This is a genomic window from Nocardia sp. NPDC051463, from assembly GCF_040681975.1.
Classification (GTDB): Bacteria; Actinomycetota; Actinomycetes; order Mycobacteriales; family Mycobacteriaceae; genus Nocardia.
This window is the reverse complement of record NZ_JBFBAB010000010.1, coordinates 57,672-114,782: the sequence shown is the minus strand read 5'-3', so window position 1 is coordinate 114,782 and position 57,111 is coordinate 57,672. Positions and strand designations below refer to the sequence as shown.

Annotated in this window: 50 protein-coding genes, 1 tRNA gene and 1 pseudogene (2 of these 52 running past the window's edge); 28 read left to right on the top strand and 24 right to left on the bottom strand. The window is 66.8% G+C overall.

All coding sequences use genetic code 11. The features are described 5' to 3' along the window. The 4 genes in view from AB0M74_RS16120 to AB0M74_RS16105 are tightly spaced (at most 43 nt apart) and all read left to right on the top strand, a layout consistent with a single transcriptional unit that may run on beyond the window. A protein-coding gene (locus AB0M74_RS16120; protein WP_366527010.1) for an ornithine cyclodeaminase family protein crosses the window boundary here: on the top strand, positions 1-510 show its 3' portion. It extends 501 nt beyond the left edge of the window; 510 of the gene's 1,011 nt are visible here — the last part of the coding sequence; the start codon falls outside the window, past its left edge; it ends in the stop codon at positions 508-510. Then, a complete protein-coding gene (locus AB0M74_RS16115; protein WP_366527009.1) occupies positions 501-1,904 on the top strand; it encodes a Y4yA family PLP-dependent enzyme in 1,404 nt (467 codons plus the stop codon). The genes AB0M74_RS16120 and AB0M74_RS16115 overlap by 10 nt, the downstream gene beginning before the upstream one ends. Before the next feature lie 41 nt (positions 1,905-1,945). After that, complete coding sequence (locus tag AB0M74_RS16110; protein WP_366527008.1) at positions 1,946-2,980, top strand: cysteine synthase family protein; 1,035 nt, start codon at positions 1,946-1,948, stop codon at positions 2,978-2,980. A 43-nt stretch (positions 2,981-3,023) separates the two neighbouring features. Then, positions 3,024-4,427: an MATE family efflux transporter gene (locus AB0M74_RS16105; RefSeq protein ID WP_366527007.1), complete on the top strand. Its 1,404-nt coding sequence runs from the start codon at positions 3,024-3,026 to the stop codon at positions 4,425-4,427. Positions 4,428-4,448: 21 nt separating this feature from the next. On the opposite strand, the gene AB0M74_RS16100 is transcribed toward AB0M74_RS16105, so the two are convergent. Continuing rightward, on the bottom strand, positions 4,449-5,024 hold the full coding sequence (locus tag AB0M74_RS16100; RefSeq protein WP_366527006.1) for a TerD family protein: 576 nt from the start codon (positions 5,022-5,024) through the stop codon (positions 4,449-4,451). Positions 5,025-5,099: 75 nt separating this feature from the next. After that, complete coding sequence (locus tag AB0M74_RS16095; RefSeq protein ID WP_366527100.1) at positions 5,100-5,585, bottom strand: hypothetical protein; 486 nt, start codon at positions 5,583-5,585, stop codon at positions 5,100-5,102. Positions 5,586-6,374: 789 nt separating this feature from the next. Here AB0M74_RS16095 and AB0M74_RS16090 point away from each other — a divergent pair. Further along, positions 6,375-7,799 (top strand): stealth family protein, encoded by a 1,425-nt coding sequence (locus AB0M74_RS16090; RefSeq protein WP_366527099.1) that lies wholly within the window; start codon positions 6,375-6,377, stop codon positions 7,797-7,799. On the opposite strand, the gene AB0M74_RS16085 is transcribed toward AB0M74_RS16090, so the two are convergent. The 6 genes from AB0M74_RS16085 to AB0M74_RS16060 all read right to left on the bottom strand — a co-directional run bounded on the left by AB0M74_RS16085 (position 7,747) and on the right by AB0M74_RS16060 (position 15,887). Beyond that, positions 7,747-8,700: a phosphodiesterase gene (locus AB0M74_RS16085; RefSeq protein WP_366527005.1), complete on the bottom strand. Its 954-nt coding sequence runs from the start codon at positions 8,698-8,700 to the stop codon at positions 7,747-7,749. The genes AB0M74_RS16090 and AB0M74_RS16085 overlap by 53 nt on opposite strands. Before the next feature lie 219 nt (positions 8,701-8,919). Then, a complete protein-coding gene (locus tag AB0M74_RS16080) occupies positions 8,920-9,510 on the bottom strand; it encodes a hypothetical protein (RefSeq protein ID WP_366527004.1) in 591 nt (196 codons plus the stop codon). A 388-nt stretch (positions 9,511-9,898) separates the two neighbouring features. Then, positions 9,899-10,618 carry a MazG family protein gene (locus AB0M74_RS16075; RefSeq protein ID WP_366527003.1) on the bottom strand — a complete coding sequence of 240 codons (720 nt, stop codon included), beginning with the start codon at positions 10,616-10,618 and terminating at the stop codon, positions 9,899-9,901. Beyond that, complete coding sequence (gene mfd / locus AB0M74_RS16070) at positions 10,615-14,229, bottom strand: transcription-repair coupling factor (RefSeq protein ID WP_366527002.1); 3,615 nt, start codon at positions 14,227-14,229, stop codon at positions 10,615-10,617. Before mfd ends, AB0M74_RS16075 begins: the two co-directional genes overlap by 4 nt. A 179-nt stretch (positions 14,230-14,408) precedes the next feature. After that, a complete protein-coding gene (locus AB0M74_RS16065; protein WP_366527001.1) occupies positions 14,409-15,056 on the bottom strand; it encodes a TetR/AcrR family transcriptional regulator in 648 nt (215 codons plus the stop codon). A 216-nt stretch (positions 15,057-15,272) separates the two neighbouring features. Further along, positions 15,273-15,887: a TetR/AcrR family transcriptional regulator gene (locus AB0M74_RS16060; protein WP_366527098.1), complete on the bottom strand. Its 615-nt coding sequence runs from the start codon at positions 15,885-15,887 to the stop codon at positions 15,273-15,275. A 269-nt stretch (positions 15,888-16,156) separates the two neighbouring features. On the opposite strand from AB0M74_RS16060, the gene AB0M74_RS16055 reads away from it, so the two are divergent. The 6 genes from AB0M74_RS16055 (at position 16,157) to AB0M74_RS16030 (ending at position 20,703) form a co-directional block, all read left to right on the top strand. Next, positions 16,157-16,227: transfer RNA gene (locus AB0M74_RS16055), tRNA-Gln, on the top strand. A 72-nt stretch (positions 16,228-16,299) separates the two neighbouring features. Further along, positions 16,300-17,790, top strand: a complete 1,491-nt coding sequence (gene glmU, locus AB0M74_RS16050) for a bifunctional UDP-N-acetylglucosamine diphosphorylase/glucosamine-1-phosphate N-acetyltransferase GlmU (RefSeq protein ID WP_366527000.1) — start codon at positions 16,300-16,302, stop codon at positions 17,788-17,790. Further along, positions 17,787-18,767 (top strand): ribose-phosphate diphosphokinase, encoded by a 981-nt coding sequence (locus tag AB0M74_RS16045; RefSeq protein ID WP_366526999.1) that lies wholly within the window; start codon positions 17,787-17,789, stop codon positions 18,765-18,767. The genes glmU and AB0M74_RS16045 overlap by 4 nt, the downstream gene beginning before the upstream one ends. A 133-nt stretch (positions 18,768-18,900) precedes the next feature. Continuing rightward, positions 18,901-19,161 carry a hypothetical protein gene (locus AB0M74_RS16040; RefSeq protein WP_366526998.1) on the top strand — a complete coding sequence of 87 codons (261 nt, stop codon included), beginning with the start codon at positions 18,901-18,903 and terminating at the stop codon, positions 19,159-19,161. Between the two features lie 123 nt (positions 19,162-19,284). After that, positions 19,285-20,040, top strand: coding sequence for a hypothetical protein (locus AB0M74_RS16035; protein WP_366526997.1), 756 nt, complete (start codon positions 19,285-19,287; stop codon positions 20,038-20,040). A 30-nt stretch (positions 20,041-20,070) separates the two neighbouring features. Continuing rightward, on the top strand, positions 20,071-20,703 hold the full coding sequence (locus AB0M74_RS16030) for a DUF2461 domain-containing protein (RefSeq protein ID WP_366526996.1): 633 nt from the start codon (positions 20,071-20,073) through the stop codon (positions 20,701-20,703). 6 nt (positions 20,704-20,709) lie between these two features. On the opposite strand, the pseudogene AB0M74_RS16025 reads toward AB0M74_RS16030, so the two are convergent. Beyond that, positions 20,710-21,626 (bottom strand): annotated as a pseudogene (locus AB0M74_RS16025) (ribonuclease Z). A 6-nt stretch (positions 21,627-21,632) separates the two neighbouring features. Next, positions 21,633-22,817, bottom strand: a complete 1,185-nt coding sequence (locus tag AB0M74_RS16020) for an aminotransferase class V-fold PLP-dependent enzyme (protein ID WP_366526995.1) — start codon at positions 22,815-22,817, stop codon at positions 21,633-21,635. A 204-nt stretch (positions 22,818-23,021) separates the two neighbouring features. Here AB0M74_RS16020 and egtA point away from each other — a divergent pair, with 204 nt between their 5' ends. The 4 genes from egtA to egtD all read left to right on the top strand — a co-directional run bounded on the left by egtA (position 23,022) and on the right by egtD (position 27,782). Beyond that, positions 23,022-24,374 carry an ergothioneine biosynthesis glutamate--cysteine ligase EgtA gene (gene egtA, locus AB0M74_RS16015; protein ID WP_366526994.1) on the top strand — a complete coding sequence of 451 codons (1,353 nt, stop codon included), beginning with the start codon at positions 23,022-23,024 and terminating at the stop codon, positions 24,372-24,374. Positions 24,375-24,522: 148 nt separating this feature from the next. Continuing rightward, positions 24,523-25,866 (top strand): ergothioneine biosynthesis protein EgtB, encoded by a 1,344-nt coding sequence (egtB, locus tag AB0M74_RS16010; RefSeq protein ID WP_366526993.1) that lies wholly within the window; start codon positions 24,523-24,525, stop codon positions 25,864-25,866. 90 nt (positions 25,867-25,956) lie between these two features. Further along, on the top strand, positions 25,957-26,814 hold the full coding sequence (egtC, locus tag AB0M74_RS16005) for an ergothioneine biosynthesis protein EgtC (protein ID WP_366527097.1): 858 nt from the start codon (positions 25,957-25,959) through the stop codon (positions 26,812-26,814). Next, a complete protein-coding gene (egtD, locus tag AB0M74_RS16000; protein ID WP_366526992.1) occupies positions 26,811-27,782 on the top strand; it encodes an L-histidine N(alpha)-methyltransferase in 972 nt (323 codons plus the stop codon). The genes egtC and egtD overlap by 4 nt, the downstream gene beginning before the upstream one ends. A 15-nt stretch (positions 27,783-27,797) precedes the next feature. Here the strand turns inward: egtD and AB0M74_RS15995 are convergent, their stop codons facing one another. Continuing rightward, positions 27,798-28,370, bottom strand: a complete 573-nt coding sequence (locus tag AB0M74_RS15995; RefSeq protein ID WP_366526991.1) for a WHG domain-containing protein — start codon at positions 28,368-28,370, stop codon at positions 27,798-27,800. A gap of 83 nt (positions 28,371-28,453) precedes the next feature. Between AB0M74_RS15995 and AB0M74_RS15990 the strand changes: the two genes are divergently transcribed. The 3 genes from AB0M74_RS15990 (at position 28,454) to AB0M74_RS15980 (ending at position 31,557) form a co-directional block, all read left to right on the top strand. Then, positions 28,454-29,131, top strand: coding sequence for a lysophospholipid acyltransferase family protein (locus AB0M74_RS15990; RefSeq protein ID WP_366527096.1), 678 nt, complete (start codon positions 28,454-28,456; stop codon positions 29,129-29,131). 153 nt (positions 29,132-29,284) lie between these two features. Continuing rightward, positions 29,285-30,931: a fatty acyl-AMP ligase gene (locus AB0M74_RS15985; RefSeq protein ID WP_366526990.1), complete on the top strand. Its 1,647-nt coding sequence runs from the start codon at positions 29,285-29,287 to the stop codon at positions 30,929-30,931. A gap of 80 nt (positions 30,932-31,011) precedes the next feature. Further along, on the top strand, positions 31,012-31,557 hold the full coding sequence (locus AB0M74_RS15980; RefSeq protein ID WP_366526989.1) for a pyridoxamine 5'-phosphate oxidase family protein: 546 nt from the start codon (positions 31,012-31,014) through the stop codon (positions 31,555-31,557). Here AB0M74_RS15980 and pth read toward each other — a convergent pair. Further along, positions 31,439-32,020, bottom strand: a complete 582-nt coding sequence (pth, locus tag AB0M74_RS15975) for an aminoacyl-tRNA hydrolase (protein WP_366526988.1) — start codon at positions 32,018-32,020, stop codon at positions 31,439-31,441. The genes AB0M74_RS15980 and pth overlap by 119 nt on opposite strands. Before the next feature lie 25 nt (positions 32,021-32,045). Then, positions 32,046-32,657, bottom strand: a complete 612-nt coding sequence (locus AB0M74_RS15970; RefSeq protein WP_366526987.1) for a 50S ribosomal protein L25/general stress protein Ctc — start codon at positions 32,655-32,657, stop codon at positions 32,046-32,048. A gap of 307 nt (positions 32,658-32,964) precedes the next feature. On the opposite strand from AB0M74_RS15970, the gene AB0M74_RS15965 reads away from it, so the two are divergent. Beyond that, positions 32,965-34,608, top strand: coding sequence for a peptide chain release factor 3 (locus tag AB0M74_RS15965; protein WP_366526986.1), 1,644 nt, complete (start codon positions 32,965-32,967; stop codon positions 34,606-34,608). A gap of 1 nt (position 34,609) precedes the next feature. Here AB0M74_RS15965 and AB0M74_RS15960 read toward each other — a convergent pair whose 3' ends face one another. Then, entirely contained in the window at positions 34,610-35,143 is a 534-nt protein-coding gene (locus AB0M74_RS15960) for a nuclear transport factor 2 family protein (RefSeq protein WP_366526985.1), read from the bottom strand. 105 nt (positions 35,144-35,248) lie between these two features. Next, positions 35,249-36,127: an Abi-alpha family protein gene (locus tag AB0M74_RS15955; protein WP_366526984.1), complete on the bottom strand. Its 879-nt coding sequence runs from the start codon at positions 36,125-36,127 to the stop codon at positions 35,249-35,251. Positions 36,128-36,508: 381 nt separating this feature from the next. Here AB0M74_RS15955 and AB0M74_RS15950 point away from each other — a divergent pair, with 381 nt between their 5' ends. Together AB0M74_RS15950 and AB0M74_RS15945 are read left to right on the top strand one after the other, a co-directional pair. Beyond that, positions 36,509-37,825 carry a hypothetical protein gene (locus tag AB0M74_RS15950; protein ID WP_366526983.1) on the top strand — a complete coding sequence of 439 codons (1,317 nt, stop codon included), beginning with the start codon at positions 36,509-36,511 and terminating at the stop codon, positions 37,823-37,825. Next, a complete protein-coding gene (locus tag AB0M74_RS15945; RefSeq protein WP_366526982.1) occupies positions 37,816-38,712 on the top strand; it encodes an Abi-alpha family protein in 897 nt (298 codons plus the stop codon). Before AB0M74_RS15950 ends, AB0M74_RS15945 begins: the two co-directional genes overlap by 10 nt. 7 nt (positions 38,713-38,719) lie before the next feature. Here AB0M74_RS15945 and AB0M74_RS15940 read toward each other — a convergent pair whose 3' ends face one another. After that, positions 38,720-40,510, bottom strand: a complete 1,791-nt coding sequence (locus tag AB0M74_RS15940; RefSeq protein ID WP_366526981.1) for an ABC-F family ATP-binding cassette domain-containing protein — start codon at positions 40,508-40,510, stop codon at positions 38,720-38,722. Positions 40,511-40,876: 366 nt separating this feature from the next. On the opposite strand from AB0M74_RS15940, the gene AB0M74_RS15935 reads away from it, so the two are divergent. Beyond that, complete coding sequence (locus AB0M74_RS15935; RefSeq protein ID WP_366526980.1) at positions 40,877-41,725, top strand: LLM class flavin-dependent oxidoreductase; 849 nt, start codon at positions 40,877-40,879, stop codon at positions 41,723-41,725. An 11-nt stretch (positions 41,726-41,736) separates the two neighbouring features. Here AB0M74_RS15935 and AB0M74_RS15930 read toward each other — a convergent pair whose 3' ends face one another. Both AB0M74_RS15930 and AB0M74_RS15925 read right to left on the bottom strand, forming a co-directional pair. After that, the gene (locus AB0M74_RS15930) at positions 41,737-42,672 is read right to left on the bottom strand and encodes a 4-(cytidine 5'-diphospho)-2-C-methyl-D-erythritol kinase (protein ID WP_366526979.1); all 936 of its coding nucleotides are present in this window, start codon (positions 42,670-42,672) and stop codon (positions 41,737-41,739) included. A gap of 242 nt (positions 42,673-42,914) precedes the next feature. Further along, positions 42,915-43,667 carry an SDR family oxidoreductase gene (locus tag AB0M74_RS15925; protein WP_366526978.1) on the bottom strand — a complete coding sequence of 251 codons (753 nt, stop codon included), beginning with the start codon at positions 43,665-43,667 and terminating at the stop codon, positions 42,915-42,917. Positions 43,668-43,746: 79 nt separating this feature from the next. Here AB0M74_RS15925 and AB0M74_RS15920 point away from each other — a divergent pair, with 79 nt between their 5' ends. From AB0M74_RS15920 to AB0M74_RS15905, 4 genes are all read left to right on the top strand, one after another. Next, positions 43,747-44,388: a TetR/AcrR family transcriptional regulator gene (locus tag AB0M74_RS15920; RefSeq protein ID WP_366526977.1), complete on the top strand. Its 642-nt coding sequence runs from the start codon at positions 43,747-43,749 to the stop codon at positions 44,386-44,388. 205 nt (positions 44,389-44,593) lie between these two features. Beyond that, positions 44,594-44,800 carry a copper ion binding protein gene (locus tag AB0M74_RS15915; protein ID WP_366526976.1) on the top strand — a complete coding sequence of 69 codons (207 nt, stop codon included), beginning with the start codon at positions 44,594-44,596 and terminating at the stop codon, positions 44,798-44,800. Further along, positions 44,800-45,711 (top strand): hypothetical protein, encoded by a 912-nt coding sequence (locus tag AB0M74_RS15910; RefSeq protein WP_366526975.1) that lies wholly within the window; start codon positions 44,800-44,802, stop codon positions 45,709-45,711. Before AB0M74_RS15915 ends, AB0M74_RS15910 begins: the two co-directional genes overlap by 1 nt. After that, a complete protein-coding gene (locus tag AB0M74_RS15905; RefSeq protein ID WP_366526974.1) occupies positions 45,711-48,011 on the top strand; it encodes a heavy metal translocating P-type ATPase in 2,301 nt (766 codons plus the stop codon). Before AB0M74_RS15910 ends, AB0M74_RS15905 begins: the two co-directional genes overlap by 1 nt. 242 nt (positions 48,012-48,253) lie before the next feature. Here AB0M74_RS15905 and rsmA read toward each other — a convergent pair whose 3' ends face one another. The 4 genes from rsmA to AB0M74_RS15885 form a co-directional block, all read right to left on the bottom strand. Further along, the gene (gene rsmA / locus AB0M74_RS15900) at positions 48,254-49,135 is read right to left on the bottom strand and encodes a 16S rRNA (adenine(1518)-N(6)/adenine(1519)-N(6))-dimethyltransferase RsmA (protein WP_366526973.1); all 882 of its coding nucleotides are present in this window, start codon (positions 49,133-49,135) and stop codon (positions 48,254-48,256) included. Positions 49,136-49,480: 345 nt separating this feature from the next. Continuing rightward, the gene (locus AB0M74_RS15895; protein ID WP_366526972.1) at positions 49,481-50,647 is read right to left on the bottom strand and encodes a lipase family protein; all 1,167 of its coding nucleotides are present in this window, start codon (positions 50,645-50,647) and stop codon (positions 49,481-49,483) included. Between the two features lie 299 nt (positions 50,648-50,946). Continuing rightward, on the bottom strand, positions 50,947-52,077 hold the full coding sequence (locus tag AB0M74_RS15890; protein WP_366526971.1) for a transglycosylase family protein: 1,131 nt from the start codon (positions 52,075-52,077) through the stop codon (positions 50,947-50,949). A gap of 168 nt (positions 52,078-52,245) precedes the next feature. Further along, entirely contained in the window at positions 52,246-53,073 is an 828-nt protein-coding gene (locus AB0M74_RS15885; protein ID WP_366526970.1) for a TatD family hydrolase, read from the bottom strand. A gap of 89 nt (positions 53,074-53,162) precedes the next feature. On the opposite strand from AB0M74_RS15885, the gene metG reads away from it, so the two are divergent. After that, on the top strand, positions 53,163-54,767 hold the full coding sequence (gene metG / locus AB0M74_RS15880) for a methionine--tRNA ligase (RefSeq protein WP_366526969.1): 1,605 nt from the start codon (positions 53,163-53,165) through the stop codon (positions 54,765-54,767). Positions 54,768-54,955: 188 nt separating this feature from the next. Here metG and AB0M74_RS15875 read toward each other — a convergent pair whose 3' ends face one another. Beyond that, positions 54,956-55,708, bottom strand: a complete 753-nt coding sequence (locus AB0M74_RS15875) for an isocitrate lyase/phosphoenolpyruvate mutase family protein (RefSeq protein WP_366526968.1) — start codon at positions 55,706-55,708, stop codon at positions 54,956-54,958. Between the two features lie 126 nt (positions 55,709-55,834). Between AB0M74_RS15875 and AB0M74_RS15870 the strand changes: the two genes are divergently transcribed. Then, complete coding sequence (locus AB0M74_RS15870; RefSeq protein ID WP_366526967.1) at positions 55,835-56,494, top strand: NAD(P)-binding domain-containing protein; 660 nt, start codon at positions 55,835-55,837, stop codon at positions 56,492-56,494. A gap of 76 nt (positions 56,495-56,570) precedes the next feature. On the opposite strand, the gene rsmI is transcribed toward AB0M74_RS15870, so the two are convergent. Next, on the bottom strand, positions 56,571-57,111 hold the 3' portion of the coding sequence (gene rsmI, locus AB0M74_RS15865; protein ID WP_366526966.1) for a 16S rRNA (cytidine(1402)-2'-O)-methyltransferase. It continues 332 nt past the right edge of the window; only the last 541 of its 873 coding nucleotides appear in the window; the start codon falls outside the window, past its right edge — the gene reads right to left on this strand; it ends in the stop codon at positions 56,571-56,573.

Here is a 57,111-nt window from a genome sequence, read left to right as displayed (position 1 = left end):
CTACGCAAGCTGATGCTGTACGGCACACACCCGGAAGGCCTGACGGCAGTTCGCCGGCAGCTCGCCGAGTACAGCCCGCACGCACTGCTGGAAACAGTGGAGGACCCGCGCGCGGCCGCGGGCGCCGCCGACGTAGTGCTCGCAACCGCCGGCCCCGGCACCGAAGTCGCTATCGAGTCAGAGGATCTCGCGCCAGGAGCGGTGGCGGTGCTCGTCGGCTACGGTCTCGCCCCGTCGACCCTCATCGACGCCGACCGCGTCATCGCGACCAGCGCCGAGCAAATGGCGCTCACCGGCACCGACATGGCCGGTGACGATGGCAAACTGCGCCAGGTGGATGCGGAGTTGCCGCAGATCCTCAGTCGCCGTGCCGTCGCCCGCCGCTCCGACGACGAGCGCATTTTCGTCTACAACAGCGGCCTGGTGCTCACCGATATCGCGGTCGCACACGCACTCGCCGAGCGAGCCATCGCCGAGGGACGCGGTACGGAGGTACCACTGTGGGATTAGCGCCCGGTGCCGCCCGGCAGGGCACCGAGACGGGGCCGAACCCCGAGCCACCGCAGATCCATGCCGCACCGATGCCCGCGCTCACCGACGCATGGGAGCGGCGGGTATACGACGATCCGAATCTGCTCGGCGATATCGCCTTCGCGGTCGGCGGGCCGTTCCATCTCATGTATCCCCAGCGGGTCGCGCGGAATATCGACCGATTCCATGCCGCGTTCGAGCAGGCGGGCGTCGACGGTGTCGTCTACTACGGAAAGAAGGCCAACAAGGCTGCCTGTGTCGCACGGGCCTGCGCGCAACAGGGTGCCGGTGTCGATGTCTCCAGCATCGGCGAGCTGACTTCCGCACTGGCACAGGGTGTTCGCGGGGGCGAATTGATGGTGACCGGCCCCGCCAAATCCGATGACCTGCTGTGGCTGGCAGTCCGGCACGGCGCGCTGATCGCGCTGGACAGTCTCGACGAACTCGACCGGCTCGACGCGATCGCCACCGTCGCCGCACCCGCCGAGGTGTTGCTTCGCGTGCTGCCCGCCGCGTCGACGAGCCGATTCGGGATGACCGAAGGCGAGCTGGACCGGGCGCTGTCGCTCATCGGCTCCGCCGGGACAGTCGGCAACGAGTCGATCCGGTTGGCGGGTTTCAGTTTCCATCTGTCGGGCTACGACGCCGTCGCGCGCGCGGACCAGGCGCACGCGTTGATCGATCGGTGCCGGGACGCTCGAACGCTCGGGCATCCGGTGACGACCCTATCGATCGGCGGCGGATTCGGTGTCGACTATGTCCCGGCGTCGGCGTGGGCGGAGTTCACCGCCGCCGCCGACACGCGATGGTTCCATGCGGGCAAGTCCTTCGGCTCGTACTACCCCTACCACTTCCCCGCCCCTGGCCCGACCATGCTGACCGCCGTCCTGGACCACCGCGGTTTGGCAGGACGCCTGCGCGACAACGGCATCCGCCTGGCCGTCGAACCAGGCCGTGCCCTGCTCGACCACGCCGGTTGCACCGTCTTCCGGGTGCAGGGCAACAAAACTCGCCACGCGGACGGGCAGCCCTACCACCTGCTCACCATCGACGGCAGCAGTCTGAGCCTGTCCGAGCAGTGGTTCGACAGTGAATACCTTCCGGACCCGGTGCTGTGGCCGCCACAACACGCAGGCACACCCATACCGACCGCGGTCGGCGCCGCGACCTGCCTGGAATCCGACATGCTGAGCTGGCGGCGTATCCCGCTGCCGCGGCCCGCGACGGTCGGCGATCTGCTGATCTACCCGAATACCGCCGGATACCAAATGGATTCGAACGAGTCGACTTTTCACGAACTACCCATACCGCCGAAGGCGGTACTGCACGAAGCGCCCGGCGACCGGTTGCGCTGGACGCTCGACGCCGGATAACCGAAACCTTTTCACCCTGGCCCCGAACGATGGAGACACCCATGCCGCTCGTCACGCGCGTGACGGATCTGATCGGTCGCACCCCCCTGTTCGAACTGGCGACTACCGCGACCGGCACCCGGCTGCTGCTCAAACTCGAGCAGTTCAACCCGACGGGCGCCGCGAAGATCCGGATGGCGCGTGCGATGGTGCTCGATGCCGAGCGCAGAGGGTTGCTGGCCGATGGCGGGCATATCATCGAATCCACATCCGGGAATACCGGGCTCGGCCTTGCGGTAGTTGCTGCGGAACGTGGGTACCGCTTCACTGCCGTGGTCGATCATCACGCGTGTAAGGACAAACTGCGCGCTATGCGGGCGATGGGAGCTGAATTGGTCTTCGTCGCCGACGAGGACGACGACAACCTGGCCACCTCGGCGCGAGAGGACCTCGCCGAGGCGATGGCCGCCGGACTTTCCGACGCGTACTTCACCGAACAGCACAACAACGACGCCAACGCGGTCGGCTACTACGCGGTGGCCGAGGAATTGCTGGAGGACGTGGAGCGGGTCGACATCCTGCTGTCGGCGGTGGGCACCGGCGGTTCGCTGTTCGGCACCGCTACCCGGCTGCGCCAGCTCGGCTGCACGCCGCGGGTGATCGGTGTCGAGCCGGTCGGTTCCATCGCCTTCGGCGGCCTCGGTGGGCCGTACTGGCAGTCGGGCACCGGCACGCCGCCTGGCGCGACCATCGGCACCGCCGTGGACTACTCCCTGCTCGATGAGGGTGTGAAGGTCACCGATACCGCGGCCTTCGCCACCGCCCGCGCGATCGCGGCCAAGCTCGGCCTGATGATCGGGGGCTCCGCCGGCGGCTCCGTGCATGCCGCACTCACCAGACTGGCGGAGTTCCCGCCCGGCTCGACCGTGGTCACCATCGTCTGCGACGGTGGCGAGAAGTACCTGGACACCGTTTTCGACGACGACTGGATGAACGACCGCGACCTGCTCGACGCCGCTACCGAACGCGAGGTCTTGGAGATGCTGGACCGTTACTCCCCCACCGCCCGACGCGCCCAGCTCGTGGAGGCGCGATGAACGCTATTTCCCTGCCGAGCCCGCCGCCCGCGCAGGCGTCGCAGTGAATCTGTCGAGCTACCGAGCCGACAGTCGGCGGCTGACCGCGCTCGCGACGCCGATCGCGTTGACGCAGTTGGCGCAGATCGCGGTGTCCACCACCAACATCGTGTTGATGGGAACGCTCGGAGTGCGTGAGGTCGCGGCGGGCGGCCTCGCGATCGTGCTGTTCAACCAGATTCGCACCATGTGCGTCGGGCTGATCACCGCGACCGGCAATCAGATTGCGAGCGCGGTGAGCGCGGCAGGCAAGCGCGGCGAATCCGCCGACCGCGAGGTCCGCGCGGTAGTACGGTCGAGCTTCCTGATCGCGACCGTGGCCGGGATCCTCGGCGGTGCAGTGCTGATCAGCCTCGGCTGGGCCTTGCGGTGGCTGGGCCAGGACGCGGGAGTGCTCGCCGATGCGCGGCCGCTGATGGTAGCGCTCGCACCGGGTCTGCTGCCGTGCCTGTGGTTCCAGGTATTGCGCCAATACACCGTCGGCATGCAGCGTCCGCAGGCGTTGCTGCTGGTGACGCTCGGCTCCGTCGCACTGAATCTCGTACTGGCGCTTGCCTTCATCCACGGCTGGGCCGGACTGCCCGCGCTCGGTCTCACCGGCATCGGTATCGCCACCTCGCTGGTCTTCCTGATCACCTTCGGCGTCTTCTGGGCGATGGTGCACCGCGACGCGGAATTGGGCGCCACCCTGGCGATCCGGCCGTGGCCGATGCGCCGTGGGACGATCACCTCGGAGCTGAAACTGGGCACGCCGATCGCGCTGACCTACGGCTCGGAAGCGGGCATGTTCTCGGTGCTCGCGCTGGTGATGGGCAGTATCGGCCCGGCGGCACTCGCGGCGCACAATGTCGTCTACCAGATCATCTACATCGTGTTCCAGGTCGCGATCGGCCTGTCGCACGGTGCGTCGATCCTGGTCAGCCATGCGGTCGCGCGCGACGAATACAGCCACGCCCGTGCGCTGGCCCGGCTGGCGCTGCGTCATGTCGCCGTGGTCGCCGCCGTGACCGGCTCGGTCTACATTGTGGCGCCGGATATGGTGCTTCGCCCGTTCCTCGAGCCGGGCGATACCGCGACCATCGAGCTGGCCCGCACCCTGCTGCTGATCGGCATCGTGCTCCAGTTCTTCGATGCCGCACAGAACATCGGCACCGGGCTGCTGCGTGGCCTGAAGGAAACCAACGCCGGCTTCCGGCTCTCCCTGGTCGGCTACTGGCTGGTCGGCCTGCCGACCGCGCTACTGCTGGCCTTCCCCGTCGGCCTCGGCGCCGCGGGCGTGTGGTGGGGCCTCACCGCGGGCCTGGCCACCACCGCCGCGCTCATGGTGCGGCGTTACTTCACGCTGCTCGACGCGAAGCAACGCGCGCACCCACAGCTGCTACCGGAGAGTCTGCCGAGCCCGGGCTGAGTCCCGCTCAACCCGGGTGACTCAGATGTTGACGCCGTAGTCGCGCGCGATTCCGGCCAGCCCGGACGCGTAGCCCTGGCCGATAGCACGAAACTTCCACTCGGCGCCGTGCCGATACAGCTCACCGAACACCATCGCGGTCTCGGTGGAGGCGTCCTCGGTCAGGTCGTAGCGGGCCAGTTCGGCGCCGGTGTTCTGGTCGACGACCCGGATGAAGGCATTGCGGATCTGCCCGAAGGACTGGCCGCGCGCGTCGGCGTCGTGGATCGACACCGGAAAGAAGATGTTGGTGATGGTCGGCGGTGTCGTAGCCAGGTCGACAACGATCGTCTCGTCGTCGCCCTCGCCCTCACCGGTGAGGTTGTCGCCGGTGTGTTCGATGGTGCCCTCGGGCGAGCGGAGGTTGTTGTAGAAAATGAAATGCTGATCCGATAGCACCTTCAGACTCGGCCCGGTGGCGAGCGCGCTCGCATCGAGGTCGTAGTCGGCCCCCGTGGTGGTGCGGACGTCCCAGCCGAGCCCGACCGTCACCTTGGTGAGGTTCGGTGCCTGCTTCGACAGCGAAACATTTCCGCCTTTGGCCAATGTGACGCTCATGATCCCCTTCCGCTCGGCGCGTTCGCGCCGCCTTTCTCCACGATTATCACTCGGTACCAGAAGTGCTGCGCGGGTTCAGTTCTGGTTTTCCGCCCAGGCATGCAAAGTTGTGACACGGCCTTCCAGCGCCCGCAACTCGCTCGGGTCGAGCACCTTACGCTGGATGCCGTCGGCCACCTCGAATGCCGACTGCCGATGATCGTCGATCACCTCGACATCGATCCGAACCGCCACATAGTCGGGCGCACCGGGCAGGTCCTCAGGGATCACCTGTGCCTTGCCCCGCGCGCACAGTGCGATGTTGCCGCTACCGAGGATCAGCAGCGCGACATCGGAGCGCTCCCGCAGCCGGGCCAGCGAACCGCGATCGGATTTCAGGGTGAGCAGGATGCGCCGGTCACCGGCACGGACCGGCCAGGACACCGGAATCGCGTGCGGCGCCGGGTCGGTGGTGACGAGTATCGCGATCGTTTCCTTCGGCCATTCGGGTAACACGTCCAGCATCGGGTGATCATCGGTCGAGTGGTCTTGACGTTGCGCAGGGCTCGCTCCGGCCGCCATCTTCGTCACCTCATGGATCGTCGCGCGCGACGGGCTGTGCCGCGCTGATAGCAGTCTAAGGTGCTGCGTCCCTTGTCCGCTGGCGCTGCCACCTTTGTCCGAACTGCCCAGCTGACTATCAGGCCGAGGTCAGGGCAGCCTTGGTTGAGTCGCGCAGTGCGCACGCCTAGTCGCGAGCCAGGTCCGCCGTCACCGTAGACGGAGTCACCGAGACCGAACACGGCGAAGCACAGGCCGCTCAGATCAGGACTGCGCGCATCGAGGGCGTCCTGTTCGGCAGCCCGAGGCGGCGCAATGGCATCGTCAGGGCAGTGTGTCCGGATTGACGGCAGCTCGCCATGGGATGCATCATTTTCTAGCAACGCCCTGTTCATCTGGGGCTTCTCCCTTTTTTCGCCGGCCGATGATTGTCCGGCCAAGCGTGCTGTCCCCGTTCGCGCTCTCCTCGACACACCGTGCGCACGCCACAGCACTTCCCCACGACGCCATGGCGTCCCGCCGTAAGAGAGGTGAGAACGAATGGTTTACCGATCGTTTGGATATCGTGCCGTCAATACGTTTCCTCTCCGCTACGGCACTGTCCCCAATTTCTGACTGCGGCCGCATCGGACGCGGTATCCCTGTCGACGTTCCCGCGTCGGCGGGCAGACCGCTCGGGTGATGCACCCGGTTCCGATGCGGCATCTGGCGAAGTCGCGGCGCGCGGCGTCTGCGGACCTTTCGAAATGCGGACAGATGTGGAGACGGAAAATGGTGGATATGGGGGCAGTGGATCCAAGGGCCGTGGAGATGGTGCTCCGGCCGACTGCCGGGAATCTGCTTGTATCAACAACATTGATCGACGACCTGGGGTATCTGCGAGCGGAACTCGTGGCCGCAGAGGTGCCGTTCCTGCTCGTGCGCGACTGCGGACATCGGCTCGTGCTCGCCGCCGATGCGGCGCACCGGGCGATGGTGCAGCGCGTGATCGCGACCGCGATCACCTCGGGTTTCACCTGCGAGGAAGTGCAGCACAACGTATTACGGCTCGGCCGCGACGCCGACCGGGCACACCACGTCGATCTGGAACTGTGGCAGTACCACGGCGACACCGTCGAATGCCCGCGACCGAACGCTCTGACGCGCATGGTGTTCGACCTCGCCGACATCGAGCAGACCACGGTGCGCCTTTTCGAACGCGGCTGGCCGACGCTGGTGGACATGTTCGCACCGCAGCCGACCGATGTCGCCTTCGATATCGACATCGTCTTCTCCTGGGTGGACGGCTCCGACCCGGAGTTCCGCGCCCGACGCGCGGGCATGCTCGCGCAGGTCGTCGTCGGTGAAGGCGATGATGCCGACGCGCGCATCCGGCAGATCGACGAACTGAAATACGCGCTGCGGTCGGTGGACAAGAACGCTCCGTGGATCCGACGCATCTTCATCGCGACCGATTCCGCGGTGCCGGACTGGCTCGGTGCCCACCCGAAGGTGACCGTCGTACGTGCGGTCGACCACTTCAGCGACACCAGTGGGCTACCAACCTTCAATTCCCATGCGGTGGAATGCCAGTTGCAGCACATCGAGGGGCTCAGCGAGCACTTCCTGTACTCCAACGACGACATGTTCTTCGCCCGGCCGGTGCGCCCATCGATGTTCTTCACCCCGGCCGGGGTGAGTCGATTCATCGAGGCAGGCACCAGGATCGGCCCCGGCCGAAACAACGAGCGCCGCAGCGGTTTCGAGAATGCGGCGCGGGTGAACCGCGAGTTGCTCGCCGCGCGGTTCGGCCATGTCATCATCCGACATCTCGAGCACACGCCGGTGCCGTTGCGCCGCAGCGTGCTCCTCGAGATGGAGGAAGAATTCTCGGGAGACTTCGCGCGGACGCGGACGAGCCGATTCCGTTCTGCCACCGATATTTCGGTGACCAACTCGCTCTATCACTACTACGCACTGTTCTCCGGACGCGCGGTACCGCAGGAGTCGGCGCGGATGCGCTACGTCGACACCACGAGCCGGAACGGACTGGCACTGCTCGACGGACTCGCCGCGGATCGCGACGTCGACTTCTTCTGCCTCAACGACGGGAGCTTCCCCGAGATCACCGAGGCCGAACGGGTGCGCGCGGTCTCGGAATTCCTGTCCGGCTATTTCCCCGACCGGGCGCCGTGGGAGCGCGTCAGTGCACCGCCTCGTCATCAGATTTCGGAGTCTGCGCCCGGCGCCGCATAACCCGTGGAATGCGGGTGGCGGGCGGGATCACGATGTGCTCGTCCGCCAATGTGCGCGCGGCTTCCTCGGGCGTCGACGGGGTCCCGACGGTCGGTCCCCGATCGATGGGAACCACCGAATGGACCACCGTGTCGGGGTAAACGTGGACGTAGTTGAACGACTGCGCTCCGTCGCGACCACGCAACCCGCCCTCCGCGACACCGAGATCCTGGCTGTAGCAGGTCGCCGACGCCACCGAGACCGGGATGCCCGCGAATGTCGCGCTCGTCGAAAAATGCAGATGCCCGGCCAGGATGGCGCGCACGTCGCTGCCGTCGAGCACATCGGCGAGCCTGCGCTGATCTCGCAGCTCGACGGTGACGGCCAGGTCGATGACGCACGGCACCGGCGGATGATGCATCGCCAGAATCGTGCCGAACGGGGCGGGCTCGGCGAGCACCGAGCGCAACCAGGCCAGCTGGTCGTCGGTGATCTCACCATAGTGGTGGCCGGGCACCGACGTGTCGAGGGCGACGATGCGCAGGCCGTCGATCATGTACACCCGGTCGAGCGGCGCGGTGGACTCCCGCTCCCCGAGCAATCGCTCGCGCAGCGCTCCCCGATCGTCGTGATTGCCGGTCACCCAGACGATGGGTGCCCGCAATCGCCGCGCGAACGGCTCGACCAGCGCGCGCAATTTGTCGTAGGCGGCGGGCTCCCCCCGGTCGGTGAGATCACCGGTGAACACGAGCGCGGTCGGCCGGATACGGCTGGCTGCGGCCTGGTCGAGCAGCTGGCGTAACCGCTGCTCAGCGTCGACGGCACCGTACAGTTCGCCGTCGCCTGCGATCAGATGGGTATCGCTGAAATGGAACAGCACGTGATTCGGGCGCGGGTGCTCCGCGACTCTGCTGATGGGCACCGGACCGAACGTCCTCCCCGGCGGTTTGCCCGCCATTGGCTTCGGGTTCCACCGCCAGGATAGCGAAGGCCCACTGACGGGTTTCCCGACGCACGGTGACGACAAGCTTGCGGGGAGGTGTGGGTTCGGTGACAAAACTGCCGAGACTGCCATCGCGGAAACACCAGGTCACCCGGTTCCAGTTCATCGACCGGCACCGGGGACCCGAACCGAGTTGCGCTAGCTGATGCGCGGCGCCTGTCTGCCCGCCGGGCCGTAGGACCACTGCATCGACCCCGCGCCACCACCGGCCTGCTGCGAACCGAGCTCGCAGCGCCCACCGGCGACGGCGAGCTCACCGGCGGTTTGTGGCACCGCGGCCCGTGGGGACACAGGCGGCGTGGTGCCGGGAACATCTGCCAGGAACAGGAATTCGGCTCCCGGCACGCCGGCGAGCAGTGACTGCACCGCGGCGGGAAGGTCGGAGAGGAACGAGTGTCCGACTCCCGGAATCACTCGGGGCTCACTGACCTCGTCCGCATCCGGGGCGGTGGGCGACTCGAGTTCGGCAGCATCGATGAGACTTTGTGGCTCGTCTCCCGGAATGACAGTGAGCGGCGCGAATTCGAATCCGGGCACCGCGGTGCGGCCGGGCACTTCCCTCGGAATCGAGAGGCCGTTCGGGACTTCGATGGCGCCCGAGCCGGGGGTCGAAACCGGTTGAGCAGCCGCGGGCACGGCCAACACCAGACAGCCGATACCCGCAGCGGCGCCGGCGACAGTCCAGCCCGCTATCGCGTGCCAATGTTTTCGATGGACAGAAATGTTCATGCGGTCCTCCGATGCTCACATCGAGGCCCAGATGGTCGAACACGGGACTCCATCAACGCCTCGAAAGGATTTCGAAACACATGTATAGAAAGTCCAGCTGATCCGACGTGGAGTCTTGCTGCACAATTCGCGGATTACGCGCACCGACACACCTATTCATGATAACGAAACAATAACAAGCGTTAGTAAACGAGTTATCGCACAACAGATCCCGTCGAAAGCAGGTCAAAAATTGACGACTACCTGCAGATTTGTCGCAAATCAAACAACCGCGCAGGTCACTGGAATTTGGTTCGACACACGCCTGATTCCAGCGCATTCCGTCCGATAGCAGGCCGATCTCGTTGACCGTCAACCCGATCAGGTGGCCCCGCGGCCCGAGCGCGGGCTAATCCGCAGCGGGCCAATGCTTGCGCCAGTCCGAGGAAGACAACGGCGCGCGTTCGCCACGACTCGTTTCGGCGGCATCCTCGGCGGCGCGAATCACGGCGGCGAACGCGAGAGTCGCCTTGCGCAGCCGTTCTTCGGCGCTGCCGAGGCCGCCGAGCCGCACTGCGCGAAGGGCATCAGGAACTAGGTCCTCCGGTAGGCCGGCCTTGGCACTGCGTTCGCGAATCTTTTCGGCGAGGGCGAGGGCAGGCTGCGCCATGGCGATGCCGTCCAGGCAGGAACGCCGGGACTTTTCGCTGGATTTGCGCTCTTCCCACGCTTTTTCCTGGGCCGCGATCTTCTCGGCGACCGTCGCGCCGGGGTCGATGGGTGCATCGACCAGGTGCGGGCTGCGATTGACGAGCTTGGCGACCAATGCCGCCGCGACATCGTCGACCGTGAATTCCCCTGCGGCCTCGGCGATCCGGGAGTGGAACAGCACCTGCAGCAACAGATCGCCGAGTTCCTCCTTGATGGTTTCGGCGTCGTTGTGCTGAATGGCGTCGAGCAGTTCGTAGGTTTCCTCGAGCAGGTAGGGACGCAACGAGTCGTGGGTCTGAGTGACCTCCCACCCGCCGAAGTTCCAGAGCCGGTCCATCACCTGCACCGCCTCGGCCAATCCCTCGGCGAGCCTGGCCGTGTCGGAGGCGGTGCCCTCCGATGCCGACGAGCCGGTCATCGCGACGCCGAAACCTCGGTGGCGACGGTGAGATCGACCGCGCCCTGCGCTTTCCCGTCCAACGCCAGTAGCAAGTCGGCGACGAACTGGAGCAGCACCACGTCACGGACCCGCTCGGCGCCGACACTGTCCTCGACCCTCGGCAACGGCAGCTGGATCACGCCACTGGCGGCCCGGTAGCCCGCGCTCGGGTAGATGCGCTTGAGACGCATCTGCTTGGAGTCCGGCAGGGTCAGCGGCGCGACCTTGAGGGTGGTTCCGGTGACCGCGATTTCGGTGACGCCGTATTCACGGGCCAGTAGTCGCAACTTGGCCACCGAGACCAACCGGCCGACCTCGACCGGCAGCGGGCCATAGCGGTCGACGAGTTCTTCCAGCACCAGGGCCACCGCCGGATCGTCCTGAGCAGCCGCGAGTTTGCGGTAGGCCTCCAAGCGGAGGCGATCGCTGGCGATGTAGTCGGGCGGGATGTGCGCGTCGACGGGAAGGTCGATGCGCACCTCCTTGATCTCCTCGGTGGTGATCGGCTTGCCGTCCGCGGCGGCACGGTAAGCCTCGACGGCCTCGCCGACCAGACGTACATACAGATCGAAACCGACGCCTGCGACGTGGCCGGACTGTTCGGCGCCGAGCACGTTTCCCGCGCCACGGATTTCGAGGTCCTTCATGGCCACGGCCATGCCCGCGCCCAGATCGGAGTTCTGTGCGATGGTGGCGAGTCGGTCGTAGGCCGTCTCGGTGAGCGGCTTCTCCGGCGGGTACAGGAAGTAGGCATAGCCGCGCTCACGGCTACGCCCGACCCGACCGCGCAGCTGGTGCAGCTGTGAAAGGCCGAGTGAGTCGCCGCGTTCCACGATCAGCGTGTTCGCATTGGAGATGTCGAGCCCCGTCTCGATGATCGTGGTGCAGACCAGCACGTCGAATTCCCGCTCCCAGAAACCCTGCACGGTCCCTTCCAACGTGTCCTCGTTCATCTGACCGTGCGCGACCGCGACCCTGGCCTCCGGCACCAGATCGCGAATCCGCTTGGCGGCCTTATCGATAGATGACACCCGGTTGTGCACGTAGAAGACCTGGCCGTCGCGCAGCAACTCGCGGCGGATAGCGGCAGTGACCTGCTTGTCGTTGTACGCGCCGACGTAGGTGAGCACCGGGTGGCGCTCCTCGGGCGGCGTGAGGATGGTGGACATCTCGCGAATGCCGGCCAGGCTCATCTCCAGCGTGCGCGGAATCGGCGTCGCGGACATGGTCAGCACGTCGACGTGGGTGCGCAGCGCTTTGATGTGCTCCTTGTGCTCGACGCCGAAACGCTGTTCCTCGTCGACGACGACCAGCCCGAGATCCTTCCAGCGCACGCCGGTCTGCAGGAGTCGGTGCGTGCCGACCACGATGTCGACACTGCCGTCGGCCAGGCCCTCCAGCACCGCCCGCGACTCGGCCGGATCGGTGAAGCGCGACAGCCCCTTCACCGTGACGGGGAAGCCGGCGACGCGTTCGGCGAAGGTCTGCAGATGTTGTTGTGCGAGTAGCGTTGTCGGGACCAGAACCGCGACCTGCTTACCGTCCTGCACCGCCTTGAACGCGGCGCGCACCGCGATCTCGGTCTTGCCGTAACCGACATCACCGCAGACCACGCGGTCCATCGGGACCGGCTTCTCCATGTCGGCCTTCACCTCGGAGATGGCGGTCATCTGGTCAACGGTCTCGGTGAAGGCGAACGCGTCCTCCATCTCCTTCTGCCATGGACTGTCGGGCGCGAACGCATGCCCGGGCGCGGCCTGGCGCGCCGCGTACAACTGCACCAATTCACCGGCGATCTCGCGAACGGCCTTGCGCGCCTTGCGTTTCGTATTCGCCCAGTCGGAACCGCCGAGTTTGGACAGGCTGGGCATCTCCCCACCGACGTAGCGGGAGAGCTGATCGAGGGATTCCATCGGTACGAACAGCCGGTCGCCCGGCTGGCCCCGCTTGCCCGGCGCGTATTCGATGACCAGGTACTCGCGGCGCGCTCCGCCGACGGTCCGCTCGATCATCTCCACGAACCGGCCGATGCCGTGCTGGTCGTGCACCACCATGTCGCCCGCGTTCAGCGCGAGCGGGTCGACCTGGTTGCGCCGCTTCGCGGGTAGTCGCTTGCCCTCGCCCGGTGCGGTGACCCGGTTGCCGGTGAGATCCGATTCGGCGACGACGACCAGACCAGCATCGTCGAGCACCATCCCGTCGTGCAGTGAACCGCACAGCACCCCGACCACACCCACGGTCGGTTCGGCACCCGCCGCGAGCGCCGCGGCGGGCACCTCGGCGTCGGCGAGCCGCTCCAGAATGCGTTGTGCCGTACCGTGTCCGGCGACGACAACCACGGCACGGCCGCCGGTCGCGACGTGCGCACGCATCGAGGCGAAGATCGTCGCGACCAGTTCGTCGGAACCGCGCGCCGCGGGACCGGCCAGCACCGGCAGCACCACCTCGGCGGGATCGCCGGAGGTGAGCGGGCTCAGGCTCCACCAGGGCAGTCCGTGCGCGTTCGCGCTGTCATGGATTTCCGGCAGCGCACGGTAGCCCGACGCGGCGAGATCGAGACCGTGTGCGCCCAGCGGCGCGTCGCTACCGAACGAGGCCGCGGTCCAGGAGGCCTCGAGGAATTCCTCGCCGGTGCGCACCAGATCGGCTGCGCGAGTACGGATCTTCTCCGGATCGCACAGCAGTAGGTGGGTTCCGTCCGGCAGTACCTCGGTGAGCAGCCGTAGCTCGCCGGGCTGCAACACCGGAAGCAGTGCTTCCATGCCCTCGACCGGGATGCCCTCGGCCAGCTTCTCCAGCATCTCGACCAGTGCGGCGTCGGCCGCGTTCTCGACGGCGACCGCGGCGGCGCGATCCCGGACCGCCGCGGTCAGCAACAGTTCGCGACATGGCGGCGCGACGACGAGGTCCACCTCGACATCGAGCAGCGAGCGCTGATCGGCGACGGCGAACGGCCGCAGCTCGGTGATCTCGTCGCCCCAGAATTCCACGCGCACCGGGTGATCGGCGGTCGGCGGGAAGAGATCGAGGATGCCGCCGCGCACCGCGAACTCGCCGCGCTTACCGACCATGTCGACTCTGGTGTAAGCGAATTCGACCAGGCGCGTGAGCAATTCGTCGAAATCCAGTTCGGCGCCGACGCGCAGCACCACCGGCTCGATATCGCCGAGCCCGGCGGCCATCGGCTGCATCAGCGACCGCACCGTGGTCACCACCACCCGCAGCGGCTCCGGGAACGTCGGGTCCTGCGGATGTGCCAGCCTTCGCAGCACCGAAAGCCTGCGCCCGACGGTGTCCGCCCCCGGTGAGAGCCGCTCGTGCGGCAGCGTCTCCCAGGAGGGGAACTGCGCGACGGCGGGGCCGAGAATCTCCTCGAGCTCGACGGTCAGGTCGTCGGCCTCACGACCGGTCGCGGTCACCACCACCAGCGGCTTGCGCGCCGCGATCGTCGCCGCCACGAACGGCCGCACCGCGGACGGCGCGACCAACTCGACCGGCGACTTTCCGACCAGGTCGGCGACGGTTCGCAGCGCGGCGTCGGCACCGGCCACCGCGGCCAGTCCCGCCAATGGTGGACGATGGGTGGACATGCGGACTCCTGAGCTCAGGCGGGGTTCAGTACGGCCAACCGAGTCTAGCCACTCCCCCTGACAGGCAACCCGGCCCCACACAGCCTGGGCCGTGACCAGACCTGACCCGCCCCGCACAGGCGAGTCTTACGAGCCCGTTCGCGGCCGGGGCCGCGAACACCCGCGGCCACGCGGCAATGTCACGGCACGTAGCGGCGCAGACGCCGAGCAGCGAACTCACGGAAGTACGACAATTTCTCCGGCGGCACGATCGAGGGCAGCAGGAAGAACCACATGCGTTCCATCCGCGCGGCCATCTGATCCATCGAATCGGTACCGACGGCGATGATGTGCACGCCCGCGGTCATCTCCTGCAGCAGCACCCCGATCACCTCGGGATCGAGCTCGGGCTCCAGATCACCTTGGGCGATGGCACGTTCGGAGAGCACACGGTAGGTGTCGCCCCACGTCTTGGCGATGTTGTCGCCTTGGGCGCCGCGGTAGTCCCCGATTTGGTGGGTCAGCTTGAGCATCGCGCCGACCATCGGGTCGTTCATCGATAGGTCCGCGACCACATAGGTGATCCCGATGCACGCTTCGAGCGCGGGCACCCGGGGATCGAAGAAACCCTGGCACGAACTGACCAGGCGCTCGTTGCCCTGGTCGACCACAGCACGCGCCAGCTCTTCCTTCGAACCGAAGTGAAAGTACAAGGCGCCCTTGGTCACGTTCGACTGCGCGATGATCTCGCTCAGGCTCGCATTCGCATATCCCAAGCGCAGAAAGACATCGGCAGCGCCCGCAAGGACGGAATCGCGGGTGATCTCCGCGCGCGCTTGCCTAGCCATCAGATCCGCCTGTCATCCCTAAAACCAGCCATCCTGAAGTAGACCGACATCACGAACAAGACCGACTTACCGCCCGAACAGCACCCAGAGGATGCGTGAACCGTACCACCAGGTGGGCGCCCGCCAATCAATTCGAGCATTCGATCCGACCTCCGTCGCAATTTGCTGGTTACCAACCCGGTCTTGCACGGAACAATCCCCGTTACCCCGGCCGTGTCAATCACCCTTGTCAGTGCGCCATTCCGAGCTCAACTGCGGATCGGCCTCGAGGTTGCTGAGTCCATTCCAACAGAGGTTCACCAGATGTGCCGCGACAACCTCTTTCGACGGTTTGCGCTCATCCAGCCACCAGGTGGCCGCGGTGGAAACCATGCCGACCAATGCCTGCGCGTACATCGGCGCGAGACTGGTATCGAAGCCTCTGCGCTCGAAATCCCCGGCCAGGATGTGGGATACCTGATTGACCGCTTCGTTGAGCAGGCTCGAGTAACGCCCGTCGGTAGTAGTCGCGGGCTGATCGCGTAGCAGGATTCGGAAGCCGTCGGTGCGCTCGTCGATGTAGGTCAGCAGCGCGAGCGCGACCTGTTCGAGCCGGATCCGCGACCGGTTCTGGGTCAGCGAGGAGGTGATCATGTCGAGCAGCATCGACATCTCCCGGTCGACCACGACCGCGTACAGGCCCTCTTTGCCGCCGAAGTGTTCGTACACCACGGGTTTGGAGACCTGGGCACGCTGCGCGATCTCCTCGATCGAGGTCGCGTCGTACCCACGTTCGGCGAACAGTGCACGACCGATCTCGATCAACTGCTGACGCCGCTGTGTGCCCGTCATCCGTGGCCGGGGCACGCGAAGCTCACCCGAAGACATCGCTCCCGCCTCCCTTGCGCACGACCATGAGTTGGCAACAACTGTTCCAGACAGCCTCAATGCGCCACGAGTCACCCCGGCAGCGCCGATCGATCGGCGTTTCGCCGCCGCCGGACCAAACATCCGACGACCGACAAAAGACGGGGAGCATTCGCCCGAGAGCGCACCAGTATGCGAGGATCTTCCTCGTGCTCGAGCACAGCGGCGGGTTCCCCTATCCGCCGGTGTGATAATCCGCCGTAGTGTAATGGCAGCACCTCTGATTTTGGTTCAGATAGTTCAGGTTCGAGTCCTGGCGGCGGAGCTCACCGGCACGATGGCCTATCGTTGGCCCCGCACGTTGGCCAGCACGATGACAGGCAGCCGAGGGAGATCCATGCCACAGCAGACCGCCGTCGTCGTTCTCGCAGCTGGTGCCGGGACGCGGATGCGGTCGAAGACCCCTAAAGTGCTGCATTCGCTCGCCGGTCGAAGCATGCTCGCACACGCGCTGCATGCGGCTAACGAGATCGACCCCGCGTTTCTCATCACCGTGGTTGGACACGACCGCGAGCAAGTCGGCGCCGCGGTCGGCGCCGTCGCGACCGATCTCGCCCGCGAGATCATTACCGCCGTCCAAGAACAACAGCTCGGCACCGGACACGCCGTGCAATGCGCATTGCAGGCGGTGCCCGAAGATTTTACCGGCGACCTGCTGGTCACCTCCGCGGATGTGCCGCTGCTCGACGGGCATACCCTGGCCGCACTGCTCGATGAGCACCGCAGCTATGCCGATCGCTCCGCGGTCACGGTGCTGACCTTCGTGCCCGACGATCCGAACGGCTACGGCCGCATCGTCCGCAATGCCAACGGCCAGGTCACCGAGATTGTCGAACATGCCGACGCCACACCGGAACAGAGCGCGATCAACGAGGTCAACTCCGGTGTGTACGCCTTCGACGCGACGGTGCTCCGCACCATGATCGGCCGCCTCTCCACTGCCAACGCCCAGCACGAGCTGTACCTCACCGACGTGCTGCGACTGGCCCGTGAAGCCGGGCATCCGGTGCACGGCGCCCGGCTCATCGACGCGGCGAAGGTCACCGGCGTCAACGATCGGGTGCAGCTCTCGGACGCCGCACGCACGCTCAACCGCTACATCGTGGAGCGGCATATGCGGTCCGGGGTGACCATCGTCGATCCCGCGACCACCTGGGTCGACGCGAACGTGAAGATCGGACGGGACGCGGTGATCCGGCCGGGCGTGCAGCTGCTCGGCGCCACCGACATCGGCGAGGACGCCGAGATCGGGCCGGACACCACCTTGACCGATGTGGTCGTCGGCGTCGGCGCTTGCGTCGTGCGGACCCACGGCGACCAGGCCATGATCGGCCCGGGCGCCACCATCGGCCCTTTCAGTTACCTGCGCCCCGGCACCGTGGTCGGGGAGTCGGGCAAGCTCGGCGCCTTCGTCGAAACCAAGAACGCCACGATCGGCGCGCATTCGAAAGTGCCGCACCTCACCTATGTCGGCGATGCCACCATCGGCGAGTACAGCAACATCGGTGCGTCGAGCGTTTTCGTGAACTACGACGGAGTGAAGAAGCATCACACCACTGTCGGATCGCATGTGCGCACCGGCAGCGACACCATGTTCGTCGCACCGGTCACCGTGGGTGACGGGGCGTATACGGCGGCGGGTACTGTACTGCGCAGAAGCGTTCCACCGGGGGCTCTCGCGGTGTCAGGTGGACCACAGCGCAACATCGAGAACTGGGTCCAGCGGTACCGTCCCGGAACTGCTGCGGCACACGCGGCGGCGGAAGCCATCGCGGCCAACGAGGTGTCGAGTCAGGCAATCGAGCAAAAGGATGGCAAACAGCAGTGACCGCGTCATGGACCGACAACCAGAAGAACCTGATGCTCTTCTCTGGGCGCGCGCATCCTGAGCTGGCCGAGCAGGTCGCCAAAGAGCTCGACGTGCACGTCACCCCGCAGACCGCGCGCGACTTCGCCAACGGCGAGATCTTCGTCCGCTTCGAGGAGTCGGTTCGCGGATCCGATGCGTTTGTCCTGCAAAGCTTTCCGGCGCCGCTGAACCAGTGGCTCATGGAGCAGCTCATCATGATCGATGCGCTCAAGCGTGGCTCGGCCAAGCGGATCACCGCGGTGCTGCCGTTCTACCCGTACGCCCGCCAGGACAAGAAGCACCGCGGCCGTGAGCCCATCTCCGCCCGACTGGTCGCCGACCTGCTGAAGACCGCAGGCGCCGACCGCATCATCACCGTCGACCTGCACACCGATCAGATCCAGGGCTTCTTCGACGGCCCGGTCGATCACATGCACGCGCAACTGCAGCTCGCCGAGTACGTGCGCAACAACTACAGCCTCGAGCACATCACCGTGGTCTCTCCCGACTCCGGTCGCGTGCGCGTCGCCGAGAAGTGGGCCGACTCGCTCGGTGGCTCGCCGTTGGCGTTCATCCACAAGACCCGCGACCCACTGGTGCCCAACCAGGTCAAGTCCAACCGGGTCGTCGGTGAGGTCGAGGGCCGCACCTGCATCCTGATCGACGACATGATCGACACCGGTGGCACCATCGCGGGCGCGGTCAAGGTCCTCAAGGAGGCCGGCGCGGGCGACGTCGTCATCGCCGCCACGCACGGCGTGCTGAGCGATCCGGCCGCCGAGCGCCTCGCGAACTGCGGCGCCAAAGAGGTCGTCGTCACCAACACGCTGCCGATCAGCGAGGACAAGAAGTTCCCGCAGCTGACCGTGCTCTCCATCGCGCCGCTGCTGGCCCGCACCATCCGCGAGGTCTTCGAAAACGGTTCCGTCACCGGCCTTTTCAACGGCAACGCCTGAGTTGTAGCCCCAGAAACGGCGGCCGAGACCACGGGTCCCGACCGCCGTTTCGCGTTGACGGTCCGTGTCGGCGGGCACCATTCGCCCGTGTCGGGTGCCACTTGCCGGACGGGCGCCGGGTGATACTGGTCGTATGGACCGTGAATCGCTGGACACCGATATGGGGGACGACGAGCAGGCGGACGAGATCAGGGAGTACGAGCGCAATATCGAGGATCCACCCGCCGACCTGCTGATTCGTAACCATGAGAACGACGACGACGGCCACCTCGGCATCGCCGAGGAGCTCGAGCAGGAGTGGACACCACTCAGTCAGGCCGCCGTGGATGCGGAAGTGGACGAACGTCCCGCGGAAGTCGCCGCCATGGAGATCATCGACGATTCCGAGGTATGACACCGATCCCTGCCGAGTAAACAGGCCCGAGGCGTCCGAGAAATCGGATGGCGTGATCGTGAGAGGGTCGGCTCCACCGCGGTACCCCGCAGCGCGCGACCGGACACACACGAGGAGGGCGTCATGACTACTCCGCAGGATCCCGACAACGACGACCCGACGGCGGGCAGCGCGCCCGACGACGAAGCGCCCGCTGTGCCACCCGGCAGCGCGGCCCAACCCACCGGCGATGCGCCACAGCCGCCGGATGCCGAACCGTCGCTCGCCGAAGAGTCTGAGCCGCCGCAACCTTCGGGCACGGACTGGGCAACCCCCGCGTCCAGCGAACAATCGCCAACCGGTGCGCAATGGCCGTCGCAGCCCGCGCAGACACCGCCGCCCGCGCAGGCGAGCCCCGCACAACCGTCGGCAGATTCGACCTCACCGCCCGCGGGCGGCCAGTGGCCGGGGCCCTCGACCACCGGATCGGGGTACCCGCCACCACCGGAACCTCGAGGCCCGGGCACGACACCCGAGCCCGGCGCAGACCGATACCCAGCCGGTGGGCCCTACGACTACCAGCCGACCGGGGCCCCGCAGGAATCGTCCTACGGCGGATTCCCCGCCTACCCCGAGCAGCCGTATCAGGAGTCCGGGGCCGCGCCCCAACGATCCGGCGTTCAGGTCTATTCGATCATCGCCTTCGTCTGCGCGGCGCTCTCGCTGCTGTTCTGCCCGATCCTGTTCGGCCCGGCAGGCATTATTCTCGGCGTCGTCGGCCGCAACAAGGGCGAATCCCTGGGCAAGGTCGCCGCCATCGTCGCCGCGGTCGCCATGGTCATCGGCATCGTCGTGAGCTACATCGTGCTGTCCGGCGACGTGCTCACCGACCAGAGCTGACCGGAGAGCCCACCGGGTAGATTTTCTCCTATGAGCGGATTCGGCGGGTTCCCCCTGGCGGGATTGGACTTCTACGAGGACCTCGAGGCCGACAACTCCAAGGCCTTCTGGAATGCGCACAAGGACGTCTACGAGCAGTCGGTGAAAGCGCCGATGATCGCACTGGCCGCGGAACTGGAGCCGGACTTCGGTACCGCGAAGATCTTCCGCCCGTACCGCGACGTCCGCTTTTCGAAGGACAAATCGCCGTACAAGACCGCGCAGGGCGCGGTGGCAGGCGTCGCGCCGGGCACCGGGTGGTACGTGCAGATCAGCGCGGCCGGATTGTTCATCGGCGGCGGCTTCTACTCGGGCTCCCCCACCCAAGTCGCCCAACTGCGCGCCACCATCGCCGAGGAGGTACGCGGCGCCGAGTTGGAGGCCATCCTCGCGAAGCTCACCACAGCGGGGTACACGATCGGCGGGGACAAGCTCAAAACCAAGCCCAAGGGCTACGAGGCCGACCATCCCCGCATCGACCTGCTGCGCCACAAGTCCCTCACCTGCAGTAAACAATTCGGCGCTCCGCCATGGCTCGACAAGCCGAGGGCCGCCAAGGAGATTCGCGCCGCGTGGGAAGGGATGCGTCCCCTCATCGAATGGCTTGCTGCCGTGGTGGCCTGACCCGGCCTAGTGACGGGGCGGCAGCGGGATTCTCGCCAGGTCTCGCGCCACCACGATCGGGCCGGTGAAACGCCGGGCGGCTTCGGCGAAATGCTCGTCGAGGTCACGGTATCGCTGGGAGAAGTGCGTCAGCACGAGTGTGCGCACGCCCGCTGCCGCGGCCACCCTGGCCGCCTGTCCTGCGGTGAGGTGCCCGTACTCCTCGGCGAGGCCGACATCGGCATCCAGGAACGTCGCCTCGATCACCAGCATGTCCGCCTCGGCGGCCAGTTCGTGGACGCCCGCGCAGAGGCGAGTGTCCATCACGAACGCGAAACTCTGCCCCCGCCGCGGCGCGCTGACTTCGGCCAGAGTGACTGTGCGCCCGCCCCATTCGATCGAACCCTGCCGCTGCAACTGCCCGACGATCGGTCCGCGCAGCCCGATGGCACGAAGTCGATCGGGCAGCACGCGCACACCGTCGGGTTCGGTGATCCGGTAGCCGAAGGCTTCGACCGGATGCGACAGCGGCACGGCGGTCACGGTGAAAGGCGCGCCGGGGGCGTCCACCGACCCCGGGCCCGCGATCGGATGCTTGCGCAACTCGACTGTGCGATGGAAGGCGGTGGCATTACTGAGCCGGTCGAGATACTGCTCGCCCGAGGCGGGGTAGTACACGCGACCGGGTGTGGGACTCGGTCCAGATTGATCCGCTGGATCACCCCGGGCAGGCCCAGGCAGTGGTCGCCGTGGAAGTGGGTCACCGCGATGCGCGTGATATCGGTGACCGACACTCCCGCATACGTCATCTGCCGCTGCGTACCCTCGCCGGGATCGAAGAGCAGGCCCTCCTCGCCCCATCGGAGCAGGTACCCGTTGTGGTTGCGCTGTTTGGTCGGCACCTGGCTCGCGGTGCCGAGCACGACGAGTTCGCGGGGTGACACGGGTGCTCACAGCGCCGCGACGGCGGCAACGAAGCGGTCCAGCTCCTCGAAGCTGACGAAACAGTGCGGGGAGGCACGGACCACGGAGGCCAGACCTCGGGCCGTCATATCCAACAGCGTCGAGGAGGCGTGACTGACCGTGACCGTAATTTCTTGTGTCGCAAGATGATCGCGGACCTCGACGGAGTCGGTGCCGTCGACGGTGAAGGAGACGATGCCGTTGTGCCTGATGCCGATGTCACGGACGGTGACGCCGTCGATCTCGGGCAGCGACTTGCGCAGATACTCCGCGCGGGCCGCGATAGCGGCGTAGACGTCGTCGGGGCCGAGGTCGAGCAGGTACTGCACAGCGGCGCCCAAGCCGAGGCGGGCCGCGACATCGCATTCCCAGAATTCGAATCGCCTCGCGTCGGCGGCGAGGGTGTAAGTGTCGGGCGCCGTCCACCCCGCACTATGCAGATCGAGACGCTGGGGCACCATCGATGTGGCCAATTCCGGACGCAGGTAGAGGAATCCGGTGCCGCGCGGTCCGCGCAGCCACTTGCGACCGGTAACCGAGAGCGCGTCGACGCCGAGTTCGACCACATCGATCGGGAGCTGCCCCGCGGACTGGCAGGCATCCAGCAACACCAAGGCACCGACCGACTGCGCGATCCTGGTGGCCTCGGCGGCCGGGTTGACCAGTCCGCCGTTGGTCGGCACGTGCAGCAGCGAGACCAGCTTGACGCGCTCGTCCACCATGCCCGCGAGGGCGTCGAGATCGAGCTGGCCGCTGCTGTCGCCGGGGATGTGCTGCACGGTTGCCCCGGTCGCCTCCGCACGCTGTAACGCCGCGATGGCGTTGCTCGCATAGTCGGCGCCGGAGATCAGGATGCGGTCGCCGGGAGACAGCGGAACGGAGTAGAAGAAATCGGCCCAGGAACGGGTGGCGCTGTCGCTGAGCGCGATACTCGACGGGTCGGCGTTGATGAGTGTTCCGATGGCGGTTTTCACAGCGGCAAGATCGTCGAGACGCTCGTTCGCCGCGCGGTAGCCACCGACCTCGGCTTCGCGGCGCAGGTGATCGACGACGGTGTCGGTGACAGTCCGCGGTGGCAGCGACGACCCCGCGCTGTCGAGAAAAACGGACCCGGTTCCCGGACTCGACGAGATGCCGGGAGTGTCGTCCCGTACGCGATGGTCGTCCAGCATGCCGACGACCATATCCGGTCAGGAGTTCGAAAGCTTGTCGCTTCTATGTCGGTCTCGCTCGCTACCCTGGTTTGAGTCGGCGTATGCGGAATGCAAAACGCTGTCGCAGCGATACACCAGCTAAGGCGGACACGAACCCGCCGACAGGGCGCCCGGACGGACCTACCCGTCCGGCCGCCGACGGACTCGACAGCGGAGGTTGGTATGGCGGTCACGCTGGAACATCCGGAGTCGGTCAGCGCCATCCAGGACGGGGATCTGTCCTCGCGGGTCGCGGCCGAAGCCTATGTGGGCGGCGTCTGTTTCAAATTGGGACCACCGACGCTGATCGGCGCCGAACTCGAGTGGCTCACCGTGCAGGGTGAGTGTTCGCCGTCAGGCCGATCGGCCGCTCCCCGCCCGCAACTGGCTGCACTCGCAGCTGCTCTCGGACCCTATGCACCGAGGTCCATCGCCCCCGATTCACCGGCGCTCTCGCTGCCGGGGGGCAGCCGGGTCACTATCGAACCCGGCGGTCAGATCGAACTTTCCAGCGCCCCGTTCGCCGCTGCCGCGCAGCTGTGCGAGGGATTGCGCATCGACTCCCAGATGTTGCGGGATCTTCTCGAATCCCGATCCATCCGCACTGTCTCCGGTGCCGCCGATGCGGACCGCCGCCCCAAGCGGGTGTTGCAGCTGCCGCGCTATCGCGCCATGGAGCAGTCCTTCGGCGGTATCGGCCCCTTCGGCAAACTCATGATGTGCAATACCGCCGCCACCCAGGTCAGCGTCGATGCGGGCGCGGATCGCGCGGAGGTCACCGCGCGCTGGACGGCGCTGTACACGATTGGTCCCGCCCTGCTTGCCGTCTTCGCCTGCTCGCCCGCATTGCATAGTGCGCCGGTGGGCGATTGGGCTTCGCAGCGGATGCGCACCTGGTTGCGCCTCGACCACGCGCGCACCCGCCCACCAGTGGAGGCCTGGCCGGATCCGATCGCCGACTACGGCAGGTGGGCACTGGATGTGCCGTTGCTGTGCGTGCGCAGGCCGGACCCGGCACGAGCGGGCGATGCCGCGGTAAACGGACCGAGCGGTAACGGTCACGATCCCGGTTGGTCCGCACCGCCGGGGGCCTCGTTCGCCGATTGGCTTTCCGGCGCCCTGGACGACGAGGTGGGCCGCCGCCCCGACGTCGGGGATCTCGACTACCACCTGACCACGCTGTTCCCCCTGGTGCGCGCGGCGGGACACCTCGAGATCCGCTACCTCGACGCCCAGCCCGGTGACGACTGGACGGTCCCGATCCATGTGGTCGACGCGCTCATGTCGACCCCCGTGGCGGTGGCCGCGGCAACAGCGGTGGCCGCGCCGCTGGCCGGACAGTGGTCGCACGCAGCGCGCTGCGGCCTGGCCGACCCGCAGATCCGGTCGGTGGCGGTCGAGCTGTTGACCCTCGCCGAGGCACATGCGGCCACACCGGAAGCAGCCCGCGAGATCGCCGGAGCGCTCCGGCGATGTCGTGGTGGGCGCACGCCGACCGACGAGGCCGTCGCCGACAGCGCGGGAGCAGGGTCGTGATCGCGATTGCGCATGGGGGAGCTCCCCGCGCGGGCAGCCGATACCCCGCCGACATGCCGACGAGCCCCACGGCCGCGCGAGGAGAGGTCGCGACCGGCGACCGAATCACTTCGCGGGCCGACCATGACCAACCGTGGAGAGCAGTCTCGTGACCATTCATCACCCGAGCACCGACAACGCCGAGACCGAACGACTCCGGGACCGGATCGCCGAGGTCCTGACCCGGGCGCGCGAGCGCACCCTCGCCCTCACCGACAGCCTCGACGAGGCCGAGCTGATCGCCCAGCATTCCCGGCTGATGAGCCCGCTGGTGTGGGACCTCGCGCACATCGGCAACCAGGAGGAGCTGTGGTTGGTGCGCGATGTCGGCGGGCGCGAGCCGGTGCGCGCCGATATCGATGAGCTGTATGACGCCTTCAAGCACGCGCGCGCCAACCGGCCCGAGCTGCCGCTGTTGGACCCGACGCAGGCCAGAGGGTATGTCGGCACCGTGCGCGACACGGTGTGGGATGTGCTGGACCGCAGCGCATTACGTGGCAGGGCGCTTGTCGACGACGGTTTCGCCTTCGGCATGATCGCCCAGCACGAGCAACAGCACGACGAGACCATGCTGGCCACCCATCAGCTACGGACGGGGCCCGCCGTGCTGTCGGCGCCCGCGGCCCCGACGGTGACCACCCCCGTCAGCGGCGAAGTGATCATTCCCGCGGGGGAATTCACCATGGGTACTTCGACCGAGCCGTGGGCGTTGGACAACGAGCGCCCCGCGCATCGAGTGCAGGTGCCCGCCTTCGCCATCGACGCCGCACCGGTGACCAACGCGCAATACCTGGCCTTCGTCGACGACGGTGGTTACGACCGACCGGAACTCTGGTCGGAGCGCGGCTGGGCGCATCGTCAGCAGGCCGGGCTCGTCGCGCCGCAGTTCTGGGAGCGCGATCCGGCCGGGCAGTGGTGGCGCCTGGTTTTCGGCGTGCCGACACCCCTGCGTCCGCATCAGCCGGTGGTGCACGTGTGCTGGTTCGAGGCCGAGGCCTACGCCAACTGGGCGGGCAAGCGCCTGCCCACCGAGGCCGAATGGGAGAAGGCGGCCCGCGTCGATCCCGCCACCGGGGAGTCGCGCCGCTACCCGTGGGGCAATGCCGAACCCGATTCCAGCACCGCGAATCTCGGGCAGCGGCATCTGGAACCCGCCGATGTCGGCGCGTACCCGGCGGGTGCGTCCCCGGCCGGTGTGCACCAGCTCATCGGCGATGTCTGGGAGTGGACCGCTTCCGGTTTCGATCCGCACCCGGGCTTCCGTGCCTTTCCGTATGCGGAGTACTCGGATGTCTTCTTCGGTGGTGACTATCGAGTGCTGCGCGGCGGGTCGTTCGGCACCGATCCCGTGGCCTGCCGCAGCACTTTCCGCAACTGGGACCATCCGATCCGGCGGCAGATCTTCGCGGGCTTCCGGCTGGTCCGCGACCTTCGACAGGGTGAAGGCGAATGAGCACCACGGCAGCGGCAGGCCATGATCGTCACTGCGGCCGGGATGCCGGGCTCGGCATCGGCTTTCCTCGGTGCGACCCGCGAGCCGCCGATGTGTAGGCAGCTCGGTTACCTCGGCCCGCAGGTGCGGGTGGGTGACATGCTCACGCTCGGAACACATTCACTGCGCACCCAGGCGTGGGCGCCGAAGGACATGCGTCGCGGCGGCACCATCAACGCCGACGGGTTCGGCGTCGCCTGGTGGCGCGACGATGCCGACGACTCGGTGACGGTCAGCCGCTACCGCAATTCGGCGCCGATCTGGACCGATCCGGCCGTCGAAGAGGTGCTTCCGCAATTGGAATCGTGGGCGGTGCTGGCGGCGGTGCGCTCGGCCACTGTCGGCATGCCGATCGAGCGGAGCGCCTGCGCGCCGTTCACCCACGGCCGCTGGGCCTTCAGTCACAACGGCATGGTGCCCCAGTGGCGGCGGACACTCGCCGCGGTAGCGGCGGAATTCGACAGCACCGCAGCCGAACTCGGTGCCGGGCTATTCGAGCCGACGCGGTTGCTCGAAGCGGAATCGGCCACCGACTCGGCAACGCTGTGGGTGCTACTGCGTGGCCTGCTCGCCACCGGCGCGCCCGACGGCGAGTGGGGGGCCGCGCCCGCGGCGCTGAGCCTGCTGGTCTCCGCCGTGCTCGCCCACGCCCCACGATCGCGGCTGAACTTCCTGCTCGGCGATGGCGCCCAACTGTGGGCGACCACCTGGCATCACTCGCTCTCGGCGCTGGTCACCGATGATTTCGCCATCCTCTCCTCCGAACCGTTCGATGACGACCCCCGCTGGCAGCCGATCCCCGATAGGAGCCTGGTCACCGCGCGTCCCGGCGCGCTGTCGGTCGATCCGCTTCCCACCGCACCCGCGTCGCCCGAGTACGACGCGATACCGAAAGGCACGCCGCAATGACCGGACCGACGCTGGAGATCCACCTATCCGACGACGACCTCACCTCCGCGTTGCGGGCGGATGCCAGGCTCGGGCTCACCACGGACCCGAAGTGGTTGCCACCCAAGTGGTTCTACGACGCCCGCGGCAGCGAGCTGTTCGAGCAGATCACCGAACTACCGGAGTACTACCCGACGCGCACCGAACGCGCACTGCTGCAACGGGTTGTCGGCGAGATCGCGCGCACCGCGCAGGCCGAGGTTCTTGTCGAGTTGGGTGCTGGGTCGGCAGCCAAGACGCGGCTGCTGCTCTCGGCGCTCACCAGCGAGGGTCCATTGAAGACCTATGTCCCGCAGGATGTCTCGTCCTCGGCACTACGGGCCGCCGCCGACGAAATCGCCGCGGAATTCCCCGGCCTGGCCGTCCACGGTGTGGTCAGCGATTTCACCGACACCCTGCACAACCTGCCCGGCGGCGGCCGCCGCATGATCGCCTTCCTCGGCGGCACCATCGGCAATCTCGTCCCTGCCGAACGCGCCGAGTTCCTCGCGAGCATCCACGACGTGCTGGAACCGGGTGAACAACTGCTGCTCGGCGCCGGCCTGGTCATCGACCCCGCCGTCCTCGTCCCCGCCTACGATGACGCCGCGGGCGTCACCGCGGAGTTCAATCGAAATGTTCTGCATGTTCTGAACAACCGGCTCGACGCCGACTTCGAACCTGACAAGTTCGAGCACATCGCCCGCTGGGATGCCGAGAACGAATGGATCGAAATGCGCCTGGCGGCAGGCGAGGACATGACCGTCCGGATCCGTGACCTCGACCTGACCGTCGAATTCACCCGCGGTGAGCAGCTGCGCACCGAAATCTCCGCCAAGTTCCGCGTCTCTGGGCTCGAGGCCGAACTGGCGGCAGCAGGATTCCGCACCGAACACGTCTGGACCGACCAGCAAAACCGCTTCGCGCTGGTACTCGCGGCGCGAACATAACCGGTCGCATTTCGTTCAGGCGAGGTGCAATTCGATTACCCGGGCGACCAGTGCCCGCACATCGATAGCCGGACCGACCAGTCGAAGGCTGCGGTTGGCTTGCAGCGCCGCGATGCCGTGCAGATTGGTCCACAGCGCGATCACCCGTTCCCCCGGCGGACCCGATTCGGTGTCCGCTGGGGTCGCCTCGTGGACGAGGGCGGCGAAGCGCCGCAACAGCGGCAGAGTCGTCGAGCGCAGGTTCTCGCCCGAGCCCTCGAGCAGATCGTGGCGGAACATCAGCGTGAACATCTCGGGCCGCAGTCCCGCGAACTCGACATACGCCGCGCCCATCCGCTCCAGGTGCTCGCGTGCCGTCGCCGCACTCGCCTGCGCCACATCGAACCGCTCGATGAGATCGGCGAAGCCACGGGCGGCGATGGCGGCCAGCAACGCATGGTGGGTGGGGAAGTGCCTGCGCGGCGCACCGTGTGACACCCCCGCCGCCCTGGTGATCGCGCGCAGCCCGAGTTGACCCGCGCCGACTTCCTCCAGCAGCTCGACGCCAGCGCCGACCAGCCGTTCCCGCAGTGACCCGTTTCCGACCATGAGGACATTGTCTCAGCGTCGAGTAGACACTGTCTACTGCCTTGCTGTAGACAGTGTCTACAACAAATTCCTCGGAGGCTCTCGTGTGGTATCGGCTGTTCAAGTACGTATTGCTAGGCCCGCTGCTGCGGTTGCTCGGCACACCTGAAGTGGAAGGGTTGCAGCATGTTCCGCAAGAGGGGCCGGTCATCATCGCGGCCAACCACTTGGCCGTGATCGACTCGCTGTACCTGGCGCTGATCCTGCCGCGGCGAGTCACCTTCCTGGCCAAGCAGGAGTACTTCACCGGCACCGGGTTGAAGGGACGCATCCAACGCTGGTTCTTTACCGCCACCGGCCAGGTGCCGGTGGACCGTACCGGCGGCACCGCGGCCGCGGACGCACTCGCCGCCGCCACGAAGATCCTGGAGTCGGGCGGCGTTTGGGCGATCCACCCGGAAGGCACCCGCTCCCCCGACGGCCGGATCTATCGCGGCCGAACAGGCGCGCTGCGCGTCGCCATGGCGACGGGCGCTCCGGTGATCCCGGTGGTGTTGTCCGGCACCGACGCGGTGAACCCCCGCGGCAGCAGGTTCTTGCGCTTCGCCAAAGTCCGCATCGACGTGGGCGCACCGCGCTACTACCCGCCGGTCGTCCTGCACACCGAAGTTCCCGCCGAGCGCGTTCGTGCCGCGACCGATCTGCTGATGCGTGAGCTCGCCGCGCGGTCGGGCCGCCACTACGTCGACCGCTACGCGACCACCTTCGGCAGCCATAGCTAGCCGGAATTACCAGGACCGATCGGCCGGCGAATCGAAAAGTGGGTTAACGCCGGGCCGAAATGGCGGGATAGTGGAGACAGGCCGGAAAACGGTCTGCAGTGCGCTCGGGCGAGGCGGATCCGGCCACTGTGTTCGTGATGAGGGAGTTGGACGTTGAGCAGGTTCACCGACGAGATGTACGCGACGGCCACAACATCCACGCACGGGCTCGTCACCGGAGAACCCGACGCCCCACGGCGCCAGTCCTGGGGCGAAATCCATCAGATCGCCCGCCGCATGGCGGGTGGACTTGCCGAGGCCGGGATCGGACGCGGCGACGCCGTCGGCGTGCTCGCCGGCCTACCGGTCGATATCGCACCCGCATGCCAGGCCATCTGGATGCGAGGCGCGTCGATCACCATGTTGCATCAGCCGACCCCGCGCACCGATCTGGTGATCTGGGCTCGCGATACCGAGACCGTGCTGACCATGATCGAGGCGCGGGCCGTGGTACTCGGCGCTCCCTTCGAGGCCGCGGAGCCGCTGCTGCGTGAGCGCGGCATCACCGTGGTGCGCATCGATCAGCTGCACAACGGCGAGGACACCGATCCGGTGCCGACCACCGAATCCGATATCGCGTTGCAGCAGTTGACTTCCGGGTCGACCGGATCACCCAAAGCGGTGCAGATCACGCACGGGAACTTCTTCGTCAACGCCTACGCCATGTTCGACCGAGTGAAGTTCCAGCTCGACGACGATGTGATGATCAGCTGGCTGCCCCTGTTCCACGACATGGGCATGGTCGGATTCCTCAGCGTCCCTATGCAGTTCGGCGCCGAGGTGGTGTGTGTGACGCCGCTGGACTTCCTGACGCGCCCCGTGCTGTGGGCGGAGTTGATCGACAAATACCGCGGCACCGTCACGGCGGCACCGAATTTCGCCTACTCCCTGCTGGCCCGCCGATTGCAGCAGGCGGAGGCGGGATCGCTGGATCTCAGCAGCGTCCGCTACATGTGGAATGGTGCGGAGCCGGTCGATCCCGACACCATGGACGCGCTCGCGGCGGCCGGTCAACGCTTCGGGCTCAACCCGATGGCACTGACGCCGGTCTACGGCATGGCCGAAACCACGTTGGCTGTCTCGGTCCCGGACCCGGGCCATGGCCAGGTGCTCGACATTGTCGACGCCGACCTGCTCGAGGCGCTCGGCAAGGCGGTGCCGGTGCACGGGGACCATGCGCACCAGGGCAATGTCCGAAGACTGCCGACGTTGGGCTACCTGGTCGACAACCTGGAAGGCCGCGTAGTCGACGCCGAACGCCAGCCGCTGCCGACCCGATCGGTGGGCGTCATCGAATTGCGCGGCCCGGCGGTCACCGCCGGCTACATCACCGTCAACGGCTTCCGCTCCGCGCAAGACGACGAGGGCTGGCTCGACACCGGCGACATCGGCTACTTCACCGAAGAGGGCCTTGTCGTGGTCTGTGGCCGCATCAAGGACGTCATCATCATGGGCGGTCGCAATATCTACCCCACCGACATCGAGCGCGCCGCGATGCGCGTCACCGGCGTCCGGCCGGGCAACGCGGTCGCCGTCCGGCTCGACGCCGGTGAGAAACGCGAAAGCTTCGCGGTGGTGGTGGAAAGCAACGACCACCAGAACCCCGACGAGGTCAAACGCATCGAACGCGAGATCGTGCACGCGGTCTTCACCGAGGTCGGCGCCCGCCCCCGCACCGTCGCGGTGCTCGGTCCGGGTGCGCTTCCCAAGACCTCCTCGGGCAAACTCCGCCGCGCCGCCACCGCCATCCACCTGCACTGAACATTCGCCCGCACTGCGCGGCGATGAATTCCTGCCACGGCCGTCGTCTGTATCGATGAGCCGACGACAGGAGTTCAGTGATGCCCGAAATCGAGCCTGTCGCCCAACTGGATCAGCGCTTCAGCACCCCCGGCGGCAGCTCGCCGTCGTGGGCCGAGGTCGTCGACGTGCTGAAGAAGTCGGAAATGTTCTGGCTGTCCACCGCGCGGAGCAATGGCCGGCCGCACCTCACCCCGCTGCCCGCGATCTGGCACCGCGGCCGACTGCACATCTGCACCGGAGACAAGGAACAGAAAGCGAAAAACCTATTCGCAGAACCACGGTGCAGCCTCGCGACGGGCACCGATCGTATGAATTCCGGGCTCGATGTGGTGGTCGAGGGCACCGTCGAACGGATCACCGACCAAGCCACCTCGCACGAGCTGGCTGAGCTGTGGAAATCCGAGTTGGCCTGGGACTTCAGCGTGCGGGACGGTGGATTCGACGATGGTGAGGGTCGCGCAGCGCTCAGTGCAGCTGGTTCTGTGCCGTCTCCAACCCGACGCGCAGCAGCAGCTCGACCGCGTCGGCGGTCTGCTCGACGATTACCGGAACTTCCTTGCGCTCGGGGGCCGAGAACGGCTTGAGTACATAGTCCGCGGGATCCTGCCGACCGGGCGGACGGCCGATGCCGAACCGAACCCGCAGGTAGTCCTTCGTGGTCAGGGCGCTGGATACAGAGCGAAGACCGTTGTGGCCGCCCTCGCCGCCACCGCGCTTGAGCCGCACAGCGCCGAAGGGGAGATCGAGCTCGTCGTGGATAACGATCACCTCGGTGAGCGGCACGGAGAAGAAGCGGGCCAGTGCGGCGACCGGGCGACCGGACAGGTTCATGAACGATCGCGGTTTGGCGATCAGCACCTGACGGCCGTCGAGGCGGGCCTGCAGTAGATCCGCGCCCGACTTCTTGTGCACGGCAAAACGGCCACCGACGCGCTCCGCGAGCACGTCGGCGACCATGAAGCCGACATTGTGCCGGGTGCGCTCGTATTCGGGACCTGGATTACCCAGTCCGACGACGAGCGCGGGCCCGGTCGTGGATTCGGTCATGAAGTAACCGACCCGTTGAAAGTTCTTACTCGGCGCTCTCGGCAGCACCCTCGGCGGCGGCCGCAGCGGCTTCCTCGGTCTCCTGCGCGGAGGCCGGGGCGGCGATGATGTTGACGATCAGGGCTTCCGGATCGCCGGCCAGGGTGACGCCGCTCGGCAGCTCGATGCCACCGGCGGTGATCTGGGTGCCCGCCTCGATGCCTTCGATCGACACCTCGATGGACTCGGGGAGCTTGGTGGCGTCGGCCTCGATGGAGAGGGTGGTGCTCTCCTGGGTGATCAGCGTGGCCGAGGCGGCATCGCCGGTCAGCACGATCTGCACATCGGCGGTGACGCGCTCGCCGCGCTTGATGATCAGCAGGTCGGCGTGCTCGATGTAACGGCGAATCGGGTGCACGACAACGGATTTGGTCAGCGCGAGCTGCTTCTTGCCGTCGATGACGAGGTTCAGCAGCGCGTTGGTGCCGTGCTCACGCAGGATGGCGGCGAAGTCGCGTGCGTTGAGCGAAAGGTGCTGCGGGTCGGCGGCGTGGCCGTACAGCACGGCGGGCACGTTGCCGGAACGACGGGTGCGGCGGGCGGCGCCCTTGCCGAACTCCGTACGAACGGCGGCTTCGAGAACATTGGCGTCGGACATGACTGGATCTACTCCCTACGGCTCTTCCGGGCTTGGTCAACAGTGCGCACCAGGGACTGTTTCCGCCCTGGCTCTAAGTTGGTCAACTCGTCGGGCGAAGACCGAACGAGGACGGCCGGAAGCCGAGCCGCGTCGATCACGGTGAGCGCAAAGGTCTGCGGTCACCCTCGCCGAGACAACCCGAACACCATAGCGCAATGGTCATGCGCGAGGTGAATCGGGTGGTTACCGCGCGTCGGGCAATGGTCACACCGGTCGCGTACGCTGGAGCGGTTGCCGATCGGACGTTTGCGAAAGGTTGTTGAAGTTGACCGCCTCCACTGAGGGTGTCGTCGCGCCCACGCCGCGCGGGCTACCCGCCGAGGTTGCCCGACGCCGCACCTTCGCGGTGATCTCCCACCCCGACGCGGGCAAGTCGACGCTCACCGAGGCGCTCGCACTGCACGCCAAGATGATCTCCGAAGCGGGCGCGATCCACGGCAAGGCCGGACGCCGCTCGACCGTCTCGGACTGGATGGAGATGGAGAAAGCCCGCGGCATCTCGGTCTCCTCGACCGCGCTGCAGTTCAATTACCGCGCCGCGGGCTCCGATGTCGACAACGTGATCAACCTGGTCGACACCCCCGGTCACTCGGACTTCTCGGAGGACACCTACCGGGTGCTCACCGCCGTCGACGCCGCGGTCATGCTCATCGACGCCGCGAAGGGACTGGAACCGCAGACGCTGAAGCTCTTCCAGGTGTGCCGCCATCGCGGCATCCCGGTGATCACCGTCATCAACAAGTGGGACCGGCCGGGCCAGGCACCGCTGGAACTGCTCGATGAGATCCACGAACGAATCGGCCTCACGCCGACCCCGCTGTTCCTGCCCGTCGGCATCGCGGGCGACTTCCGCGGACTGCTGCGCCGCGGTCCCGACGGCGCCGCGGTCGAATACATCCACTTCACCCGGACCGCAGGTGGCGCGACCATCGCGCCGGAGGAATCGCTGACGCCGGAATCCGCCGAAGCGCGTGAGGGCGAAGCCTGGACCACCGCCGCCGAGGAAAGCGAATTGCTCTCGGCCACCGGACAGGACCACGATCAGGAACTGTTCCTCGCCGGTCAGACCTCACCGGTCATCTATGCCTCGGCGATGCTGAACTTCGGTGTCCGGCAGCTGCTGGAGGCACTGGTGGCGCTCGCGCCCGCGCCCGGCCCACGCCCCGATGTGGCGGGCACGGCGCGCGACACCACCGACCCGTTCAGTGCGGTCGTGTTCAAGGTGCAGGCGGGCATGGACGCGGCGCACCGCGACCGGCTGGCGTTCATGCGGATCGTCTCGGGTGAGTTCGAGCGCGGCATGGTGGTCACCCACGCGCAGACCGGCAGGCCCTTCGCGACGAAGTACGCGCTGACCGTGTTCGGCCGCGAACGTTCGACCGTCGACACCGCCTACCCCGGCGACGTGGTCGGCTTGGTCAACGCGACCGCGCTGGCGCCGGGACACACGCTGTTCGTGGACAAGAAGGTGGAGTTCCCGCCGATCCCATCGTTCGCGCCGGAACACTTCGCGGTGCTGCGCGCGGAGAGCGCGGGCAAGTACAAGCAGTTCCGCAAGGCCATCGACCAGCTCGACTCCGAGGGCGTGGTTCAGGTGCTGCGCAACGACATCCGCGGCGATGCCTCCCCCGTGCTCGCGGCCGTCGGTCCGATGCAGTTCGAGGTGGTCACCGCCAGGATGATGGCGGAGTTCACTGTGGAGACCAGGATGGAAAACCTGGCCTACACCTTGGCGCGGCGCACCGACGCCGAGTCGGCGCCCGAGCTCAGCCGTCAGCGGGGGGTGGAGGTCTTCACCCGCAGCGACGGCGCGCTGCTCGCCTTGTTCAGCGACAAGTGGCGGCTGCAGTACATCGAGAAGGAACTGCCGAGTCTCACGCTGGAACCGCTGGTGGCCGCCGCCGACTGAGTCACCCGGCGTCCGGCTCCCGCCGTAATGGGGTGGTTGGCTCTCGTTCCACCGAGGCGAAGCTGCCGTCTTCCTGGGCGATGAGACCCCAGCGGCTGGAGGTCAGGCGCAGGCTCGGGAGATCGCTCAGCGAGAGGACCACCTCGTAGGTGCGCTCGTAGCCGGTGTGCGATATCCGCCAGTTGCCATCCCGGCAACGCACGTAGCTGTCGGTGTAGAACGCCGCGCCGCGCAGCAGCATATTGTGCGCCGGGATGAGCACGGTGTCGGCGAGATACCAAGTACCGGTGGCGGTGTCACCATCGACATCGATCTCCGGATGATCGCAACGGTGCTCGGTGATGACGTGCGGACCGAGGGTGTTGCGCATAAAGGCAAGGAAGGCGTCGCGGGACTCGAACTGCAGGTACTCGCTGTAGGTCGCCGTAGCCTCCGGCACCATGGTGTCGGCGAATTCTTCCCACGATTTGGTGTCGAGGGCGCGCAGGTATCGGAACTTCAACCGGCCGATGGCGGACACAGCATCCTGATCCATACCTCAAACAATCCCATTCGAAGCGGCCGTACTGCGGGATTTGCGAGATTTGTATCAGATTGCTATGACCGCGTCGGCCGATTCGGAAGGTCGCGAGTGTCGGGGTCAGCTTCCGATCGTGAAGCAGGTGCGGCAGAAGTCCTCGCCGAACTCGGTCAGCCGCAGACTCTTGCGCACGATCTTCGGTGCCCGGCCCGCTTTCTTCAGCGCCGCCTCGACCTCGGGCTGCACCTCCAGCACCATGTAGCGACTGAGCACCACCGGATCGTCCGAGGTCAGCGTCAGCCCGAGCCGGTTGAGGTTGATCAGATAGGTGCGCGACCGATCGGGGTAGCGGACACCGGCCTGCTCCGGCACCGAGGTCAGATCACCGGTCACCAGCTCCGAGCCGATGCCGAGCGGCCGATTGGTCCGTACATCGACAGAGGGTTGTGGACCGTTCAACGCCATGAAGCGCAGAATGCGCGCCTCGTCCGGAGCCAGCTCGTCGAGAATGCGGTCATAGGCCGGATGGACGTCCTCGGAGAAGTAGACATCCGCCGACCGGGCCAGCAGCGCATCACCGCGGCGGCGCAGGTCCTCGATGGAGGCCGAATGCAGCGGCGCGCCGAGGCCGATCGCCTGCTGCGCGGCCGGGCCATTGGAAGTCGGTACGTAGCTGACGATTTCGCGCACCGAGCCCTCGGTGACGCCGAGCGCGCTGCGCGCGATGGACCGCAGCGCATTGCCGGTCCGCTCGGCGATATCGGCCGAGGACTCACCGTCCAGCGCAGCCTGCGTGATCTCCTTGGTCACCTCATAGGAGGTGTTCACCGCCCACTGACTCCCGCGCACCACAGTGTCCGCCGCCAGCCCTGCTGCCCGGAACACACCGCGGATCAGTCGTGCCTCGTTGCTGATCTGCCGCTGTTCGACATCCGAGCTGCGCTCGACCGCGCGGGAACCGGCCCGGGCCACGTCCTGTCCGGTCCTGTCGTCTGCCACGTCCTACTCCGATGTATTGCCTAGTGAACGAATACGCCCACAGATTATTGCCCGACAGCCTTCCAGGTATGCCCAACTCGCCAGCCGTGTGGCTCGCGCTCACAACTGTGCCGCTCACGACCGGCCCCGCGCCGACGCAAACCCCAAGCACCCGTACCTGTGGCGAGTGGGATGTGGTTGGTCGTCATTGTCTCCGCTGTGGTTGGACAGTACGACATTCTGGACACACACTGTGACTGATGTCTCAGACAATCCGACGTGGCCCGCCACACTCGATGTTGGCCGCATTCCGTACTTCACAGTAGGGTCCAGTCGCCGACAGGGTGCTACTTTGAGTTCCCGGTGAAGCGGCGATCACCGGTTTATCGGCAGGAGGGTGTCGTGTTAGAGAGTGTGTTCCACCCAACCATTGCGCTGGAACTGATTACGATTCCGCTCTTCACCGGCATCATCGGCTACATCACCAACTGGACCGGTGTCCTGATGCTGTTCCGTCCTATCGCCTTTCACGGCATCCGGTTACCTGGGCTGCGCGCGTTATACCCGTACCTACCCAAGCGAATTCAGGTACTGCCGCTGCTGAGCTACGACGGCCGAATCGGCTGGCAGGGCATCGTGCCGTCGCGTGCGGACAAGATGGCGAGCATTGCCGTCGACAAAGGGCTCGCGAAACTGGGTAGCGTCGCCGACTTCTATCGAGAGATTGAGCCCGACGCCCTCGCCGAACATTTGACCACTATCGCGGAAACGCAAATCCACGACATCGTCGAGGAAATCTTGCGCCGCGAACATCCGCAATTCTGGTACAACCTGCCGACCCAGGTGCGCGACATGGTGCACGACCGGGTCCGTCAGCAACTGCCCGAAATCCTGCGCAACCTCACCGACGAACTCGGCGCGAATATCGATCAGCTGCTCGATGTGAAACAGATGGTCATCCGCTACTTCCAGGCCCGGCCGCAGCTGCTCAATCAACTGTTCCAGGTGCTCGGCGCCAAAGAGCTGCGGTTCATGATCAACTTCGGTTTCTACTTCGGCGCGCCGATGGGCGCCGTGCTCGTCGCGATCCTGCATATGACCGGATGGTCCACGCTCGCGGTGCTGCCGATCGGCGGCGTCATCATCGGCTGGGTGGTCAACTGGGTCGGCATCAATATGATCTTCGCGCCCGCCTACCCGAAGTGGTGGTGCCCGTGGCGGCAGGGCCTGCTGATCAAGCGACAGTCCGAAATCACGGCGGGCTATGCGGAATTGGTCTCCAGCCAAGTCATGACCGTCGCGAACATCGGCGATGAACTCCTCAACGGCCCGCGCTCGGACCGCACGATGCAGATGCTGGAGGACACCCTGCGCCCGGCCGCCGACCGGGCGCTCGGACCGGCGAAGTCGGCGGTCAAGTTCGTGCTCGGCAGCCGCGAGTACGACGCGTTGCAGTCGACACTCACCGCGGAGGCCATGAACATCGCCCCGATCGCGTTCGCCGATCCGGAGTTCAACGTTCGGCAGGGCAAGCAGATCAACGAGTACATCGCCAAGCAAATGTCCGCTCTATCGCCCACCGATCTGGTCGACATGCTGCGATCGGCGATCAAACAAGATGAATGGTTGCTTTTCCTCCATGGCGGTGTGCTCGGGCTGTTTGCCGGATACGCTCATATCCTGATCTTCGGGACAGGAGTGGCAACAGCATGGTGGTGAGGGAACCCGGTGGCGACGGCGACGATACGCAGGCCGTCGAGCCTCTGGAGCCGGCCGCGCCGTCGAAGGAGATCGCCCGACGGCCCATCACCGAAATCCAGTTAGCCGACGAATCGCCAACGCGTGGAAGACAATCCGGCGTGCGCAACACGGTGCGCGCGGCGACCGGCGTTGCGCGGGTCGCGGTGACCGCGGCCACCGAGGTCGCCGCGTGGAGCTTCGATACCGCACTCGGTGTCGGCGCGACAGTCGTGCGCGGCAGCGTCGCCGGTGTGCCACCGCGGGAGGTCCTGGCCGAGGCGGAGGCCGAAGTACGCGATGCGGTGCGCCGAGCGCTGCGACTGCCCGCCACGCCGGAGCCGCCCGACCCCACCGCGCTGCCCACCTTGCGCGAACAGGGCGCCGCTCTGCTGCGGCTCTCGGCGAGCACGCAGGGCGAGCACAGCGACAGCCACCCGGCCTTCGCCAGGATGTTGGCGGACCTCACCCCCGACGAGGCGCGCATCCTGCGATTCCTCCACCTCGACGGGCCGCAGCCCTCGATCGATATCCGCACCGGCCGTCCACGTGGCCTCGGCGCCGAACGAATCATGTCCGGCCTCAACCTGATCGGCGAGCACGCGGGGCTGCGCTTCCCGAACCGCATTCAGCAGTACCTGCCCAACCTGCGCAGGCTCGGCCTGATCGAGTTCGTCAAGGAACCGGTCGGCAACCCGAACCGCTACCAGCTTCTCGAAGCACAATCCCCCGTGCGCGAGGTGCTCAAGCGGTCCGGTTTCGGCACCAAGGTGCACTACCGCAGCATCGCACTCACCAGCTTCGGCGCCGACTTCGTCCAGACCTGCCTACCAGTCGTCCAGGACGGCCGCGCCGCCGGCACCAGCTAGTCTACGCTCAGACACCTTCGGCCAGTTCCATCCAACGCTCTTCGGCGGCTTCCTTTTCTGTGACCACCTGCTTGAGTTCCGCGCCGAGCTTCACCAGCTTGTCCGGGTTCGTGGCGGCCTCGGCCAACGCGGCGTGTAGTCGCTGCTCGCGTTCGTCGAACTTCTCGATGGCCCGTTCGAGCTTGGAGAGTTCCTTGCGCGCGGCGCGCGCCGCCGCGGCGTCGGTTACCGGCGCGGACTTCACCTCGGAGGCGCCCGCGCGAATCGCGACATCACCCTGCGCGGCGCGCTTCTTCAGGTACTCGTCGATGCCGCCGGGCAGATTGGTGAGTTTGCCGTCCCCGAACAGCGCCCAGGTGGAATCGCAGATGCGCTCGATCAGGTAACGATCGTGGCTGATGACGACCAGGGTGCCCGCCCAGTTGTCGAGCAGGTCCTCCAACTGCTGCAGGGTGTCGATGTCGAGGTCGTTGGTCGGCTCGTCGAGCAGCAGCACGTTGGGTTCGGCCATCAGGATGCGGGTCAACTGCAGCCTGCGCCGCTCACCACCGGACAGATCCCCGACCGGAGTGCGCTGGCGAGCCGGGGTGAAGCCGAGCCGTTCGGCCAGCTGGCCCGCAGAGATCTCCTTGTCGCCGAGCATGATTCGCTGCGCGACCTGTTGCACGGCTTCCAGCACGCGCATATCGGTCGGCAAATCGTCGAGTTCCTGACGCAGCCAGCCGATCTGCACCGTCTGACCCTGAATGCGCTTGCCCGCGGCCGGTTCGGTGTCCCCGGCCAGGGTACGCAGCAGGGTCGTCTTGCCGGATCCGTTCACGCCGACGAGGCCGACCCGCTCCCCCGGCGCGAGACGCCAGGTCAGGTCGCGCACCAACTCCCGGCCATCCGGGGTAGCGAGGGTGGTGTCTTCCAGCTCGATGACGACCCGCCCGAGACGTTTCCTGGCGAACGCGGCCAGCGAGACGCTGTCGCGCGGCGGCGGCACATCGGCGATCAGCGCCTCGGCCGCCTCCACCCGGTAGCGCGGCTTGGATGTGCGCGCCTTTGCGCCGCGTCGCAGCCAGGCCAGTTCCTTGCGGGCCAGGTTGCTGCGTCGCGCTTCGGAGGCGTCGGCCTGCCGTGCACGCTCGGCGCGGGCGAAGATCCAGTCGCCGTAACCGCCCTCATAGCTTTCGACTTTGCCGCCGACGACCTCCCAGGTATTGGTGGCGACGGTGTCGAGGAACCAGCGATCGTGGGTCACGACCACCAGTGCGCTGCGGCGGTTGAGCAGATGTTCGGCCAGCCACTGCACACCCTCGACGTCGAGGTGGTTGGTCGGCTCGTCGAGCACGAGCAGATCGAGATCGCGGACCAGCGCGGCGGCCAAGGCCACTCGGCGACGCTCGCCACCGGACAGGTTGTCGATCGAGGTCTCCAGGCCGAGCCCGGCGATCCCGATGCCCTCCATCACCGAGCGGATGCGCGGATTTGCGGCCCATTCGTGTTCGGCGACATCGTCGGTCATCGCGTCGTCGGCGAGCCCTGCCAGCACCACAGAACCGACCGTCGCACCAGGTGGCAGCACCCCACGCTGAGTCACGACGGCGATACGCAGACCACCGACTCGGCTCACCCGGCCACTGTCGGGTGGCTCCAGGCCGGTCAGCACCTCCAACAGGGTGGTCTTGCCGCCACCGTTGAGGCCGACGACACCGATCCGCTCGCCCGCGTGCACGCCGAGCGACACGGCGTCCAGGAGCGGGGTGATCCCGAAGCTCTTGGAGACCTGTTCGAGGTTGATCAGGTTGGACATAGATCCTTCCGAGTCATGCGCGGGCGGAGTGCTCGCCCCGGAGCAAGCGTACTGTTCCGACTCTTTGCCTACTCGGGCCATACAAGTTGGCGAGCGACGAGCCCTCCCGTCCATTGGGCACTCACCCGATACCGTCCGGCAAGTCACCGCCGCGAAAATCCGGCCGGCCGAGCGCACTCCTGCCACCGCCACACACGAGTTGCGCAACGAACGGCGTTCGCTTACAGTAATCACAACGAACAACGTTCGTCACGAACAGTGTTAGCTCGAATGGCGCTCTCGAAGTAAGCCGCAGAACGGGAGCCTCACCTCAGTTCGAGGTGCGAGAGGCGGCACGTTTCAACTACCCCTCACCCGGAGGTCCTCATGCATATCGGTCTCGGCCTGCCCATTTCCGATCCCGCCGCCCTGCTCGACTGGGCCCGCCGCGCCGACGCGGGCCCCTTCTCCACACTCGGCCTGCTCGACCGGCTCGTGTACGACAACCCGGAACCCCTTGTCGCACTCGGCATGCTCGCAGGTGCGACCAGCCGCATCAAAGTGCAGACCGAGGTGCTCATCGCACCGCTGCGCGAGCCGACGCTGCTCGCCAAACAGGCCGCCACACTCGACCGCATGTCCGGCGGCCGCCTGGTCCTCGGCCTCGGCGTCGGCGGTCGCGAGGACGATCACATCGCCTCCTGCACCGACATCCGCACCCGCGGCCGCCGCCTGGACGAGCAGCTGGAGGTCATGCGCCGCCTGTGGTCCGGCCAGGCCTACGGCGCCGACTGCGGCCCGGTCGGTCCCGCGCCGCTGCGCCCCGAAGGCCCCGAGGTGCTCTTCGGCGGTTTCCAGCCCGCCGCCATCGACCGCGTCGGCCGCTGGGGCGGTGGTTTCCTCGCCGCCGCGGCGCCGTCCTGGGCTGGTGGCCTCTTCGATATCGCCCGGCGCTCGTGGACCGAGCACGGCCGCGCCGGTGAGCCCCGCATCGTCGCCCAGGTCAATGTCGCACTCGGCGCGCCCGACCTGGTCGAGGAAGCCCGCGCCGCCATGGGCGCCTACTACGAATTCAGTGGCCGCGCCGACTACATGGTCGCTGGAATGCTCACCACACCCGACGAAATCCGTTCCGCCATCAAGCAATTCGACGATCTCGGCGCCGACGAAGTGATGCTCTACTGCTACGGCGGCGACGCCGACCAAGTCGACCGCCTCGCCGACGTCATCGGCTAGTCGCAGCCTCGTCAGCGCTTGCCCTGGCCCTCGCCGCTCAATATGCGAGCGCCGGGGACCGGGCCGCTCGCGGTGCGCACACTACGGCAGACACCCGCGCCAGCGAGTTCGGCGGCGACCGCCACGGCGGATTCCTCACTGTCGCATAGGAAGGCGCAGGTGGGGCCGGAGCCCGAGACCAGACCGGCGAGCGCGCCCGCGGTGACGCCCGCACGCAGGGTGCGGCGCAGCTCGGGTTTCAGCGAAAGCGCAGCGGCTTGCATGTCATTACCGAGCAGTGGCGCAAGCTGGCTCGGGTCGCCGGAGGCCAATGCCTGCATCAGCTGCTGTGGCTCGCCGAGCCGAGGTGGGGCACCCTGCGCACGCAGGCGATCGAGTTCGCCGAATACCGCGGGAGTGGACAGCCCACCCTTGGCGAGCGCGAGCACCCAGTGAAAGGTATTGCGGGACAACACCGGAAGCAGCCGCTCGCCGCGGCCGGTGCCCAGTGCGGTGCCACCGTGCAGCGCGAAGGGGACATCACTGCCCAGTTCGGCTGCGACCGCGGATAGTTCGTCGCGGGTGAGTCCGAGGTCCCATAACTCGTTCAAGCCGACCAACGCGGCCGCGGCGTCCGCGCTACCCCCTGCCATCCCGCCCGCCACCGGAATGCCTTTACTGATGGCGATTTCCACCAACGGGGCCCGGCCGGCCAGGTGCGCGAGCCGGACGGCCGCCTTCCACACCAGGTTGGTGCGGTCGGTCGGTACGTCCGCCGCGCCCTCGCCCGCGACCCGCACCATGAGCGAGTCCGACGGCGAGATCTCTAGATCGTCACTCAGCGATAGCGCTTGGAACACCGTGGTCAGATCGTGATAGCCGTCCGCCCGCAGATCGCCGACGCCGAGATGGAGATTCACCTTGGACGGCGCACGCACGATGACTGGGCTGGGCACAACTGACAACACGGTGGTCAAGCTTAGTGGGCCCAGGCCGACCACGTCCGCCCCGAACCGGCTCCGGGCCCTGCGGAAGCAACGCAGCCGCACAGACGCCGAGCCGAAGGCGACATAGCCGCACATGCACGGGGCCGAGCCGAGGCGAGGCAGCCGCACGTGCACCGAGCCCAGCGGCGAGACAGCCGCCGATCGGGCGCCGACGATAGGCGCCCGACCCGCGATGAGTCATTCGTCAGGTATGCGTCATTCGGTTACAGGAGGGCGCCTCCGGTGGCATCGATCCATTGACCGGTGACCCAGCGCGAGTCGTCCGAGGCGAGGAATGCCACCACATCCGCGATATCGGCGGGCTGCCCGACCCGCTTCAGCGGGGAGTAGTCGGCCACCATCGCCTCGGCCTGGTCGTTGCGCAACCAGGCCGCGTTCATATCGGTGTCGATGATGCCTGGCGCAACGGCGTTCACCGTGATGCCTCGGGCGCCGAGTTGCTTGGCCAGGTTGGCGGTGAAGACGTCGATCGCGCCTTTGCTCATCGTGTAGGCGATCAACTGGGGCATCGCGAAGCCGTGGGTGAGCCCGGTGGAGGTGTTGATGATGCGGCCGCCGTCACGTAGTCGCTCGAGGCCGTGCTTCGTGACGAAGAACGGCGCCTTGGCGTTGACCGCGAACACCCGGTCGAAGGCGGCTTCGTCGGTGTCGCCGATGGAGGTGCGAACATCGCCGACACCCGCATTGTTGACAATGATGTCGACGCCGTCGGCGTACGCGTCGAACGCCGACCACAGTGCCGCGGCGTCGCCGGGCACACCGAGCTCGGCCCGGATCGCAAACGCGCGGCCGCCCGCCGCTTCGATCGCCGCGACAGTCTCCTTCGCCGCCTCTTCATTCCCGTTGTAGTGCACGGCAACCCGCGCACCGTCCCGTCCCAGCCGTTCGGCGATAGCACGGCCGATGCCTCGGCTGCTGCCGGTGACCAGTGCCGTCTTGCCCGTGAGCACACCCATGACGCGGGTTCCCTTCTCTAGCGATCACTACAGAACGGACGCTAACACATTTTCTAGCGATCGCTATAGAATGATTCCCATGAGCGCACCCACCCGGGGCCGACCCCGTTCCTTCGATCGCGATGCGGCACTGGAGCAGGCGTTGCGACTGTTCTGGGCGCGTGGATACGAAGCGACATCGATCGGCGACCTGACCGCCGCGATGGGCATCGGAGCGCCGAGCCTGTACGCCGCCTTCGGCGACAAGGCCAAGCTGTTCGACGAGGTGGTGGCGACCTTCGGCAACCGCTACGGCGGATTCGTCGCGCGCGCGCTCGCCGAAGAACCGACGGCCGAGGCGACGATGCGGCGCATCCTGCGCGAGGCGGCGACGGAATACACCCGCCCCGACTGCCCGCGCGGCTGCCTGGTGATGAGCGCCGGACTGAACACCACCAGCACCGAGATCTCCGAGCTGCTGCGCGGCATGCGCGACCGGAACGTCGGGATCTTCACCGCCCGGGTCCAGGCCGATATCGACGCGGGAATCCTGCCCGCGGACACCGACGCGGCCACGCTCGCCCGCTACATCGGTACGGTTATGCAGGGCATGTCCCAGGCCGCGCGCGACGGTGCGGCGTCGGCTCAGCTCCAGCAAATCGCCGAATGGGCGATGCACGGCTGGCCGGGCGCCGCGCCGGCGAAGACCAGCGCACGGCCGGCATCGGCCGCCCGACGATAGCCGAACCCGCGCCCGAATGCCGATGTTCACCAGCGCGACCCCGAGGCCACCGGAACTATCAGTACGACACAAACGACTACCCGACGACGCCAACCGGCACTTGCCTATCGATCACCACTTGCGCGCAATACCCATGGGGGGTATTTTCATTCACGCCGGGGATACCCCGGGTCCGTATGATCAACCACGAGCGAAGGAGTCGGACATGGCCACCACCACTTACACCGTTACGGGGATGACCTGCGGGCACTGCGTCAGCTCGGTCCGCGAGGAGATCGGCAAACTCGACGGCGTGACCAGCGTCGACGTGGATCTCGCCACCGGCGCGGTCACGGTCGTCAGCGCGACGCCTGTCGCTGATACCGATATCGTCGCCGCCGTGGACGAGGCCGGCTACGAGGTCGCCGTCTGATGCAGGACCGGCTGAAGTTCGCCGCGGTCGGCGGCGGGCTCGTCGCGCTGGTCGGCGTCGCGCTCGGCATCGGCGCCCTGGTGGGCGGACCGACCGAGCAGGCGCCGGACCACAGCGCGATGCCGCACACCGGCCGCCAGGGTGCGGCCACCGGGCTGTCGGATGCGCAGTCCGGTTACGCCATGGCCGATGTGACCGCCCCAGCGGAACCGAACCAGGCCGGTTCACTGCAGTTCCGGATCACCGGGCCCGACGGGGCCCCGGTGACACGATTCACCACCCAGCACGACAAGAAGCTGCATCTGGTCGTCGTCCGATCCGACACCACCGGGTATCGACACGTGCATCCGACCATGGACGACGCGGGCACCTGGTCGATCGAGTGGAGTTGGACTACTCCCGGCACGTATCGCGTATTCGCCGACTTCATCCCGGAAACCAGCGGCGCCGGGCCGGGCGATCTAGTACTCAGCCGGACTGTCGACGTCTCGGGAACAGCCGTGCCGCAACCACTTCCCCCACCGGCGCGGAGCACGACGGTAGACGGATATCAGGTGTCGTTGGCCGGCGATCTCGGTACCGCGGGCAGCGAACTGCGCTTCACCGTCGCGCGCGACGGCGTTCCCGTGCCCGATCTGGAGCCGTATCTCGGCGCATACGCGCACCTGGTCGCCTTACGCGCCGACGACCTCGCCTACCTACATGTACACCCACAGGGCGAGGTCGGCCGCACCCCTGCGGGGCCCGAAGTGTCCTTCCACGCACAGGCCCCGGGCGCGGGCGCGTATCGGCTGTATCTAGACTTCTCACACGGCGGATCGGTCCACACCGCGCAGTTCACCGTCGATGTCGAATCATCCACAGTGCCATCCACATCCGATGATCGCTCGCATCCAGGTGGCGGTCGCTAATGGCCGCCCCCGCCGACCAGCGCTCGATCGAGCTGGAGATCGGCGGGATGACCTGCGCGTCTTGTGCCGCGCGGATCGAGAAGCGGCTCGGAAGAATCGAGGGCGTCACGGCCACCGTCAATTTCGCGACGGAAAAGGCAAAAATTAGTTATCCACAATCCGTTTCGACGGATCGGCTGGTCGAGCAGGTGCACGCCGCGGGGTATACCGCACACGTTCCCGTGCCGCCCACAACAGAAACCGACTGGTCCGATGAAAGGCCCGCCGCGCTCGAGCGACTTCGACAACGACTGTTGATCAGCACCGGACTTGCGCTGCCGGTGGTCGCGATGGCGATGATCCCTACGCTGCAATTCGACAACTGGCAATGGCTTTCACTCGCGCTCGCGGGACCTGTGGTGTTCTGGGGCGGCGCCGATTTCCATCGGGCTGCGCTGAGCAATGCCAGGCACGGCGCGGCGACCATGGACACCCTGATCTCGGTCGGCACCCTCGCCGCCTTCGGCTGGTCGGTGTACGCGCTGTTCTTCGGCCACGCCGGCATGCCCGGCATGAAGCACTCGTTCAGCCTCGGCATCGAGCGGGCCGATGCGGCGTCCAACGTGTACTTCGAGGTCGCCGCCGGGGTGATCGTCTTCATCCTGGCCGGGCGATATCTGGAAACCCGAGCCAAGGATCGGGCGGGCTCTGCGCTGCGAGCGCTGTTCGAGCTCGGGGCAAAGGACGTTTCCGTGCTGCGTGACGGCGTCGAAAACCGAGTTCTGATTTCGGAATTGCACGTCGACGAGCTGTTCCTCGTCCGCCCCGGCGAGAAGGTCGCGACAGACGGTGTAGTGGTCGAAGGAAATTCGGCTCTCGATCTGAGCCTGCTGACCGGGGAATCGCTGCCCGTCGACGTCGGCCGAGGCGATGTCGTGATCGGCGCGACGGTGAACGCGGGCGGACTATTGACCGTGCGCGCCACTCGAATCGGCGCCGATACCCAACTGGCACAGATGGCCGCACTGGTCGAAGAGGCGCAGAACACCAAGGCGCCGGTGCAACGACTTGCCGATCGGGTCGCGAGCATTTTCGTCCCGATCGTCTTCATCATTTCGGCGCTCACGTTGGCAGTGTGGCTCGGCACCGGGGCGACGACAGCAGTGGCGTGCGGCGCGGCCGTGGCGGTGCTGATCATCGCCTGCCCCTGCGCGCTCGGCCTGGCTACGCCCACCGCACTCCTCGTCGGTACCGGGCGCGGTGCGCAACTCGGCATCCTGATCAAGGGCCCGCAGGTGCTGGAATCGACACGGCGGATCGACACGGTCGTCCTCGACAAGACCGGCACAGTGACAACCGGGCAAATGACGTTGGCGGACATCGTCACAGCGAACGGCACCGATGCGGGCATGCTCTCCTCCGGAGACGAGATCGCAACCGAGGGTGGCCCGCTTCCGGGCAGTGGCGTGTCCGCGGACGAGCTGCTGACCATCGCCGCGGCAGTGGAGTACGGGTCCGAGCATCCGGTGGCACAGGCAGTCGTCACTGCCGCGGCCGAACGCGGACTGGCGGTACCGCCTGTACAGCAGTTCAGCAACCATGGCGGCAAGGGTGTGCAGGGCATCGTCGACGGACGTGCGGTGGTGGTCGGCCGCAGCGCCCTACTGCAAGAGTGGTCGATCGCACTGCCCACGCCGCTGGCCGCAGCCAAAGCCGCGGCCGAACGCGCAGGCAATACCGCGATCGCTGTCGCATGGGATGGCGCGGCGCGCGGCGTGCTCGTTGTCGCCGATGCGATCAAACCGACCAGCGTCGAGGCTGTTTCCGAACTACGCCGCCTCGGCATGGCCCCCATACTGCTGACCGGTGACAATGCCGCGGCCGCACGAACCGTCGCCGACCAGGTCGGTATCGGCGAGGTGATCGCCGAAGTACTGCCGAGTGAGAAGCTCGAAGCAATACGGCGACTACAGAATTCGGGCAGAGTCGTGGCGATGGTCGGCGATGGAGTCAACGATGCCGCCGCGCTCGCCGCGGCCGACCTCGGCTTGGCCATGGGCACCGGCACCGACCTCGCCATCGAAGCAGGCGATATCACCCTCGTCCGAGGTGACCTCCGCACCGTCGGCGCGGCCATCCGACTCTCCCGCGCCACCTTGCGCACCATCAAGGGAAACCTGTTCTGGGCCTTCGGATACAACGTGGCCGCCATCCCCCTCGCCGCGGCCGGGCTCCTCAACCCCATGCTCGCAGGCGCCGCTATGGCCCTGTCGAGCGTCTTCGTCGTCAGCAACAGCCTGTGCCTGCGCTCCTTCCGCTGAGCGAGGAGATCATGCTCCGTATCCCCGATCCGACTCCGGCCGGTGCGCCACGACGGATCCAGAGCTCGGCACTACGCGGCCCGCGCACACAGCCGATCACCCGCACCCGCGCTGAAGCAACAACACCTTCCACGCCGCACCGAATACCACCATCCATCGAGGTGAGTCGAATGGCGGCTATCCGTCCCGGCGCGCGACCGCCGTTCGACTCCGCACAGCTATCGGAGCCTCCGGGATCCGGCTTACGCCTGGTTCGCGAGGCGGACGAAGGCCGCGGTGTCGAGGGTTTCGCCGCGTGCGGTGGGGTCGATGCCCGCGGCGACGAGGCGACGTTCGGCCTCGGCGGGTGATCCCGCCCAGCCGGCAAGTGCGGCGCGAAGTGTCTTGCGGCGCTGGGCGAATGCCGCGTCGATCACGGTGAACACGCGGCGGCGGTGTACTTCATCCATCGGCCACGGCGCTTCGCGGTAGCGCTCGACCCGCACCAGACCCGAATCGACGCGCGGCACCGGCCAGAACACCTGGGTACCGACCGCGCCCGCACGGCGCACAGCGCCGAAGAAGCCCGCCTTGACGCTCGGCACGCCATAGGTGCGGTTGCCCGGTTCGGCGGCGAGCCGATCGGCCACCTCCGCCTGCACCATCACCAGTGACGTAGTGATGCTCGGCAATTCGGCGAGCAAGTGCAGCAGCACGGGCACCGCCACGTTGTAGGGCAGATTCGCGACCAGGGCGGTCGGCACCGCGGGCAAATCCTGCGCTCGGATCCGCAGTGCGTCGGCCGCGACGACCTGCAGGTGTCCGGCCAGCTCCGGGGCCCGGTCCGCGACGGTCACCGGCAGGTGCTCGGCGAGCACCGGATCGATCTCGACCGCCACCACCGAAGCCACCACGTCAAGCAACGCCAACGTCAGCGACCCGAGACCAGGCCCGACCTCGAGCACCGTGTCCTCACGCCCGACCCCCGCCGCCGTGACGATGCGCCGCACCGTGTTGGCGTCGTGCACGAAGTTCTGCCCGAGCTGCTTGGTCGGCCGCACACCGAGCCGCTCGGCCAGCGCCCGCACCTCGGCGGGCCCGAGCAGGGCAGCGCTCCCACGAGCGGAAATATCGGGTTCGGACACTGGAAGAACCTATCAACTCGGGCGCCGAGCCGACCTCTTGCCTCGACGCAACCCGGTCCGGGAACGACGTGCTGTCCGCACATCAGCGCGGTGCCTGCATATCAGCGCACCGCCGCGCAACAGGACAGCACCCCCACATCTGCACACCACCCCCTCTGCACACCCCGCATCAGGACACCACCCGCGCATCAGGACACCGCCGGAAAATGGAGCACACCACATCGAGCGGCACCCCGTACCGGCCCCTCTGTGCGCGTCAGCCCGCAATGCAGAGGTCCGCGGCGTCCGGAGGACCTGCCGAAGGCAGCCGGCCCGAAAAGCAGTCCTCGCCACGGCTCGGTGGCATCAGCCCTGGGACGGCACCGCGAAGATACGCGCGAGGAATTCGTCGATCGCGTTGGACATCTGCGGGTTGAGCTGAGTGTGTTTTCCGGTGCCGACCACGGCCTGGAAGTCGACGCGGTTGGCGACGAACTGGGCGACGAGCGCGGCGTGCAGCGGCGAGGGAACGACAGTGTCGGTCGCATTGAGCAGCAACAGGATCGGCGCGTCGTAGCCGCTGGTAGGCACCGTCATATAGGCGTCGAGGGCGGCGCGCATCCGTTCGTCCGACAGCGGACGGGCCATCAATTCACCGACGCCGAGCCCCCGCACGCGCGCGATGATGGTGTCGAGGCATTCGGTGCCGATGTCGTCGAGGACCGACCGGCCGAGTGGGGTCAGGTATCCGTTGACGTCGAGATCGGGACGCGCCTCGCGTAGCCCGGCCAGGATGCTCACATAGAAGCTCAGCACACCTTCGGTGTTCGGAATCGCGGGGATGGCGGGCCCGGCCAGCGGGAGAACCTTTTCGACGTCGGACTCGGGGTCGATCGCGATGGCGCCGCGGAAGTCGAGGTCAGGGGCGTAGCTCGCCTGCAGGTGTCCGGCGCCGAGCGCGGCCTGCCCACCCTGGGAGGCGCCGATGACGCCCCACGTCCGCGATAGTTCGGGCCGGACCGTGCGTGCCGCGCGAACCAGATCGATGGTGGCGGTCGCCTCGGTGCCGATTTCCAGATACGGGTGCGGCCCGGTGTCGAACCGCCCGAGCCCTAGATAGTCGGGCGCCACCACCGCGATACCCCTCCCCACCATGTGCCGCATCATCTGATCTTGTTTGGCCTGACTGCGCTGGAATGGATTGCTGGCGGGATCGGCCTGCCCACCGCAGCCGGCACCGAGCCCCGTCGTGCCGTGATCGAAGGCCATTACCGGCCAACCCCCCGCGGGTGGCGCCCCCGCGGGGACGAAGAGTGCTCCACTGGCCGGTCGCGGCGTGCCGTCGGAACCGCGCATCCAGTACTCGATCACCGACCCACCGGACATCCCGTGCCAACCATCCGCCTGCGCGACCGCGGAAAGCACCTCACCCGGTTCCGATGCGCCGGCAGGCGCACTCGTCACCCCCAGCACAACGCCAGCGGCCGCCACCACCGCAACCGCAGTCCGACCGAACGTCCACGGTAATCGCATCGAACATCTCATCTCGCCAACCCCAACCACCCCAAACTTGGACGAGTGTGCAGTTCAGTGCCCGACCGCCAAGCCTTCGTGGCGAATCCTGAGCAATCTCGTAAAGATACAGAGATCACTCGACAATTCCGCGCACGCAGTGATTACTCGGCGTGCCCTTTCCACTAACCGAACCAAACAATTCAGCGGCATATGGACATCGCACGGGAACACCGAAAACCCGACGACACTCACCCCAGGACCCCGACCGCAACCTCGCGGCATCCAACTCGCGCGGTACGAATACACGCAGCGGCGGGTCAGCCCCCGATACCGAGGCGACTGGTGCACGAGGGCCAGGCACCCCAACCTTGACGGCCACGGGTGACTTCAGCGATAGCGATCTGCTCTTCCCTGGTCGCCATATCGGCCCGCGGCGCATACTTCAGGCCGCCCTGCCTTTCCCAAGTGCTTTGATCGAACTGAATGCCACCGAAATAACCGTTACCGGTATTGATCGCCCAGTTTCCGGTCGATTCGCAACGAGCAAGTGCGTCCCAGATCGCACCGTCGCGCACCGGTGGCACCTCGGTACCCGGTTTGGCGCCCTTGCGGACGGTCTTGGGCTGCGCGGTCACCATGATATTCGAGGCGATCGGCTGCCTGCTCTCTTCTTGGCCGTTCACCATGGTGACCGCGAAGGTGACGTCCTGAACCCCTGGCGCACCCGGCGTCTCCACCACGGTGCGGCTCATGTTCATCGTCGGGTCTTCGATCACGTTCTCCGGCGGATCCAACGGCACTGTCTCCGTGCGGTTTTCGATCCGCTTGCGAGTTACCACGATGCGCAGACCATCGGTCACCGTTGTGGTCGCAGCGGGCTCCACCGAGTCCTGCTGAATCAACGGAATGCCCGCCGCAGTGAGGAAGTCACCGACCGTCGGCGCCGCGAGCCGAACATCGACCGGCTGCCCGAAGCCGTCGAGCAGTGACACCGAGCGTGGGCTGAACACATTCAGCGCCGCACCTTCCAGCGGCAGCTTTTCCTTGCGCGCCGGGGAAACGAAGGTGTCGGCGGGCAGGCGCAGCTGCTCGAGGACATCGCCTGCGGTCAATCCCGTGGACCACACTTTTTGCGGTTTGCCGTCCACCGACAGCGTGACTTCCCGCGCCCGGTTCAACCTGATCGTCGCGCCATCGGCAACGGTCGCCGACCGCGCGGGCTGGACGAGGTCCCGATCGTCCACATCGAATCCGGCGGCCTTCAGCACACCGCCGACATTGCGCGACATGGTGTCCTGCGTCCATATTTGACCGTCGACGACAACCGTCACCGTCTTACGGTTCACGATCGCCATCGCGGCGCCGACGATCAGCGTCACGAGCAGTGCCGCCACCGCCGCGTGCAGCATCGGCGAGCGAGACTCGTTGATCCTCGTGAATGGAGACATGGTCACAGTACGATAACGAAGCGGTCAGGGGTCGACAACCGGGGATTGCGTAGCGGGGCCTTCAGGGATCACGGAGCGATATCGCTACCGCAGGTAGATCACAAAACGCACCATCAATAGTGACCTAGAACACAATGGAACCGTCAGGGTCTTAAACGCGACCGTGGCTCAGATGCCGTAGATGCGGCGCGCATTGGCGGTGGTGATCTCGGCGAATTCCGCCGCATCCTGCGCACGCAGTTCAGCGAGCGCCCGCACCGTGTACGGCAGGCAATACGGTTCGTTCGGCGCACCACGGAATGGATGCGGAGTCAGATATGGCGCGTCGGTCTCCACCAGAATCTGTTCATCGGGCACCACCTTGGCGGCTTCGCGCAATTCGTGCGCGTTCTTGAAGCTCACGGTGCCGGAAAAGCTGAGGATGTAGCCCTCGGCCACGCACGCCAGCGCCATATTGGTGTCGGAGGAGAAGCAATGGAAGATGACCGTCTCCGGTGCGCCCTCGTCGAGCAAGACCGTCAGCAAGTCGTGGTCGGCCTCGCGGTTGTGGATCATCAACGGCTTATCCAGGCGTTTCGCCAGATCGATATGCCAGCGAAAGCCTTCGATCTGCGTCTCGATATCGGCGCACCCGTCGAGCTTGCCCGGCCAGTAGTAGTCGAGTCCGGTCTCGCCGATCGCAACAACCCTTCGATCGGCGGCCAGTCGCTCCAACTCGGCCTTCGCCACATCGTCGAGCGCATTCGCCCGGGTCGGATGCAAGGCGACAGCGGCGTACACCCGCGCATCCCGATTGGCGGCCCGCACGGCCCACTGCGCGGCGGCGAGATCGTCGGCGACGGTGACGACCTGTCCGACACCGACCGACGCCGCACGGTCCATGATGACCGCCGTCGATTCGGCATCGGTCGCGCCGCAGGCATCGAGGTGAGTGTGCGCATCCACCAGAGGGGCAAGGGGTTCCGGAAGCGCCGGAGCCGGGCGCTTGTCACTCATCGGCGCGTCCCGACAGACCGGATCACAGTGCCACGAGAAGCGGCGCCTGCGGACAAGGGCGCAGCCGCGCCTCGTCCGGGGATATTCGCGTGAGGGTTGGAAACCACGCGCATTACAGTAGACACACCATGAGCGCAGCCGAACGCCCCGCCTTCTATGTCACCACGGCCATCGCGTACCCGAACGGTGCGCCGCATATCGGGCACGCCTACGAGTACATCTCGGCGGACGCCATTGCCCGGTTCAAGCGGCTCGACGGGTACGACGTGTTCTTCATGACCGGCACCGACGAGCACGGTCAGAAGGTGCAGCAGACCGCGATCGCCGAGGGCATCCCGGTGGAGGAACTCGCGTCGCGCAACTCGGACGTGTTCGAAGCGCTGGACAAGACCCTCGATATTTCCTTCGATCGGTTCATCCGTACCACCGATGCCGATCATCAGGTCGCCAGCATCGCGCTGTGGGAGCGGATGCTCGCCAACGGTGACATCTACCTCGGTACCTACTCCGGCTGGTATTCGGTGCGCGACGAGGCGTTCTACACCGACGAAGAGACCACGCTGCTGGAGGACGGCACGCGGATCTCCACCGAGTCGAAGACACCGGTCGAGTGGACCGAGGAATCGAACTACTTCTTCCGGCTCTCGAACTACCAGGACAAGCTGCTCGCGCTCTATGAGGAACATCCCGAATTCATCGCGCCCGCGACCCGGCGCAACGAAATCGTCAGCTATGTGAAGGCCGGCCTGAAGGATTTGTCCATCTCCCGGACCACCTTCGACTGGGGCGTTCCGGTACCGGGGCATCCCGATCATGTGATGTACGTGTGGGTCGACGCGCTGACCAACTACATCACCGGCGTCGGCTTCCCGGACACGGAATCCGCCGCGTTCCAGCAGTTCTGGCCCGCCGATGTGCACATCATCGGCAAGGACATCTCCCGCTTCCACACGGTGTACTGGCCCGCGTTCCTGATGTCGGCAGGCGTCACACTGCCGAAACGCGTTTTCGTGCACGGGTTCCTGTACAACAAGGGCGAGAAGATGTCCAAGTCGGTCGGCAATGTCGTCGACCCGCTCGCCCTGGTCGACGCCTTCGGGCTCGACGCGGTGCGCTTCTTCCTGCTGCGCGAAATCTCCTACGGCCAGGATGGCAGCTACAGCCACGACGCGATCGTCGGCCGGATCAACAGCGACCTCGCCAACGAATTCGGCAACCTGGTGCAGCGCAGCCTGAAGATGGTGGCGAGGGACTGCAACAGCGCGGTGCCGACCCCGGGTGAGTTCACCGACGACGACCGCGCCCTGCTCGACAGGGCCAATGGCCTACTGGATCGCTGCCGCATCGAATTCGATACTCAGCAAATGCATTTGGCGCTGGAAGCGATTTGGTTGACCCTCGGTGAGGCCAACAAGTACTTTTCCGCCCAGGCGCCGTGGACGCTGGCCAAGTCCGGCACCGAGGAGGACCTCGCCCGCGAGGCGACGGTGCTGTATGTGACGCTCGAGGTGCTGCGCATCGTCGCCATCCTGGTGCAGCCGGTGATGCCGGGGTCGGCGGGCAAGATCCTGGACCTGCTCGCACAGCAGAACCGCACCTTCGCCGACATCGCGACGCCGATCGAGGCCGGTGTCCCGCTGCCCGCGCCGCAGGCGGTCTACCCGCGCTATGTGGAGCCGAAAACCGAAGCGTAGCAACAAGTTACGTGCAAGAGCCCCCGGCCTTCGCCTCGCGAAGGTCGGGGGCTCTCGGGTATTCGAGGCCAGCTGGTCCAGCGCCGCCGAACAGCCGGTTGCGCACGGTGGTCGGGTGGGCCGAGCACGCCGTGACCGAGCACGACGACCAACTCGAGGTCATCGCCGAGCGAGCCGAGGCGTACGGCCTACTTCCAGCGGTCGAGGAGCCGGTTGGCCTCGGCGGCGAGCGCGAACTGCAGGTAGGGTCCGAAGCTTATTCGGGCAACACCCTGGTCGGCGAGCACCGCCTTGTCGGACTCGCCCGGCACCGCGACCATGCTGACCGGAAGCGGTAGTTCGCTCGTCAGGCGGCGCAGGTCCGTATCGGAGTGGCGGCCGACAGGGAACAGCACGTCGGCGCCCGCCGCCGCGGCCAGCTTCAGTCGTGCGATGGCGCGGTCGAGGCGATCGGATTCGTCGCCGTCCGCCCGCAGGAACATGTCGGTACGGGCGTTGACGACCATGTGCACACCTGCCGCGTCGGCGTACTGACGCAGACCGTGCACGAAGGCCGCGTGTTCCTCGGCGCCGCGCAGCCGACCGTCCTCGCTGTGCACGGTGTCCTCGATATTGAGGCCGATCGCGCCCGCCTCCAACAGCCCCTCGATGAGCTGGGCGGGCTCGAGCCCGTAGCCGGATTCGATATCGACCGACACCGGAACGTCGACGACCTCGGTGATCTGACGGACCCGGGTCAGCAGCTCCGCGAAGGTCATCCCCTCGTTGTCGCTGCGGCCGACCGAGTCCGCGACCGGGTGACTGCCGAGGGTCAGGGCCGAGAAACCCGCGGCCACCGCGAGGTTTGCCGACCACGCATCCCACACCGTGGGAAAGACGGCGGGATCGCCGGGGCGATGCAGCTCGAGAAATGCCTTGGCCTTGCCTTCCAGTGAGGTCATGGAATCAATTGTGTCAGCCGATAGCGAAAACCTCCTCCAGTGTCGCGCGGAGGAAGGCGGCCGGGCGCCGCAGATGACAGAGTCTGCAACGGGAAAACTACAGCTACGCAAGATGATTGGAGCACAATGAAGGTCGGCATCGTCGGTGCGGGACACATCGGCGGCGGGATCGCCCGCCAACTGGCCGGAGCCGGGCATGAGCTCATGCTCGCCTTCAGCCGCGACCAGGAGACGCTGCGGGCTCTCGCGGCCTCGATCGGCCCGACCGTCACGATCGGCACGCCCGCGGAAGCCGTCGCATTCGGCGAGGTGGTGGTGATCTCGGTGCCATGGCCGGTGTTGCCCGAAGCCTTGCCGCAGCTGGGTTCGCTGGCAGGCAAGATCGTCATCGACACCACCAACCAGTTCGGCGCACCACAACCACCGGAAGGGCGCACCGCCGCCCAATTCAACGCCGAGCGGATGTCGGGCGCGCGCTACACCAAGTCCTTCAACACCCTCACCGCCGCATTCCAGGCGCAGACGGCGACCAGGACCGGCGACGACCGTATCGTGCAATGGCTCTGCGGCGACGACGTGGAGGCCAAGAGCATCGTCGCCGGGTTGATCACCGACGCAGGCTTCATCCCGATCGACCTCGGCGGCACCGCTGACGCGGCCGTGATGGAAGCCCCCCGCCGCACCGGTGCGGTCTACGGTGAGGAATACCGCGCAGCCGACGCACCTGCGGTCGTGGACGCAGTCACCGAGGGCAAACCCATCCCCGCCACCCCCAGCTACCAGTAGCCCCGCCCCCGCCCGCGACGATGTCAGTGAATGGTGGTCTCAGGCTCGGGCCGCCATTTCACAACGGGCGGCCGCACTATTCCACGTAGTCGCGGCGAGCGGCGAGGACGGCGTCGTAGAGCTCGTTGCGGGAAGCGCCGTTCGCGGTGGCTACCCGGGCGCACGCGTCCTTGAGTCGGAGTCCTTCGGCGGTGAGGGCTTCGACCTCCCCGACCAGATCCGCGGGATCGGCGGACTTGGGTTGCGCACCGGCCACGACCACGGTGATCTCGCCGCGCGCGCCGTCGACGGCCCAGGCCGCTACCTCGGCGAGCGTGCCGCGCACCACCTCTTCGTAGGTCTTGGTCAGTTCGCGGCAGACCGCGACTCGACGGTCGGGTCCGAGTACCTCGACCGCATCGGCGAGGGAATCGGCCAACCGGTGCGGCGCTTCGAAGTAGACACAGGTTCGTGGCTCGCTGATCAAGGTACGCAACCACTCTCGGCGCTGGCCGGACTTACGTGGTGCGAAACCATCGAAGCAGAACCGCTCCACCGGCAAGCCGGACAAGGCCAGCGCGGTCGTCACCGCGGATGGACCAGGAAGGCAGGTCACCGGAAGCTCCCGCGCTACGCAC

What these genes read in the sequence shown, in the direction of transcription:
- AB0M74_RS16110 (WP_366527008.1), top strand. Translation starts at nt 1,946, where the DNA reads ATGCCGCTCGTCACGCGCGTGACGGATCTGATCGGTCGCACCCCCCTG.
- AB0M74_RS16100 (WP_366527006.1), bottom strand. Translation starts at nt 5,024, where the DNA reads ATGAGCGTCACATTGGCCAAAGGCGGAAATGTTTCGCTGTCGAAGCAG.
- AB0M74_RS16095 (WP_366527100.1), bottom strand. Translation starts at nt 5,585, where the DNA reads ATGGCGGCCGGAGCGAGCCCTGCGCAACGTCAAGACCACTCGACCGAT.
- AB0M74_RS16090 (WP_366527099.1), top strand. Translation starts at nt 6,375, where the DNA reads ATGGTGCTCCGGCCGACTGCCGGGAATCTGCTTGTATCAACAACATTG.
- AB0M74_RS16080 (WP_366527004.1), bottom strand. Translation starts at nt 9,510, where the DNA reads ATGAACATTTCTGTCCATCGAAAACATTGGCACGCGATAGCGGGCTGG.
- AB0M74_RS16075 (WP_366527003.1), bottom strand. Translation starts at nt 10,618, where the DNA reads ATGACCGGCTCGTCGGCATCGGAGGGCACCGCCTCCGACACGGCCAGG.
- mfd (WP_366527002.1), bottom strand. Translation starts at nt 14,229, where the DNA reads ATGTCCACCCATCGTCCACCATTGGCGGGACTGGCCGCGGTGGCCGGT.
- AB0M74_RS16065 (WP_366527001.1), bottom strand. Translation starts at nt 15,056, where the DNA reads ATGGCTAGGCAAGCGCGCGCGGAGATCACCCGCGATTCCGTCCTTGCG.
- AB0M74_RS16060 (WP_366527098.1), bottom strand. Translation starts at nt 15,887, where the DNA reads ATGACGGGCACACAGCGGCGTCAGCAGTTGATCGAGATCGGTCGTGCA.
- glmU (WP_366527000.1), top strand. Translation starts at nt 16,300, where the DNA reads ATGCCACAGCAGACCGCCGTCGTCGTTCTCGCAGCTGGTGCCGGGACG.
- AB0M74_RS16040 (WP_366526998.1), top strand. Translation starts at nt 18,901, where the DNA reads ATGGACCGTGAATCGCTGGACACCGATATGGGGGACGACGAGCAGGCG.
- AB0M74_RS16035 (WP_366526997.1), top strand. Translation starts at nt 19,285, where the DNA reads ATGACTACTCCGCAGGATCCCGACAACGACGACCCGACGGCGGGCAGC.
- AB0M74_RS16030 (WP_366526996.1), top strand. Translation starts at nt 20,071, where the DNA reads ATGAGCGGATTCGGCGGGTTCCCCCTGGCGGGATTGGACTTCTACGAG.
- AB0M74_RS16020 (WP_366526995.1), bottom strand. Translation starts at nt 22,817, where the DNA reads ATGCTGGACGACCATCGCGTACGGGACGACACTCCCGGCATCTCGTCG.
- egtA (WP_366526994.1), top strand. Translation starts at nt 23,022, where the DNA reads ATGGCGGTCACGCTGGAACATCCGGAGTCGGTCAGCGCCATCCAGGAC.
- egtC (WP_366527097.1), top strand. Translation starts at nt 25,957, where the DNA reads ATGTGTAGGCAGCTCGGTTACCTCGGCCCGCAGGTGCGGGTGGGTGAC.
- egtD (WP_366526992.1), top strand. Translation starts at nt 26,811, where the DNA reads ATGACCGGACCGACGCTGGAGATCCACCTATCCGACGACGACCTCACC.
- AB0M74_RS15995 (WP_366526991.1), bottom strand. Translation starts at nt 28,370, where the DNA reads ATGGTCGGAAACGGGTCACTGCGGGAACGGCTGGTCGGCGCTGGCGTC.
- AB0M74_RS15980 (WP_366526989.1), top strand. Translation starts at nt 31,012, where the DNA reads ATGCCCGAAATCGAGCCTGTCGCCCAACTGGATCAGCGCTTCAGCACC.
- pth (WP_366526988.1), bottom strand. Translation starts at nt 32,020, where the DNA reads ATGACCGAATCCACGACCGGGCCCGCGCTCGTCGTCGGACTGGGTAAT.
- AB0M74_RS15970 (WP_366526987.1), bottom strand. Translation starts at nt 32,657, where the DNA reads ATGTCCGACGCCAATGTTCTCGAAGCCGCCGTTCGTACGGAGTTCGGC.
- AB0M74_RS15960 (WP_366526985.1), bottom strand. Translation starts at nt 35,143, where the DNA reads ATGGATCAGGATGCTGTGTCCGCCATCGGCCGGTTGAAGTTCCGATAC.
- AB0M74_RS15945 (WP_366526982.1), top strand. Translation starts at nt 37,816, where the DNA reads ATGGTGGTGAGGGAACCCGGTGGCGACGGCGACGATACGCAGGCCGTC.
- AB0M74_RS15940 (WP_366526981.1), bottom strand. Translation starts at nt 40,510, where the DNA reads ATGTCCAACCTGATCAACCTCGAACAGGTCTCCAAGAGCTTCGGGATC.
- AB0M74_RS15935 (WP_366526980.1), top strand. Translation starts at nt 40,877, where the DNA reads ATGCATATCGGTCTCGGCCTGCCCATTTCCGATCCCGCCGCCCTGCTC.
- AB0M74_RS15925 (WP_366526978.1), bottom strand. Translation starts at nt 43,667, where the DNA reads ATGGGTGTGCTCACGGGCAAGACGGCACTGGTCACCGGCAGCAGCCGA.
- AB0M74_RS15920 (WP_366526977.1), top strand. Translation starts at nt 43,747, where the DNA reads ATGAGCGCACCCACCCGGGGCCGACCCCGTTCCTTCGATCGCGATGCG.
- AB0M74_RS15915 (WP_366526976.1), top strand. Translation starts at nt 44,594, where the DNA reads ATGGCCACCACCACTTACACCGTTACGGGGATGACCTGCGGGCACTGC.
- AB0M74_RS15910 (WP_366526975.1), top strand. Translation starts at nt 44,800, where the DNA reads ATGCAGGACCGGCTGAAGTTCGCCGCGGTCGGCGGCGGGCTCGTCGCG.
- AB0M74_RS15905 (WP_366526974.1), top strand. Translation starts at nt 45,711, where the DNA reads ATGGCCGCCCCCGCCGACCAGCGCTCGATCGAGCTGGAGATCGGCGGG.
- AB0M74_RS15895 (WP_366526972.1), bottom strand. Translation starts at nt 50,647, where the DNA reads ATGCGATTACCGTGGACGTTCGGTCGGACTGCGGTTGCGGTGGTGGCG.
- AB0M74_RS15890 (WP_366526971.1), bottom strand. Translation starts at nt 52,077, where the DNA reads ATGTCTCCATTCACGAGGATCAACGAGTCTCGCTCGCCGATGCTGCAC.
- AB0M74_RS15885 (WP_366526970.1), bottom strand. Translation starts at nt 53,073, where the DNA reads ATGAGTGACAAGCGCCCGGCTCCGGCGCTTCCGGAACCCCTTGCCCCT.
- AB0M74_RS15875 (WP_366526968.1), bottom strand. Translation starts at nt 55,708, where the DNA reads ATGACCTCACTGGAAGGCAAGGCCAAGGCATTTCTCGAGCTGCATCGC.
- AB0M74_RS15870 (WP_366526967.1), top strand. Translation starts at nt 55,835, where the DNA reads ATGAAGGTCGGCATCGTCGGTGCGGGACACATCGGCGGCGGGATCGCC.